The sequence below is a fragment of the Paenibacillus sp. NPDC055715 genome (genome assembly GCF_053617595.1).
The window spans coordinates 346,029-403,699 of sequence record NZ_JBSHGA010000001.1; the positions used below are offsets into that span (position 1 = coordinate 346,029).

At 46.4% G+C, this 57,671-nt stretch carries 59 protein-coding genes, 1 tRNA gene, 1 other RNA gene and 4 pseudogenes (1 of these 65 only partly in view); 20 read left to right on the plus strand and 45 right to left on the minus strand.

Translation table 11 applies throughout. The annotated features are described in order from the left end of the window. Positions 1-270: 270 nt before the first annotated feature. Positions 271-849 (plus strand): antiterminator LoaP, encoded by a 579-nt coding sequence (loaP, locus tag ACWGOO_RS01510; RefSeq protein ID WP_452480891.1) that lies wholly within the window; start codon positions 271-273, stop codon positions 847-849. Between the two features lie 437 nt (positions 850-1,286). Here loaP and ACWGOO_RS01515 read toward each other — a convergent pair whose 3' ends face one another. The 9 genes and pseudogenes from ACWGOO_RS01515 to ACWGOO_RS01555 all read right to left on the minus strand — a co-directional run. Further along, on the minus strand, positions 1,287-1,607 hold the full coding sequence (locus tag ACWGOO_RS01515; protein WP_452480893.1) for a hypothetical protein: 321 nt from the start codon (positions 1,605-1,607) through the stop codon (positions 1,287-1,289). Between the two features lie 73 nt (positions 1,608-1,680). Then, positions 1,681-1,968: a hypothetical protein gene (locus ACWGOO_RS01520; RefSeq protein WP_452480895.1), complete on the minus strand. Its 288-nt coding sequence runs from the start codon at positions 1,966-1,968 to the stop codon at positions 1,681-1,683. Positions 1,969-2,043: 75 nt separating this feature from the next. Beyond that, entirely contained in the window at positions 2,044-2,547 is a 504-nt protein-coding gene (locus tag ACWGOO_RS01525) for an acyltransferase domain-containing protein (RefSeq protein WP_452480896.1), read from the minus strand. Positions 2,548-2,874: 327 nt separating this feature from the next. After that, positions 2,875-3,639, minus strand: a complete 765-nt coding sequence (locus ACWGOO_RS01530; protein WP_452480898.1) for an enoyl-CoA hydratase/isomerase — start codon at positions 3,637-3,639, stop codon at positions 2,875-2,877. Continuing rightward, positions 3,636-3,896 carry a hypothetical protein gene (locus ACWGOO_RS01535; RefSeq protein ID WP_452480900.1) on the minus strand — a complete coding sequence of 87 codons (261 nt, stop codon included), beginning with the start codon at positions 3,894-3,896 and terminating at the stop codon, positions 3,636-3,638. The genes ACWGOO_RS01530 and ACWGOO_RS01535 overlap by 4 nt, the downstream gene beginning before the upstream one ends. Positions 3,897-4,032: 136 nt before the next feature. Then, the gene (locus ACWGOO_RS01540; protein ID WP_452480902.1) at positions 4,033-4,722 is read right to left on the minus strand and encodes an MBL fold metallo-hydrolase; all 690 of its coding nucleotides are present in this window, start codon (positions 4,720-4,722) and stop codon (positions 4,033-4,035) included. 26 nt (positions 4,723-4,748) lie between these two features. Next, entirely contained in the window at positions 4,749-4,955 is a 207-nt protein-coding gene (locus ACWGOO_RS01545) for a hypothetical protein (RefSeq protein ID WP_452480904.1), read from the minus strand. A gap of 214 nt (positions 4,956-5,169) precedes the next feature. Then, positions 5,170-6,000: a 4'-phosphopantetheinyl transferase family protein gene (locus ACWGOO_RS01550; RefSeq protein WP_452480906.1), complete on the minus strand. Its 831-nt coding sequence runs from the start codon at positions 5,998-6,000 to the stop codon at positions 5,170-5,172. A 1,241-nt stretch (positions 6,001-7,241) separates the two neighbouring features. Further along, a pseudogene (locus tag ACWGOO_RS01555) lies at positions 7,242-8,601 on the minus strand (transposase); the annotation flags it as partial. A gap of 79 nt (positions 8,602-8,680) precedes the next feature. Here ACWGOO_RS01555 and ACWGOO_RS01560 point away from each other — a divergent pair. After that, positions 8,681-9,794: pseudogene (locus tag ACWGOO_RS01560) on the plus strand (IS3 family transposase). A gap of 166 nt (positions 9,795-9,960) precedes the next feature. Further along, positions 9,961-10,332, plus strand: coding sequence for a tyrosine-type recombinase/integrase (locus ACWGOO_RS01565; protein ID WP_452480908.1), 372 nt, complete (start codon positions 9,961-9,963; stop codon positions 10,330-10,332). 5 nt (positions 10,333-10,337) lie between these two features. Here the strand turns inward: ACWGOO_RS01565 and ACWGOO_RS01570 are convergent. Further along, positions 10,338-10,421, minus strand: a tRNA-Leu gene (locus tag ACWGOO_RS01570). A gap of 96 nt (positions 10,422-10,517) precedes the next feature. Here ACWGOO_RS01570 and ACWGOO_RS01575 point away from each other — a divergent pair. Further along, positions 10,518-10,987, plus strand: a pseudogene (locus tag ACWGOO_RS01575) (hypothetical protein); the annotation flags it as partial. A gap of 139 nt (positions 10,988-11,126) precedes the next feature. On the opposite strand, the gene ACWGOO_RS01580 reads toward ACWGOO_RS01575, so the two are convergent. The 5 genes from ACWGOO_RS01580 to ACWGOO_RS01600 form a co-directional block, all read right to left on the minus strand. Continuing rightward, complete coding sequence (locus ACWGOO_RS01580) at positions 11,127-11,456, minus strand: carboxymuconolactone decarboxylase family protein (protein ID WP_452480910.1); 330 nt, start codon at positions 11,454-11,456, stop codon at positions 11,127-11,129. 116 nt (positions 11,457-11,572) lie between these two features. Beyond that, on the minus strand, positions 11,573-11,794 hold the full coding sequence (locus tag ACWGOO_RS01585) for a hypothetical protein (protein ID WP_452480912.1): 222 nt from the start codon (positions 11,792-11,794) through the stop codon (positions 11,573-11,575). Positions 11,795-11,934: 140 nt separating this feature from the next. Then, positions 11,935-12,279 (minus strand): hypothetical protein, encoded by a 345-nt coding sequence (locus ACWGOO_RS01590; RefSeq protein WP_452480913.1) that lies wholly within the window; start codon positions 12,277-12,279, stop codon positions 11,935-11,937. A gap of 103 nt (positions 12,280-12,382) precedes the next feature. Beyond that, on the minus strand, positions 12,383-12,955 hold the full coding sequence (locus ACWGOO_RS01595; RefSeq protein ID WP_452480915.1) for a xanthine phosphoribosyltransferase: 573 nt from the start codon (positions 12,953-12,955) through the stop codon (positions 12,383-12,385). 86 nt (positions 12,956-13,041) lie between these two features. Further along, entirely contained in the window at positions 13,042-13,647 is a 606-nt protein-coding gene (locus ACWGOO_RS01600; protein WP_452480917.1) for a DedA family protein, read from the minus strand. Between the two features lie 141 nt (positions 13,648-13,788). On the opposite strand from ACWGOO_RS01600, the gene ACWGOO_RS01605 reads away from it, so the two are divergent. Further along, positions 13,789-14,895 carry a YkvI family membrane protein gene (locus tag ACWGOO_RS01605; RefSeq protein ID WP_452480919.1) on the plus strand — a complete coding sequence of 369 codons (1,107 nt, stop codon included), beginning with the start codon at positions 13,789-13,791 and terminating at the stop codon, positions 14,893-14,895. On the opposite strand, the gene ACWGOO_RS01610 is transcribed toward ACWGOO_RS01605, so the two are convergent. Next, positions 14,892-16,016 (minus strand): glycosyltransferase family 4 protein, encoded by a 1,125-nt coding sequence (locus ACWGOO_RS01610; RefSeq protein WP_452480921.1) that lies wholly within the window; start codon positions 16,014-16,016, stop codon positions 14,892-14,894. The genes ACWGOO_RS01605 and ACWGOO_RS01610 overlap by 4 nt on opposite strands. 595 nt (positions 16,017-16,611) lie before the next feature. On the opposite strand from ACWGOO_RS01610, the gene ACWGOO_RS01615 reads away from it, so the two are divergent. Further along, a complete protein-coding gene (locus ACWGOO_RS01615; RefSeq protein WP_452480923.1) occupies positions 16,612-16,830 on the plus strand; it encodes a hypothetical protein in 219 nt (72 codons plus the stop codon). 79 nt (positions 16,831-16,909) lie between these two features. Here ACWGOO_RS01615 and ACWGOO_RS01620 read toward each other — a convergent pair whose 3' ends face one another. Together ACWGOO_RS01620 and ACWGOO_RS01625 are read right to left on the minus strand one after the other, a co-directional pair. Beyond that, positions 16,910-17,692: a pseudouridine synthase gene (locus ACWGOO_RS01620; RefSeq protein WP_452480925.1), complete on the minus strand. Its 783-nt coding sequence runs from the start codon at positions 17,690-17,692 to the stop codon at positions 16,910-16,912. Next, positions 17,689-19,365 carry an RsmB/NOP family class I SAM-dependent RNA methyltransferase gene (locus tag ACWGOO_RS01625; protein WP_452480927.1) on the minus strand — a complete coding sequence of 559 codons (1,677 nt, stop codon included), beginning with the start codon at positions 19,363-19,365 and terminating at the stop codon, positions 17,689-17,691. Before ACWGOO_RS01625 ends, ACWGOO_RS01620 begins: the two co-directional genes overlap by 4 nt. Before the next feature lie 163 nt (positions 19,366-19,528). Here ACWGOO_RS01625 and ACWGOO_RS01630 point away from each other — a divergent pair, with 163 nt between their 5' ends. Further along, positions 19,529-20,056 (plus strand): thioredoxin family protein, encoded by a 528-nt coding sequence (locus ACWGOO_RS01630; protein ID WP_452480929.1) that lies wholly within the window; start codon positions 19,529-19,531, stop codon positions 20,054-20,056. A 93-nt stretch (positions 20,057-20,149) separates the two neighbouring features. On the opposite strand, the gene ACWGOO_RS01635 is transcribed toward ACWGOO_RS01630, so the two are convergent. The 3 genes from ACWGOO_RS01635 to ACWGOO_RS01645 are packed head-to-tail and all read right to left on the minus strand — an operon-like array spanning position 20,150 to position 22,661. Beyond that, positions 20,150-20,719 (minus strand): DUF309 domain-containing protein, encoded by a 570-nt coding sequence (locus ACWGOO_RS01635; protein WP_452480931.1) that lies wholly within the window; start codon positions 20,717-20,719, stop codon positions 20,150-20,152. Then, a complete protein-coding gene (locus tag ACWGOO_RS01640; RefSeq protein ID WP_452481587.1) occupies positions 20,720-21,532 on the minus strand; it encodes a GTP pyrophosphokinase in 813 nt (270 codons plus the stop codon). A gap of 34 nt (positions 21,533-21,566) precedes the next feature. After that, positions 21,567-22,661, minus strand: coding sequence for a quinone-dependent dihydroorotate dehydrogenase (locus ACWGOO_RS01645; protein WP_452480933.1), 1,095 nt, complete (start codon positions 22,659-22,661; stop codon positions 21,567-21,569). Between the two features lie 219 nt (positions 22,662-22,880). On the opposite strand from ACWGOO_RS01645, the gene ACWGOO_RS01650 reads away from it, so the two are divergent. Next, positions 22,881-23,027, plus strand: a complete 147-nt coding sequence (locus ACWGOO_RS01650) for a hypothetical protein (protein WP_283655486.1) — start codon at positions 22,881-22,883, stop codon at positions 23,025-23,027. 26 nt (positions 23,028-23,053) lie between these two features. On the opposite strand, the gene ACWGOO_RS01655 is transcribed toward ACWGOO_RS01650, so the two are convergent. The 3 genes from ACWGOO_RS01655 to ACWGOO_RS01665 all read right to left on the minus strand — a co-directional run bounded on the left by ACWGOO_RS01655 (position 23,054) and on the right by ACWGOO_RS01665 (position 26,326). Beyond that, positions 23,054-24,484 (minus strand): L,D-transpeptidase, encoded by a 1,431-nt coding sequence (locus ACWGOO_RS01655; protein ID WP_452480935.1) that lies wholly within the window; start codon positions 24,482-24,484, stop codon positions 23,054-23,056. Positions 24,485-24,640: 156 nt separating this feature from the next. Next, positions 24,641-24,883 (minus strand): ferredoxin, encoded by a 243-nt coding sequence (locus ACWGOO_RS01660; protein WP_014280869.1) that lies wholly within the window; start codon positions 24,881-24,883, stop codon positions 24,641-24,643. A 162-nt stretch (positions 24,884-25,045) separates the two neighbouring features. Beyond that, positions 25,046-26,326, minus strand: a complete 1,281-nt coding sequence (locus ACWGOO_RS01665) for a DNA polymerase IV (protein ID WP_452480938.1) — start codon at positions 26,324-26,326, stop codon at positions 25,046-25,048. Between the two features lie 246 nt (positions 26,327-26,572). Between ACWGOO_RS01665 and cimA the strand changes: the two genes are divergently transcribed. Beyond that, positions 26,573-28,189, plus strand: coding sequence for a citramalate synthase (cimA, locus tag ACWGOO_RS01670; protein ID WP_452480940.1), 1,617 nt, complete (start codon positions 26,573-26,575; stop codon positions 28,187-28,189). Between the two features lie 43 nt (positions 28,190-28,232). Here cimA and ACWGOO_RS01675 read toward each other — a convergent pair whose 3' ends face one another. From ACWGOO_RS01675 to ACWGOO_RS01690, 4 genes are all read right to left on the minus strand, one after another. Further along, positions 28,233-28,883, minus strand: a complete 651-nt coding sequence (locus tag ACWGOO_RS01675) for a TlpA family protein disulfide reductase (RefSeq protein ID WP_452480942.1) — start codon at positions 28,881-28,883, stop codon at positions 28,233-28,235. Between the two features lie 177 nt (positions 28,884-29,060). Next, positions 29,061-29,798: an exonuclease domain-containing protein gene (locus tag ACWGOO_RS01680; protein ID WP_452480944.1), complete on the minus strand. Its 738-nt coding sequence runs from the start codon at positions 29,796-29,798 to the stop codon at positions 29,061-29,063. Further along, complete coding sequence (locus tag ACWGOO_RS01685; protein ID WP_452480946.1) at positions 29,795-30,877, minus strand: DUF294 nucleotidyltransferase-like domain-containing protein; 1,083 nt, start codon at positions 30,875-30,877, stop codon at positions 29,795-29,797. The genes ACWGOO_RS01680 and ACWGOO_RS01685 overlap by 4 nt, the downstream gene beginning before the upstream one ends. Positions 30,878-30,925: 48 nt before the next feature. After that, positions 30,926-32,329 carry an ammonium transporter gene (locus ACWGOO_RS01690; protein ID WP_452480948.1) on the minus strand — a complete coding sequence of 468 codons (1,404 nt, stop codon included), beginning with the start codon at positions 32,327-32,329 and terminating at the stop codon, positions 30,926-30,928. A gap of 300 nt (positions 32,330-32,629) precedes the next feature. On the opposite strand from ACWGOO_RS01690, the gene ACWGOO_RS01695 reads away from it, so the two are divergent. Together ACWGOO_RS01695 and ACWGOO_RS01700 are read left to right on the plus strand one after the other, a co-directional pair. Beyond that, positions 32,630-33,061 (plus strand): MerR family transcriptional regulator, encoded by a 432-nt coding sequence (locus ACWGOO_RS01695; RefSeq protein ID WP_452480950.1) that lies wholly within the window; start codon positions 32,630-32,632, stop codon positions 33,059-33,061. Positions 33,062-33,104: 43 nt separating this feature from the next. Further along, positions 33,105-33,776 carry a zinc metallopeptidase gene (locus tag ACWGOO_RS01700; RefSeq protein WP_452480952.1) on the plus strand — a complete coding sequence of 224 codons (672 nt, stop codon included), beginning with the start codon at positions 33,105-33,107 and terminating at the stop codon, positions 33,774-33,776. Positions 33,777-33,874: 98 nt separating this feature from the next. Here ACWGOO_RS01700 and ACWGOO_RS01705 read toward each other — a convergent pair whose 3' ends face one another. Together ACWGOO_RS01705 and ACWGOO_RS01710 are read right to left on the minus strand one after the other, a co-directional pair. Then, positions 33,875-34,804, minus strand: coding sequence for a LysR family transcriptional regulator (locus tag ACWGOO_RS01705; RefSeq protein WP_452480954.1), 930 nt, complete (start codon positions 34,802-34,804; stop codon positions 33,875-33,877). Between the two features lie 98 nt (positions 34,805-34,902). Then, on the minus strand, positions 34,903-35,526 hold the full coding sequence (locus tag ACWGOO_RS01710; protein ID WP_452480956.1) for a rhomboid family intramembrane serine protease: 624 nt from the start codon (positions 35,524-35,526) through the stop codon (positions 34,903-34,905). Between the two features lie 120 nt (positions 35,527-35,646). Between ACWGOO_RS01710 and tpx the strand changes: the two genes are divergently transcribed. Beyond that, positions 35,647-36,165 (plus strand): thiol peroxidase, encoded by a 519-nt coding sequence (gene tpx, locus ACWGOO_RS01715; RefSeq protein WP_452480958.1) that lies wholly within the window; start codon positions 35,647-35,649, stop codon positions 36,163-36,165. Between the two features lie 111 nt (positions 36,166-36,276). On the opposite strand, the gene ACWGOO_RS01720 is transcribed toward tpx, so the two are convergent. From ACWGOO_RS01720 to ACWGOO_RS01735, 4 genes are all read right to left on the minus strand, one after another. After that, entirely contained in the window at positions 36,277-36,669 is a 393-nt protein-coding gene (locus ACWGOO_RS01720) for a DUF1499 domain-containing protein (protein ID WP_452480960.1), read from the minus strand. Positions 36,670-36,883: 214 nt separating this feature from the next. Further along, positions 36,884-37,077, minus strand: a non-coding RNA gene (gene ssrS, locus ACWGOO_RS01725) — 6S RNA. Positions 37,078-37,129: 52 nt separating this feature from the next. Beyond that, positions 37,130-37,915, minus strand: coding sequence for a YesL family protein (locus ACWGOO_RS01730; RefSeq protein ID WP_452481588.1), 786 nt, complete (start codon positions 37,913-37,915; stop codon positions 37,130-37,132). A gap of 222 nt (positions 37,916-38,137) precedes the next feature. Further along, complete coding sequence (locus ACWGOO_RS01735) at positions 38,138-39,724, minus strand: DEAD/DEAH box helicase (RefSeq protein WP_452480962.1); 1,587 nt, start codon at positions 39,722-39,724, stop codon at positions 38,138-38,140. A 319-nt stretch (positions 39,725-40,043) separates the two neighbouring features. On the opposite strand from ACWGOO_RS01735, the gene ACWGOO_RS01740 reads away from it, so the two are divergent. From ACWGOO_RS01740 to ACWGOO_RS01750, 3 genes are all read left to right on the plus strand, one after another. Then, a complete protein-coding gene (locus ACWGOO_RS01740; protein WP_452480964.1) occupies positions 40,044-40,865 on the plus strand; it encodes a YitT family protein in 822 nt (273 codons plus the stop codon). A gap of 170 nt (positions 40,866-41,035) precedes the next feature. Continuing rightward, entirely contained in the window at positions 41,036-41,224 is a 189-nt protein-coding gene (locus ACWGOO_RS01745; protein ID WP_452480966.1) for a hypothetical protein, read from the plus strand. A 393-nt stretch (positions 41,225-41,617) separates the two neighbouring features. After that, positions 41,618-42,967 carry an MATE family efflux transporter gene (locus ACWGOO_RS01750; RefSeq protein ID WP_452480968.1) on the plus strand — a complete coding sequence of 450 codons (1,350 nt, stop codon included), beginning with the start codon at positions 41,618-41,620 and terminating at the stop codon, positions 42,965-42,967. A 33-nt stretch (positions 42,968-43,000) separates the two neighbouring features. On the opposite strand, the gene ACWGOO_RS01755 is transcribed toward ACWGOO_RS01750, so the two are convergent. The 5 genes from ACWGOO_RS01755 to ACWGOO_RS01775 all read right to left on the minus strand — a co-directional run bounded on the left by ACWGOO_RS01755 (position 43,001) and on the right by ACWGOO_RS01775 (position 47,443). Then, a complete protein-coding gene (locus ACWGOO_RS01755; RefSeq protein WP_452480970.1) occupies positions 43,001-43,204 on the minus strand; it encodes a DUF3906 family protein in 204 nt (67 codons plus the stop codon). A 107-nt stretch (positions 43,205-43,311) separates the two neighbouring features. After that, a complete protein-coding gene (gene pfkA / locus ACWGOO_RS01760) occupies positions 43,312-44,283 on the minus strand; it encodes a 6-phosphofructokinase (RefSeq protein ID WP_452480972.1) in 972 nt (323 codons plus the stop codon). 23 nt (positions 44,284-44,306) lie between these two features. Continuing rightward, on the minus strand, positions 44,307-45,386 hold the full coding sequence (locus tag ACWGOO_RS01765) for a tetraprenyl-beta-curcumene synthase family protein (RefSeq protein ID WP_452480974.1): 1,080 nt from the start codon (positions 45,384-45,386) through the stop codon (positions 44,307-44,309). Positions 45,387-45,623: 237 nt separating this feature from the next. Further along, complete coding sequence (locus tag ACWGOO_RS01770; protein WP_452480976.1) at positions 45,624-47,039, minus strand: MATE family efflux transporter; 1,416 nt, start codon at positions 47,037-47,039, stop codon at positions 45,624-45,626. Between the two features lie 206 nt (positions 47,040-47,245). After that, entirely contained in the window at positions 47,246-47,443 is a 198-nt protein-coding gene (locus tag ACWGOO_RS01775) for a cold shock domain-containing protein (RefSeq protein ID WP_010348936.1), read from the minus strand. A gap of 173 nt (positions 47,444-47,616) precedes the next feature. Between ACWGOO_RS01775 and ACWGOO_RS01780 the strand changes: the two genes are divergently transcribed. The 5 genes from ACWGOO_RS01780 to ACWGOO_RS01800 all read left to right on the plus strand — a co-directional run bounded on the left by ACWGOO_RS01780 (position 47,617) and on the right by ACWGOO_RS01800 (position 51,545). Beyond that, entirely contained in the window at positions 47,617-47,850 is a 234-nt protein-coding gene (locus ACWGOO_RS01780) for a hypothetical protein (protein WP_452480978.1), read from the plus strand. 7 nt (positions 47,851-47,857) lie between these two features. Next, on the plus strand, positions 47,858-48,046 hold the full coding sequence (locus tag ACWGOO_RS01785; protein WP_452480980.1) for a hypothetical protein: 189 nt from the start codon (positions 47,858-47,860) through the stop codon (positions 48,044-48,046). A 200-nt stretch (positions 48,047-48,246) separates the two neighbouring features. After that, positions 48,247-50,043, plus strand: a complete 1,797-nt coding sequence (pepF, locus tag ACWGOO_RS01790) for an oligoendopeptidase F (protein ID WP_452481589.1) — start codon at positions 48,247-48,249, stop codon at positions 50,041-50,043. Positions 50,044-50,070: 27 nt separating this feature from the next. Next, the gene (locus ACWGOO_RS01795; protein ID WP_452480982.1) at positions 50,071-50,493 is read left to right on the plus strand and encodes a LapA family protein; all 423 of its coding nucleotides are present in this window, start codon (positions 50,071-50,073) and stop codon (positions 50,491-50,493) included. Between the two features lie 14 nt (positions 50,494-50,507). Beyond that, positions 50,508-51,545, plus strand: a complete 1,038-nt coding sequence (locus ACWGOO_RS01800) for a M42 family metallopeptidase (protein WP_452480984.1) — start codon at positions 50,508-50,510, stop codon at positions 51,543-51,545. A 125-nt stretch (positions 51,546-51,670) separates the two neighbouring features. Here ACWGOO_RS01800 and ACWGOO_RS01805 read toward each other — a convergent pair whose 3' ends face one another. The 6 genes and pseudogenes from ACWGOO_RS01805 to ACWGOO_RS01830 form a co-directional block, all read right to left on the minus strand. Beyond that, on the minus strand, positions 51,671-53,617 hold the full coding sequence (locus ACWGOO_RS01805) for an ABC-F family ATP-binding cassette domain-containing protein (RefSeq protein ID WP_452480986.1): 1,947 nt from the start codon (positions 53,615-53,617) through the stop codon (positions 51,671-51,673). A gap of 210 nt (positions 53,618-53,827) precedes the next feature. After that, positions 53,828-54,007: pseudogene (locus ACWGOO_RS01810) on the minus strand (TetR/AcrR family transcriptional regulator); the annotation flags it as partial. A 17-nt stretch (positions 54,008-54,024) separates the two neighbouring features. After that, positions 54,025-54,831, minus strand: a complete 807-nt coding sequence (locus ACWGOO_RS01815) for a DUF92 domain-containing protein (protein WP_452480988.1) — start codon at positions 54,829-54,831, stop codon at positions 54,025-54,027. Positions 54,832-55,044: 213 nt separating this feature from the next. Then, positions 55,045-55,668, minus strand: coding sequence for a fumarylacetoacetate hydrolase family protein (locus ACWGOO_RS01820; protein WP_452480990.1), 624 nt, complete (start codon positions 55,666-55,668; stop codon positions 55,045-55,047). 34 nt (positions 55,669-55,702) lie between these two features. Further along, on the minus strand, positions 55,703-56,476 hold the full coding sequence (locus ACWGOO_RS01825; RefSeq protein WP_452480992.1) for a glycerophosphodiester phosphodiesterase: 774 nt from the start codon (positions 56,474-56,476) through the stop codon (positions 55,703-55,705). Between the two features lie 54 nt (positions 56,477-56,530). Continuing rightward, on the minus strand, positions 56,531-57,671 hold the 3' portion of the coding sequence (locus ACWGOO_RS01830; protein ID WP_452480994.1) for a CapA family protein. 173 nt of this gene lie beyond the right edge of the window; only the last 1,141 of its 1,314 coding nucleotides appear in the window; its start codon lies off the right edge, out of view — the gene reads right to left on this strand; its stop codon occupies positions 56,531-56,533.

The following is a 57,671-nucleotide window of genomic DNA, read 5'->3' on the forward strand; positions in this document are numbered from 1 at the left end:
AAGAATACTATAAAAAGATACATAATGTTGAATACTTTAAAAGATTTAATAATCTGTATTTACCCAATGCCTATTTCCTAAATTGTAATTCCTCTTAGTAAAACGGCTCTATCAAGACAAGAAATATCTTCTTGTCGCCATGTACTTGTAAAAATTTTTATATAATCCATAAATCAGCACCATTCTCTTTGATATGGTATACTAGATGTAGCAATATCCCTTTAAAGTAATTTAATTACTTTAATATCATACTAAATAGGGGTGATTATTTTGAAATGGTATGTTGTCCATGTTAAAACAGGAGAAGAATATGTCGCTAAATTATTTTTAGAGAACAAGTTTGAACACAGCGTTCTGCAATGTTTAATTCCAAAACGGATTGTACCTGAAAAGAAAAATGGAAAAATATATTCTTCAGTTAAGCTCTTGTTTCCTGGATATCTATTCATAAAAACTCATATGACCTTTGAAAATTACTACGAAATTAAAATGTCCCCAAATGTATATAACATATTGAATTATCTAAATCTTAAAGACAGAATTTGTGACTCCTCCAAAATGAATTCGCCCTCTGCAGAAAAAGACAGCATCGAGGAAGATTTTTTTAAATCTGTTCCCGATGAGGAGATGCTTATAATCCTTAAATTGCTCGACAATGACACAATTGGTTATTCTGGAATTTCAGTGGAAGGTTCCAAGGTTTTCGTTCAATCCGGCCCTCTAAGAGGGATGGAACACATAATAAAAAAAATTGACAAACGAAAAAAAAGGGCTAAAATTTCACTCAATATTCTGGATACGGAAAGAGTGATTGATGTTGGTATTAATATTGTCCCCCCAATGACATGACCAGATCGACTGGAGCTTCTCTTCAATGACAGCGGCTTGTTCTTGAGTACACTTATCTGTGAGATGCAAGCTTTCCTGCGCCCATTCCCTGTCGAAGAAGGATTTCTAACTTACTGCGTTCGATTATACTTAGATGGGCATAGCTCATGGCGGATTCTCCTTGTGTGAATGCGGGTGTAGGAACTTTCATTCTACACAAATCTGACCATGGGGCTTTTTTTATTTATTTCCAACAGGTGTCGCACTTCATATTTTATACAAACAGCAGAAAACATCCATACGTTAACAGAGAGGCAGAACCAATCTGAAGAAGCGAAGCGTTCGCCTTTATCACCGGATTCCCCTTTGAAAAAGGGGATTCAAAAAATCTGGGGATAACAGCGATCGGAAGATGGTACTGCGCTCGCAGTGGCCTAGTAATGAATACGCGTCCATTGTTAAGTGTAGTATCGATTGTAATATGCAGTTAGAATTTTTCCTGCCAATCGTTCTCCTATCTCCTGTAAAGTTTTATTGCGTGACAAGAGTTGAATAAAATATTCCTCACACAAATCATCAACCGGGATATTTTCAAAACATTGCAAAAGCGATTTTAAAGTCATTTCCTCATTTTGTATAATTTTATCTTGTAGATAAATTACTTTTTGTATTTCTCCTCGCTCACAAATGACTAAAAAATGCACTTCTTCTTCGCAATTTAGCCTCCGCTTAACTGCAATCTCAATACCATTTGAAAATGATTCTCTTTGATTATTCATACATATCACCTCTTCAAAGCTTGATGTATTTTCATGAATTTTCAAAAAAATATAAAAAAGAAGGGAAGTCAACTTAATAGTCCCCTCCGTATTTGTTTGATTCATTTCTTAACTTGGCATATACACTTTCTAACACTTTGGCATTATTGCTGTATGGGGAAAGAATACTAAATATAGACACATCAGTACGTTGTCTAAAATGAGCTTTGGCTAAATTGGCAAGCGTATTTGAAGGACCTAAATCAACTGAAATTGCCCCATTAGCGGCCGCAACTGTTAAAGCTTCACCAAAATGAATCTGATATCGCAACACCTCCCAGAAGTATGCAGCCGTTAAGTAATCCTTATTTTCTCCAGTCACAGATGAAAAAAAGGTATAGATGGTGCTTTATAGGTTATTTGTTCTAATCGCTCTTGAATCGCTTCGCCCGCCAATTCAATATATTCGGAATGGAACTTTCACAGGAAGCCTGAGATAAGTAATTCGTTGTAAGGAAAGGTATCGCTCCACTGTGTCTAGGCCCTCTTGATTGGAAGATATCACAAAATGAGATTCATTGTTAATTGCAGCAATCTCGGCATGATGATGAAGAATAGCATCCTCATCATATAGAGGAGGCCGTGCCAAGATCACCATCATGCCCCCTCGTTGACTAAACTTTTTGAACAAGTCGACTTGTTCAATCAAAGCATCCAGCGCGTCTTCAGGACGCCAAACATCAGCTACGACCCCAGCCGCATATTCCCCCAGGCTTGAACCTATTACTGCATAAGGGCGTATTCCTTTTGATACCATCATTCGAGCCAAAGCAACTTCAACCATAAAAATCGACGGATGAGTGTAGAACAAATCACTAAAATCATCGCTTTTTAAGCGATGATCATCGTATATATACTTAATTACTGATTTACCTGTGCGCGTTTGAAATATTGAATCCAACTAGCATATATTGTCATTAAACACGGAATCCTGTTCATACAATTCCCTTCCCATATGAAAATATTGCGAACCTTGTCCCGAAAACATAAAAATGATTGGCTCTCTCATAACTTCACCACACCTAATCATCGATTTCACTCTGTAGTTAAACAACCCGTATCTCGTTGAATAACGACCTTGTAACTCATAAAAGCAGCAATTCAGTCGAAGCCTGAAATGACCCGCTAATTAATACATCAGAAAAGGAATTTCCACCCCCCCCCCCTCTTTAATGGCCACAGAAAAATCTCTGGTTCGAGAGATTGTCATAAATCATCAAAATTACCTTTATTCCTCCCATGGAAATTCGCCTGTTTCGATGTAACGATGTATACCTAAAAGATTCTGAGGATCAGAGAACATCTCCCTGTTCGCATTTATAGCACACTCCTTTACCTGTATTAGGGAACTAATTGTCTGAATGTAACTCTTGTAGCGGGCTATTCCTCTTTTAGACAACGGTCTGAGACGAAGCAGGTGCTTACGAAGCAGTGTCTGACTATCTTCATGGAACGCATCGGCCAACCCCCAGGAGTAAGCCCTTTCAGCCGTAATCGCCTGTGTCATTAGTGTCAAATAGTTGGCTCTTGTTGCTCCGATCCGCCGAATAAGGAACGGAAGCACCACTGAGGGAAAAACCCCGAATAGCAGCTCTGACAAGCTGAACGTTGCCGAACGTTCAGCAATGACAATATCGGAAGCTGCCACAAAACCTATCCCGCCAGCATTCACCTTTCCTCTTACATGCGCAATTGTAATATAAGGTCCTGCAACAAGACGAAGCCACAAATCGAAAAGGCGTCCAGGATTACACTCGTAATGTCGACCACTGTTCATCCTGTCGTGCAACTCCTGAAAATCAGCACCATAACAAAACACTTCAGGTAGCCCTTCGAGCACAAATATAGTGATGTTATCCTCGTATTGATCCAGTAAATGGTGGCATTCCTCAACCAGAAGGTCATTTATAGTATTGTTCACCTCTGGCCGATAAATTTGCAGGAAGCATACCTCCTGCTGGAATCTGACCTTTATCGTTTGATACGTTGTCATGAAAGCCACCGGTGATCCCGATGAGATTCACGGATTTCCATCAGTACCTGACGCTGATTATCCTGACTTACTCTCAATGCTACTACAGGTATAATGTCAATCAGGAAATCCTCGTATTCCTCAATGGTTAGCTGAAAGCGCTCAGACATGGGACGACATGTGTCTATGACCTTACAACTGTAATACCCGTTCGTATCCTCATCCAAATTGACTGTTCCTCCAAAAACTTTCATGGCTTCAATTTCAAAAAATATCATATTTTGCCTTCCCTTCTCCTATAAATGACTGTACATTAATGCCAAAAGGATCTCCTCGTATGATGGAGATCCTCACGCTGAACGCTGATAAGTCACAGTAAATCAGATATTGACAGGAAAAACATCTATTTTCTTCTTATTGGAAGCCAAAGAAACTGGGTTGATTCTTCCTCATTCTAAAGTTGATAAAATGATTGCGTTCCAACTGCATGTAAATATTATTTTGCAGCAAAATATGCATCTGTTGCCCAATTGTCTGTCCATATGAATGACCGGGAAATACGCGTGTTCGATCATCTATCTGCGTTTTTAGTTTCTGGATACTGACGAACAATTCCTCTGGAGAACTATCCGGTGACTGACACGCCCCACACCCTTCAATAAAAAGGGTGTCACCAGTAAATAAGTTGTTTTCCATCAAAAAACACATGCTTCCAGCAGTATGTCCGGGTGTTAGAATAGCACTAATAACTATATTATGGATGTTAAGAACATCACCATCGACCAAGCCATGCAATTTTCGACATCTGAATCCAGAAGTATCGATTTCTTTCTGAGACATATACACATCAGGCTCTGTAAGATCTACTAGTGGTCCCACAAGATTTATATGGTCATGATGAGCATGTGTCAGCAATATTGCCCCCAGAGATATACCCAAAGCTTCAAGCTTTGAGGTCAGTTTGACCAATTCCCATGCCGGATCAACCACGACTGCCTTTCCGGTTAGGGGCTCAACGATGACATAGGTATAGTTAATAAAAAAGCTGAACTGCATTCGGAGTGGATATACTTCAAAGAAGTCAGCCAAGTTGCAGTTTTTCATAAAGAGCATCATCCATTTCTTCCATATTATAAGACTCCGATAATTGAATACTCACATTCCGCACCCCCAGCACGTGGTAGCTTACGGAATTTTATGGGGTCGCTCATCGGGATGCGCTCGTGTTGATACTCCTGTAGTTGGAACGCGGAATAGCTCTGATGGGTATCCGCTTTATACAGCTGCTCCATCGGCACCGACTCATCGATTTTCCGGAGCAATTCCAGGTTATTCATGATGCCTGAGTAACGGGTTTCTAAAGATAACGCTTCTAATATTATTATGACATTTATTATTATGACATTTATTATTATGACATTTGCCACAGGTTCCACAGAGTTGGAACTCAAATCGCCAAACAACTTGGTAGGATAAAATTGACACCCCTTCGTATATGGTATAAATTCCTAATCTCAACCTTGAATATTCCTAAAAATTTATGTTTACTAATTAACCCCCCCGAGTAATCAGCAACATTTCCAGATGATTGCGGATTCGTGAAAAATCAGTATCGATAATGAGATGCTTGGGGTAGGTCATAGAGCATAGATAGTCTTGAATAGAAAAGGTTAATGACTGAAATTGTGGAAAATAGGTGTAAATGCTACGAAAACCTACTTTCAAAGGCTCTATTTTTTGAACCTCCAAAATGTCTAAGGACTGTGTAAATCCTGTTTTCAATGCCTTCGACAATGATTCTTTCAGCGTCCATATCATACAACTTGCCAAAGGATATTTATCCTCTGCAAATCCCAATATCAGTTGCTTCTCATGCTCAGTACAACTTTCCAGTACTACAAGAGGCAAACTGTCACGGATGATCCATTCAAGATCAATCCCCAAAATGACACCAGCCGGAAAGGCAACAGCTATTCCAAACTCATTACAATGCGTAATGCTAACTTGTATGCTCGAAAAGATGGGACCTATTAGAACAGGTTGTTTGAATACACCATTTTGGATCCCGATCTTCTCCCAGTCATACATTCCTGTCATGGATGAAACTGCACTTTTTGCTGCAATTCTTCCCAGCAAATAGCTACGAATCCTTTTCTCCGAAATAAAGGTCTTAAGAGAAGAATTCTCATCATGATGCAAATAGGACAGAAGATGAGAATAACTTTCTTTTGAAGATAACCGGCAAGCTCCCAGATAAATAGAGTAAGCATCCTTGCCATCTTTCTCTCTTAGAGATAATCCCTCTGCAAGATGTATTATAAGCAATCTCTCCATTCTCTTTGAAAATAAATAGGCTACATCCCTGGTGTGATTCAAAGACATCTATATCTTTCAAGATGTCTCTCCATTCAAGTCATTTAGCAAAGAATTGTAGGTGGTCTAGTTCTCACACCAGACCCGTCTAGAAAGACGAGAATGATCATCATTTTTCAAAGATATTACTTACATCTGAACATACAAAAGAGAAACCCATCCCTTAAAAGTCGGGTTTCTCGACAGGCTGACTCATATCTTATATACTCTAAAGTCTGTTCACTTTCTTTATTTTCGAAGATCGGCTTGTTGATACTTGTAGCACATTAACCGAGAATACAGCTTCGCCCAGTCATCTGCATTACATGCACACTCTCTGTTAGCAATTTATGTCGTTAGAGTTCATACCAACGTACCGTGGCATCGTTTGGAAAGACTCTAATTTTGTATTGAATCATTACTTGACAATTAGTTTGACATCCGATGACGATTACATTAAAGGTGAATTCCTACTTTTGTAGCGACCATAGTGTCGTGTGAAGTAATAACGGAGTTGGTAAGCCTTAATCTGGTTATGTCGCTCTCGACTGTCGCGTTTGTCCAATGACATTGATGATAATTCACAATTTCTTGCTATCAATTACGTATTGTTTTCAACGTGCTACGAACAGGCGCGCGATTCATGAAATCACCTTGTTCGCACACTGACCATCTTGATAGTAGATAAGACAATCACCGCATTACTTTTAATCACACAATATCATTTCTTCCTGAAAATTAAAGTCATTATTAGTAAAAATACCACACGAATCGGCATTAATCAACCATTTATTTCCTACAAAATTCGACACAATCAGTCGTAAAAAAACTTTTTTTGTCGATTCCCCTTGTTGGTGTCAGTCATATTAATGACAATGAACTCAAAATTTCTGGAAGTGATTGTAGAAGGCTACGGCGTCCGTGTACTCGCCGATATGGACAGACCACGTGGCGCTATCAGTTAATTCGAACTTTTCCCCGCGACTCTCAATGGTTGGTGTACGTTGCTCCGTATTCACATGGAGCGGCATACGACTTCTCTATGAAAGGGGCTACATTTCTCAATATGTTAGCGGGCTGACAGTACACGCCATTGTCAGTGAGTTTCACACCGTTATTTTACATGAATGGTAACACTAACATTGCTTCCCGCTCCCGATCGAATGGGGGAAAGCCGATGCATGGCATCACAGCAAGAGAGAAACGTGTAGGAAGGCCGTACTATCACCTGTCCTCACAATTTACCGTTCGGAACCAGATCTTGGGGGCTATTAAAACACAGCTATAATAGGGCTTGCTGAACTATTTAACAAGAAATTCAGAGCAAGGCGACGGCGTGAGAACATTGCGAAAATAAGGTAAAAAAGAACGCGGAGCCTGCGCTCCAGGTTCATCACCAGAAGTTGCAACGTAATCACCGATTCACTTGTCTTGCAAGATGTGCTCGAATACAGCCAAGCCCGTACTTGCGCTTGCCTTCTCCAAACTTGCCTTCAATCGCATTTCGTTCACCAGTGTCCTGTTTGACGATTTGCTTCTCTTCACCTGTCGGACCGTTTTTAGGCTTACGCCCCAGCGCTGTCCCGCTAAGTCGAATGTTATGCTGTTTGCAGAAGCGCCGGTTTTCGCGTGTGCGGTAGATTTGATCCGCTTGAACGACAGCCGGATACCTCCCCATTCGCTCGCGGTACTTCTCCATCACGTCGATCAGCGTTGTGCTCTCATTAAAGTTGTCCCACGACAGACAATCCATGAATGCATAGCCGTTTACCATGCTCACCGCAATCTTGGCTCCGAACTCGACGCGCGCCTTCGCTTTCCCGCGCACAATTGGCCGGATATGCGGCTGATGAAGGCTGACGATTCGATCTTCCAGCTGGTGAGATCGCTCGTTATACATGTGAAACTGCTGACGGTAAAGCTCCTGAATCACCAGGAGGTTGCGGTAGGCCTGGCGGCTAAGCAGCATGAGCGGCTGCGTCTTGGCTTGCTCGGCGATGATCGAGAGATTCCGTCCCACATAACCGAGCTGTCGTCTAATTGCTTTTCGGATCACTTTCACACCCGGCTCATGAAGCGTATCGATGATTGCTTCGAGCTTCTCACGCGCTTCATTTAGCAGATTCGGATCGGTCGGATATGGCACATCCGCTGGTGCGCAGGTGGCGTCCATAAGCACCGTTCCTTGATTGGGCAAAGCCGACGTTTCCAATTCTGCGACAGATGCCGAATGCCCTTTGGACGCAGACGCGATGGCTTCAAGAAGCTTCGACACGGCAGCCGTCTGTTTCACGGGGGATGTCGCTTCCGACGACTCCACTTGCCGTTCCGCGAACAGCGTTTGCTGCTCGACTTCGGCAGCAGGAGCGTGTTTCTTCGATCGCTTCACTTTCCCGTCGCTGCTATCGTTGTTGTCGTCAGGTCTTTCATTTCCTTCGCGCCTGCTGTGGCAACGATCTCATTCCGTTCCGCCAGCACATCCGTCAGACGCTTGCGGAACTGCGTCATCATCGAGTGATGGAGCGGCTGCTTTATGACGAATCCGGGCAGACCAATGAAGTATTGCATGTATGGATTTTCACTGATCGACTCCAGGGTTTCTCTATCGGTCAACTGCATCCTCTCTTGAATGGATCGGCTACACTGAGTTGGACAAGAAAAATAAGGGCTTGTAGAATAAACCTATCAAGTTAAGGAGCGGATCTCTACAATGCCAAAACAACTACGACGTACGTTCACCTCAGAATTTAAAAAGCAAATGGTTCAGCTCTATGAAAACGGGAAATCCAGAGCAGCTATTGTGGAGGAATATGGCATCACGGCCTCTGCTTTAGACCGATGAATCAAGCAAACTCAAACGACGGGTTAATTCAAAGAGAAGGACAATCGTTCACCTGAAGAAAATGAGCTCATCGCTTTACGCAAAGAACTCCAGCGCCTAAGGATGGAGAACGATATTTTAAAGCAAGCCGCGCTGATCATGGGACGAAAGTAGTTATCATCCAGAACAACCGTGATAAATTCTTGGTATCAGCCATGTGTAACGTCCTACACCTTTTATTATGAAGCGAAAGAACAACCGAACGAAGATGATCTAACCGAAGCGATTGTGGAGATTTTCCACAAAAATCGAAAAGCGTACGGTACACGAAAGATCAAAGTCAAGCTCCGGGAACAAGGTTTTGTTGTGTCCAGACGTCGAATTGGGCGAATCATGAAAGAGCAGGGGCTGGTTTCCACCTATACGGTAGCCCAGTATAAGCCTCATAAAACGGCTTGCAACGAAGCTACTACAGCAAATGTCCTGGATCGAGAGTTTCAGCAGACAGAGGCCAAACGTTTCGTTGTCAGCGATCTGACATATGTGAAGGTCCAAAACAAGTGGCATTACATTTGCATACTTGTTGACCTGTTCAATCGAGAGATTATCGGTCATAGTGCAGGTCCCAATAAGGACGTTGCTCTGATTTCTCGCGCCTTTGCTACCGTACAGGGTGATCTGCGTCAAATTCAGTGGTTTCATACCGACCGTGGCAGTGAATTTAAAAATGAAAAGATGGATGAGCTTCTGGAAACCTTTGAAATCGGTCGTTCTCTGAGCATGAAAGGCTGTCCCTATGACAACGCCGTAGCGGAAGCCACCTACAAGGTCATGAAAACTGAGTTCGTAAACCAGATGGAATTTCAGAGCCTTCGTCATTTGGAGATTGAACTATACGGTTACGTCAACTGGTTTAATAAGCATCACATTCACGGAACTAGGATACATGACACCTGTTCAGTACCGCCAAGAGGCCCTTAAAAGCTGTCTGATTTATTGTTGACAGTCCACTATTCTTGTTGAAAGATGACGAAAAAAATAGCTTCCAAAATTTATTTTTCGATCCAAAGTTGCCTTTTTCGACTCTGTGCCCCATTTAAATAGAGAGGGGAGATGGGAATTTATGATAGCAGAACCTAAGACTAAAGAAGCAACAGTCGAATCGGGCTTTGTACAAAGACTCTTATAGCAACCAGTACCAGGACTACATCTACGTCAACAAGCTGGGAGAGCGAATTAAGCCGGGTTATATTACTCAACATTTTCCTCTCGTCCTGAAAAAGCATAACTTGCGACGGATTCGTTTCCATGATCTTCGGCACAGTTGTGCCAGCCTACTGCTTGCGAACGGTATCAGCATAAAGGAAATTCAGGTATGGCTAGGGCATAGTCATTATTCCACGACCGCCAACATTTATGTTCATCTGGAATACAGCTCAAAGCTTTCTTCGGCTCAAGTGATGAGCAATACCTTGCAAATTCCGAGTATGCAAAAAGCTCCTGAATCTCCACAGGGGAAATTCAAGAGCTTTCATTGTTAAGATGATGCGGTCGAGAGGACTCGAACCTCCACGGGGGTTAGCCCACACGGACCTGAACCGTGCGCGTCTGCCAATTCCGCCACGACCGCAAATATGATGTCGTATATTTTCGAAAGATTACTTTCTTAACGACAAGATAGATCATACCATGCTCATATTAAGATGTCAAACCTACCTTTATTTAAAAAGTATTTGAGCGGGATAGCCTAATTCTTGAAGAGAGCGGCGTCCTGAAAATACCTGGTCTTTATGTCGAAATGATCAACGCAGGAGTAGATCGTACCGGAATTTTACTATCTGAAGTAAAACATGAATTCAACAAATGTCATATTCGTGTTCTGGATATACAACAAAACCACTCAGGCGTTCACGCCACCTATATTAAGTAAGGGAAACAAAAAGCAGTTCAGTATGACTATGCCCCGTATTCCGCAAAGAAATGTATGAACGAATGCGTGCTTATCTGGGGCTCTCAACCTCTATGCCTCATACAACTGCCTCCTCTTTACCCGAAAAACATCGCTCCGAGTTTCCAGACAGCCGCTTAACTTCCAAGCCCCTACGGTTCGTTGAGCGAAGTCTGGCTACGTCCTCCCCAGCCTATAGGCATAAATCACTTCGCCCTACTGCTTCTGCCGCAAGTGGAAGTGCATAATCTCCACAAAGCTCGCAAACGAAAGAAGCTTCCGCAGGCACAAGCGTGCTCGGAAGCTTCTTTACATAAACATCAGCTATCGTTATCCATTCCTACCCGCTATGAACGGTGTATGAAGAATTCCCATAAATCATTCGCTTTATTGCAGCGCCTTCTGCACACGAGTAACCCCTTGGCTTAGAGCATGTCCTCCGCCTACCGCTGCGGCTACAGCAATGGTCTCCATAATTTCCTGATCACTAGCTCCTTTGGATCGAGCCTCGTCCACGTGATAAAACGTGCATACTTCATTATTGGCAAACAAACCAATACCAAGCGCGATGAGTTGCTTGGTCTTTTCATCCAGACTCCCGGCTTGAAAACACTCTCCGGTGAAACGGTGATATGCATGAACTACCTCCGGTAGCTTTCCTTCCAAATGATTAATTTGGTCCTTATACGCATGTATTTTTTCATTCATAACCGTCAAGACACAGCACACCCTCTCATATGGAGTATATTCTTATGTACTGTGTCCGGTTTACAGGCTGCGTATGCAATCAACACGTACACCTATTTTATCCAGTCAGCCCGAGACCCATTTGTCTAATCCAGTTCTATCGAATTATGTCGGGGTTCGCTGAACGGCTGATATGTATAGCTGCGATCCAGCTTGACCACACGCCGATTCTGGCGGCGGATAAGCACCTGTTCCTCGTCCCACGCCAGCACTATGCCTACCACATCGTTGGACTCCAGCCCATCCCGCACGACGCGCACCTTCTCACCGGAGAGCCGATAGGCGTCTAATTCTTCATCATTAATCATCCCTGTTCCCCCTTATACAATCGTTTCTAACACGGTGGCTATCATTTATGCACATTAAAAAGTTTAAAAAGAGACCTAAACGAAATCATTTAGGTCTCTTCCCGCTTTCTACTTATATGGATTGCCAACAGAGCGACAAATTATCCCGACTGATTTACACTGTGATCATGTTCTTTTGTATCGTTCTTCTCATACCAGAAGTCCAGCACCTGTGCAGACAACACTCGCTGATCTACGTACTCCACTTGGTGAGCAGTAAATTCTTCTTTCCAAGAGAAGGACAATTCTTCGCATAAGTTAACCAACGTCAATAACTCAGACCAGGCCACATAGCGTTTGTACCAAAAAAACTGAGGATGTTCAATCATATAGGGATACAAATCGTCAAATTCCGTATGCTTACAATCCAAGGCACGTTCAAAATGTACTTTAGCCGCTGCCAGTTTTTTCAGAAAAAACTGTTCGGTCAATTGCTCTTTCCCCATTTTGCTGCCCCCTCTCCCAAAACCTTATCTATATTATAAGTGAAATTGAAGCTCATGCAAAGGTTATTATTAGAAATAAGGATCAGCAGTTTCTGAATTGTTACTATTCGGAAAACTCGATCTTACCATCAGTTAACGATAAAATTCTGACAAGTGACTCCACCCGTATACCCTGCTCACGGATCGTTCTCGCCCCGGCTTGGAAGCATTTTTCCACAGCCACGCCAAATCCGACCAGCTCCGCACCGGAGCGTTGAATGATTTTGACGATACCTCTTGCGGCATCACCATTGGCGATAATATCATCAATGAACAGAACACGGTCATGCTCATGAATAAATTGCCGGGACAGCATAATGTCCGTGACAATGCCTTTCGTAAATGAAGGCACACGTTCGCATAATGCATCCGGGTCGGCCAATAAAGTCTTTTTGCGGCGGGCAAACACCAGCGGTACACCCAGTTCCAATGCTGTTGCGAAACCTATGGCAATACCTGAGGATTCCACGGTTACCACTCTCGTAATATTCTCTTCCCGGAAACGGGCTGCGAACTCTCGTCCCATTTCCATCGTCAACTCTGGATCAACCTGGTGATTAAGTAAGCCATCCAGCTTCAACACCTGATCCGACGCAACGACACCTTCTTTTAAAATCCGTTCCTTTAATACTTCCATTCTATGACCTCCCACGGCATTCCTATTTGGTAAAAGTACCATACATCACCTGACGCTTTCAAGCCATAGCTTGCTTTTCCATACGTTTATGTGACATTTTTTTTGCGCTTATTCCAAAACCACGCGACTATACCTCCCAAAATAATCAGAAGAATGACCGCCAGCCCTACCCGATGTGTCACCTTTTCCATCAGCTTCGCCACCTGTTCCCAGTGCATGCCCACCGCGTGTCCAATTCCCAGAAACGTACCACACCACAGTAATGCGCCCGCTGATGCATACATCATATAGCGAAAGACGCTCAAACGGGTCGTACCTGCCAGATATGAGGACACATGTCTCAAGCCGGGGACAAAATAACCGAACAGAATCCCCCAGGTGCCGTAGCGCCCGAACCAATTTTCGGAAGAGGCAATCCTTGAGGGGGTAAGCCTCACCCATTTACCGTATCGGTGCAACAGCGGCTTGCCCAGCAGACGACCGAGCGTGTAGCTAAGCATCATGCCCGTCATACTTCCGAAAAATGTAACTGTCAGCGCAGCAATAAAGTTGTAGTGTCCTTGAGACACGAGCCCGCCGAAGGCGATCATCAACACTTCGTCGGGGATCGGCATACCAGCTACTCCAAGGGCAAGCAAGCCGAACATTGCCAAATATCCGTATTCCAGTATCCATGCAAGGATTTGACCCATAAATTACGCTCCCGTCAAGCTATTCGTTAAATACACTATAATTATTTTCAGTCTCATCCAGTCATGTCCCATTTCAGTTGAACATAGTTTGTATTATATGCTCGCTGTAAGGTTATTCAAGCAGGCAAGGAGGGACTAGGGATGAAACGTAATATTCATGTTTTGCAGATTGCTTTTACATACATCGGTACAATCGTCGGTGCCGGATTTGCTACCGGACAAGAAATATTGCAATTTTTCACACAGTATGGACGCTGGGCTACACTCACCATCATGCTGTCCACAATCATATTTGTATGGCTGGGTACAAAAATGATGCTAATCGCCCATGATATTTCAGCTCGGTCCTACGAGGATCTGAACAAGCACCTTTTTGGAGCCAGAGCCGGTAAATGGATCAGCTGGTTCACGCTCATCGTACTAATTGGTGTCAACAGTGTCATGCTGGCAGGAGCGGGTTCTGTTTTCGTTGAACACCTCCACCTGCATTACCAGACCGGACTGCTTATTACACTGATCGGAACATATCTACTGCTGAGCAAAGGGATCAAGGCTATCCTGCATATGAACACCATTGTTGTCCCTATGATGATGATTATGTCTATTCTGCTCATTCACAGTACACTCTCCATGCCAAACCCGCAGAGCTTTATTACAAATACGTCCGATCATAACATGCTGCGAGTATGGATTTCTCCGCTGCTGTACACTTCCTTCAATCTGGCAATGGCCCAAGCTGTGCTTGTACCACTTGGCAGTCAAACCTTCTCCCGCAAAACGATCCGCTGGGGCGGGATTTTGGGCGGGATCGGCGTCGGGTTTATGCTGATGTCTGCTCACTTTGCCATGTCGGCACATATGCCGGGAATTCGGCAATTTGAGATCCCGATGGGAAGCATTGCTTACCGTCTGGGGGCCTTGGTCGAAATCATTTACATTTTACTCATTTTTATGGAAATTTTCAGTACCTTCGTGGCCGACATTTATGGTGTCAGTCTGCAAATCCGCCAGCATATCCAAATTTCACCCAAGCTTATCACACTATTCATTATGCTCACATGTTTTCTAATCAGTCAGTTTGGTTTTAGCTCACTTCTGTCCGTTCTATATCCCATTTTCGGGATGCTTAGTCTCATGTGGGTGAGCAAGCTGATCATGGCAGGACGCGGGGGACCCTTCCGTTCCTCACGCCCTCGCTCCAGCTTTCGGCATTCAGATTCCAAACCAGGTGATACGCGTCATGGTTAATGCGGAAACTTCAAATACATTTTCTTCAGCTCATTAACCGCCCCACTCAAGGAATAGCTTGATTTGGCCTTGTCGCAGGCAGATCTAGCCAGCTCATAACGATAGGCAGGATCTGCAATAACCTTTTCCAATGCGTCTGCCAGTGCCCTCGGATTGTCGGGTGGCACGAGCAGACCATTTACACCATCCTCAATTTGCTCCGGTATTCCCCCCACCTCTGTACCGACCAATGCCAGACAGCTCAACGCCGCTTCCGCAAATACGGAACCAAAGGCTTCCGCCCGTGAAGGCAAAACGAACACATCAAAAAATGGCATAAATTCTTCTGGATGAAGCGTGTATCCATAAAAGATCGTTTCATGGTAAATATCCAACTGCCGCGCTAGCTCTTCCAGCTCGGGCCGAATGGGACCATCTCCTATAATATGCAACACATAATTCTGATTTCTCTTTTTCAGCTCGGCACAGGCCTGTAACAAAATATCCAGCCCTTTAGCAGGGACAAGGCGACAAACCGTTATTAGTTGTGTCACTTCATTTTCATGTGGTATGGGCTTGAAGCGCTTCTCATCAAATCCATTCGGGATGACCACAATATCTTGCGGATTTTGTACATAAGGCGTCAAGTAATGCTGGAAAGAATGAGATACTGCAATCAGGCGGTCCGCCTTATGCTCCAGTTCCCGATACAGGGACACCAGAAATTGATGCTCAGGTCCGTTTTCCTCTATTTTACCGTTTAAAATTAACTCCTTTTCAAAAGAAGAGTGAATCGTCTGTACGAGCGGGGTGTCAGGAAAAACATTTTTCATAGCGATCCCGGCAATGGGATGATGAGCATGAATGAGATCAAAGGGCTTCTGAATACGAAGCCGGGTCCACCACAAATAGTCACGGTATGTCTGGATATATTTTAGAACAACTGGATACTGTCCATATCGTGTCCAGTCAAAGGTATCGAAGGTTACTTCGTCCCTGCCCTTGTTACGAATCCGCTTAGGGATTGAAAATAGCTCCATTTCCCAACGGGGAGACGTAAATCGCTCTTGCAGATATGGAATCATAGATGAAACGCCGCCCGGTTGCTCGGGTGGGAAAAAGAGAGCCTGTAGCAATTTCATGACGTGCTTCCCCTTTCAAACATTGTACTGCCCGAAACACAGGTCGTATGTATAGGTTTCCGGATTTTCTGAAAGATAATATATTGAAAATAAATGTTAGGTACAAAAGAAAATTATAACATTTAATTCGAATCAATCCTGTCTATTGTATCGGAAACGATATCCCGGTTCAATAGACTGACTATCTATGCAGATGGAGTCGGTGACGGTGACGTTGTTGTCCTTATCGGGAACCTTCGGTTTCCCAGTTTCCCATCTCTAACCAGGGCTGTAAGTGCCGCCTGCGGTTTGTATATTATACTCATGATGACGCTGATGAGCGTAATCATATATAGCAAACAGCGAAAAAAAGCCTATATCCTTTTTTTCGGTTGCCACTATTTTTATTATGACATATGAAGCCATGAATCTCTATTCGGCAGGTGGCGGCAAAATGCCGCTACAAGGAATATGTGGAAAAATACGCTGGGGGCGGCTGCCTTTGTCCTCACCAATGCCGCCGTAGTTCAACTCTACCGGAAGCTAAAACGTGCGGGAGTATAGTCCTTGCTGTTGCTGGGTGGGCTGCACGGAGGGCCACGCCCGCGCGGATGATATGCTTAAACAGGTTGCACAGATTATGGAAGAAGAACTGGATGAAATCGGAATGACCGGAACATACGGCGGCGAGGAACTGGTTAAACAGGCCGATCAGGCTATGTACATATCCAAAACAACGGACAAAAACAAGGTCACAGCTTATAAGGCAGCAGAAGTGAAAAAATCCGTGCAGCACACGTACAATAAACATGCAGTCTGCCATCTGTTACTGTAAATCATGGTCCGTATAGTAAAATGACGCACAGGGAACTCCCATAAGAGCCTGTGCGTCATTGTTGCTTCCCCTACTCCCATCAAACCTCTGACGTTGCAGATGCCAAATCCCGGCCGATCCATGCCAGCTCCTCGTTTGTCAGCTCACGATAGCTGCCCAAGGATAGCTGATCATCCAGCGTTAATGGACCCATCGCCGTTCTTTTCAAATACGTAACCTTTTTGCCAACCGCCTCAAACATGCGCTTCACCTGATGAAACTTTCCTTCATGGATCACAAGTGAAATGTATGAAATGACTTCTTCATCTGCTTCTTGCGCTTTTTCATGACGAAGAATGGTCAATTGGGCCGGAAGAGTGACATAGCCGTCATCCAACTTCACCCCTGCTGCAAATTGACGTATATCCTCTTCCGTGACATGCCCCGACACCGTAGCCTCATACGTTTTGGGAACATGTCGACGTGGTGACAAAAGTTCATGCGCCAGCTTGCCATCGTTCGTTAACAATAGCAGTCCTTCCGTATCCTTATCCAGCCGTCCTACCGGGAAAGGCTCAAAATGCCGTTCCTCCGCACTCAGCAAATCCAGCACCGTCTGCTCTCTTGTATCCTCGGTAGCGGATATAACGCCCGGCGGCTTATGCAATAGGATATAAATGTATTCCCGAAAAACGACCCGTTCCCCGTTCACTTCAATCTGATCGTTGTACGGATGAACCTGCAAGCCGCTATCCTTGGTGGTTCGACCGTTCACGGTAATCATCCCTTGCTTTACCTGTCTCTTGATATCACTGCGCGAACCATATCCCATATGGGTTAAAACCTTGTCCAAACGCTGCGTCTGTCTTCCCTTCCCACTCATACCGATGTCCACCTCCAGCCTGTAGGGTATTCATTTTTGAGCATACCGTCCTGCCATTTGCCCCATCCGGCAGCATATCCGTCAATGCATACGAGAGCGTAGCCTTTGGGCTGTGCTTCGTTCCGCAGCGCCATTCGCTGGGGCGGAATGGATAGCGTTTCACCTTTCAAATAACGGATGGCCTCTGTGTCTGAACTGGAGAGGTTTATGCTCCTGACCGCCTCAGAAGGGCGCAAAGCCACCGCCAGCGGGTGCGAAGGCACAAACCGACCATTCTTGTCTGTTCCCATAAACCAGCCCGGACGGACCACCTTAAGCCCGTCCAGACGATGAGATTCCAGCGGCGACTGATAAATCCGATCTCCGTAGACTACCGTATGGCCTGCAAATGACGCCTCAAGCTGCTCCTGTACAAAATAGCGATAGGACTCCAGTACATCATGTTGTTCACGCCCAGCCCATTTTGCCACATCTTTACCAGAACGAGACTTGTTGTTCCCGAAACCGCGTGCATTCGCTCCTTTACCCGTTTTCCCGTCCATCCCTTTTCCATTTCGTTTGTGCTCTCCGGTTGCAGACCTGCCCTGTCCACCTAGCGTCGACGCTTCCTTGACGGACAGCCGCTGCTTCTTACGAGCACGATCCGCACCTATGCCCGTACCTATGTTCAAAGCCTTTTCGTCCCTGTCAGCAGATTTAAAGGAATCGACCGTTCCACGCTGATTATCCGCTGTAGCTGTACGACTGCCTTGATGCTGCAACACAGCGATAAAATGACCCTCACCCTCTATAAGATGGGGCCAAAGGCGTGCCGTTCCACGCAGTTCCGGATGGCCTACCGCAACCGCTTCACTCACCCATTCCGGGTGACCTGAGGCAAAACCCGTTCCTGAAGGAGCAGGAACAACATCAAAATCAGGATGTGCCTCCAGAAACTCTGCAATCATCCCTTCATTTTCTTCCGGCGCAAAGGTACAGGTCGAATAAACAATTCTTCCCCCGTCACTTAACATAGATGCTGCCACTCGCAAAATATCCCGCTGCATAACTACACATTTGTCCACCGAATGGTTTTCCCATTGCTTCGCCATATCCTCATCCTTGCGAAACATCCCTTCCCCCGAGCAAGGTGCGTCAATTAATATTTTGTCAAAAAAATGAGGGAAGGCATCTGCGATTCGATCCGGGCTTTCATTCAACACCACAGCATTTCGCACACCGTATAATTCCACATTTTTAGCCAACGCCTTGGTTCGATCCGCGCTAATATCATTCGTTACGAGCAGACCGCTTCCTTGCAGCTTGGCCGCAATTTGGGTCGATTTCCCGCCCGGTGCAGCGCACAAGTCCAATACAGCCTCACCCTGAGCAACATTTAGCAATTCTACCGGAGACATGGCACTTGGTTCCTGCACATAATACAGTCCCGCATGATAATAAGGATGCAGCCCCGGCTTTGTGCCGTACGGAACATAAAAACCTGTATCACACCACGGAATTGGCCGCAGTTCAAACGGCGAAATCGCCTTAAACGCCTCCACCGAAATTTGTAACGTATTGACGCGTATCCCGGCATGAGGCGTATGGTCATAAGCAGCCATAAAAGCCTCAAACTCGTCGCCGAGCAGTTGCTCCATGCGCTTCACAAATGCTGTAGGGAGCTGTACACCCATAATTGTAATCATCCTGTCCTGTTAAAATAAAATTTATTGTACCATAATCAACCTGTTAAGCTACAATATCCTTGTGAATTACAAACTTTCACTACAAGCTGTAATGTTGTATAATAATAAGATTCATAGCTACATATTTTGAATTTTGATGGGAGAGATTGCATTGAACGCTCAAAAACCCAACAAAAAAAAGCTCATACCTGTCATTGGCTTTTTTGTTGTGCTCGTCATTTTGCTTGGGGTACTGCTCGCTTTGAATTCAGGCACTAAAAACAAGCTGTATGGCGTTTCCACAGCCTCGTTAAAGCCTGCCACCCAAGAGCTGCTGAATGATCCAAACTACCAGCAGATTATTAAACCGGAGGAGCTGCAAAGCAAAATTGGCAAAAAGGAAAACTTTTTCGTCTATTATTTTGCATCCGACTGTGTTCATTGCCGCGCCACCACTCCCAAGCTAATGCCTTTGAGCAAGCAGGAGAACATCACCATGCACGAATTTAACCTGCGTGAGTATGAGGACGGCTGGGACAAGTACAAAATCGAGTACACCCCTACGCTCATCTATTACGAAAAAGGCGTGGAAAAAGAGCGTATGGTAGGTGGTTTGAAGGAAAGCCCTACCGACAACGGCTATACACTCGACGATTTCAAAGCCTTTTTTGAAAAATATAAAAAGGATGTAACTTCCTAAACGACGTTCACACGGCTTAGGCCTACTGAACGATAAAGCAGCCCGATCCCCTGAAACGGATCGGGCTGCTTGCTTTAATGGGCACGCTTCATACTACATCGTGCCCTTCGTTCCGGGCGAGGCAGAGCAGGAGCTGTCAGCCGCCTGTCTGCGCCTCATAGCAGCGTCAAGCGCCTGCTGACGCTGCTCATGCTTTTCCCCACGCCGCGGGCCTCTCTGCTGCGGGATGTTGGCTGTTATGGACGGCGATGCGTCCTCCACAGCCTGGCGCAGCCCGGGATCGACGATTTCAATCGTCAAATCTCGAAAACCCGGCGGCTGGCGCTGGAGATCTGCCGAGCCAGCTACAACGGCCTCAGCAAGCTGGCGGGCGCAAGCGCGCGCCTCGTCCACCAGCTTCGCCATGTTAATGCCCAGCGCCTGTGGAGACGCATGCTCCAGCTTGTGTACCGCGCTGTCCAGCATCATGTGTCCGCCGCGGAAATTTCCGTTGCGAAAATGATACAGCCCTACAGCAATTTGCAGCAATCCTTTATATATAGGGTCACGGTCCAGCTTTAGCCACAGCTCTTCCAGTACCTCGTGACATTCAAAATAATCCCGATCCCGATTGAAGTATACCAAATAAGCCACGTACAACGGTTCATAGGAAACGTTCAACATCTAATACTCATCCCTGTCGTCTTCCTTGGTAGAGACTGCCAGCAATTCCTTGACTTCATCATGGAGCAGCTTGATCCCTTCCATGTCATGCCGTTCCCACATATCATTGAACCTGCGCTGCGCATCAATCGTTTCGCTGATCTTATGGTAGAAATACAGACGATGCATACCCGTCAGCACCTTGGATACGATATTCGCTTCATCCTCGAACTTCTTCTGCGCTTCCAATATTTCAAGACGCATCGAAGACATCTCATTATCCAGTACAAAGGCCGCCTCGGCTGCCTTTTTCAACCGTGTCCGCATAGTATCCGGCAAGCTTTCCCGATACTTATAACTGAGAGAATGCTCGATGGTTGCCCAAAAATTCATAGCCAAGGTACGGATCTGAATTTCTGCCAGCACAATTTTTAATCCAAGCGCCGTCTGCACTGGATACTCCACAATCATATGAAAGCTGCGGTATCCGCTATCTTTATAATTGGTGATATAGTCCTTTTCATACAGTACGGTCAAATCCTTGCGTCTTCGAATGTACTCGGCCACCCGCCGAATATCCTCAACAAACTGGCACATAATGCGGATTCCTGCAATATCCTCGATTCCCGTCTCCAGCTGATCAGAAGGAACCTGTAATCTCTTCGCTTTATCGAGGATGCTTGATATTTTTTTTACCCGTCCGGTTACGAATTCGATAGGAGCGTATTCCTCGCGCTTTTTCAGCTCCGCACGCATCGTTTTGAACTTGACCTTAAGCTCCTCCACTGCCTGATCGTATGGCAGCAAAAATGTTCCCCAGTCTCTTCCGTCCATCCCCGTACCTCCTGTCTCTTCCGACAACACTTGTTTATCTGTAATCTGCACCAACAGCCTCGGTAATGTGTCTAAAGCCGTCCTTTCGAAGCAGCTCACGCAGGCCGGCATGTATAGCTCGGTTTACTTCCGGTCCTTCGTAGATCAATGCTGTATAAATTTCAATCAGGCTCGCGCCTGCTTTAATTTTGTCATAAGCATCACGACTGGTGAAAATGCCGCCGGATCCGATAATAGGCAGCTTCCCTTCCGTCTGACGATACACCCGTCCTATGACCTCTGTAGAACGTTCACGCAGCGGCTTACCACTCAGCCCTCCTGTTTCACTCGCATTCCGGTGCGTCAGACCAGCCCTCGAAATTGTCGTATTCGTCGCAATAATGCCGTCCACTCCACTGGCAGCAATCGCATCCGTCATGTATTCCAATTCCTCGTCCGATACATCCGGCGCAATTTTGACCAGTACAGACTTGGCTCCGCCATACTTCGTCGCCTGTACTCCCATCTCTGCTCGAACAGCTTCCAGCAACGATTTTAGCTCACTGCCATGCTGGAGCTTTCGTAAATCCGGCGTATTTGGTGAACTAATATTCACTACAAAAAAGTCCGCATACGGATACAACGCGGAAATGCACTTTTCATAATCCTTATGGGCATCCTCATTAGGCGTGTTTTTGTTTTTACCAATATTAACAGCGACCGGAACAGGCCGATGTTTTAGCGCAGCCAGACGCTTAGCCATGCTTTCCGCACCCAGATTGTTAAAGCCCATCCGATTCACTAATGCCTCATCGGGAGGCAACCGGAACAAACGAGGACGGTCATTGCCGGGCTGTCCTACAGGTGTCACCGTGCCTACTTCCATAAAACCAAAACCAATGGTAGAAAAACCGGCAACCGCTTCCGCATTTTTATCCAGTCCCGCAGCCAATCCAATCGGATTGGGAAAATGAATGCCGAACAGATCAACGGCCAGATCTGCCGTCTCCTTGACCCCGTACATTCCTCGCAGCGCTGTCACTCCACCGGGAAGCGAGCCCGCATGCTTTAACCCGTCAATGACTACATGATGGGCTGTCTCTGGACTCATTTTGAAAAAAATAGGTTTCGCAATCCTTCGATACAACATAATTCATCCACTCCGTTCTATACCCTTGGGCACTCCTAAAAAAACATCTCTACAAAATAGTTTAGCTTTTTCCATACCAAAAAGAAAGTAATTTGCGAGGTGCAGCATCAGGAACAATTCAGTTGTCATGGAGATGTCATTGAAAATGTATAATCAAACCATTTACAATGGACATAGTAAGACAGGGCTATAGCCCGTCAGAAAAGAGGGATTGCTGATATGAAGACCAAGCGCAAGCCGCCAAGTCTGCAAAAGAAAAAGGACGAGGTGAACAAGAAAGCGATTGTATGGACCGCCGTCAGTTTTGTTCTCCTCATCATTGTGATTGTTCTGGTCGTTATTTTGGCACAAGCGGGAAATCGTTAAACTACTCGTAGCAATAGCATCAAAGATTAATTTAGCCAGTGATAGGTTTTGCGGGGATTGGTCTGGTCGTGCTGCGGCTCACTTGTAAATCGGGAGCCAGGCACAAGCACTTGATCAGGCAGTCCCCCGGTACCAATGACCACCTCCGTACCTGAAGGTACGAGAGCAAATAACTCCTCCACATCCTGTTTGCCCATGCGAACGCAACCCAGTGACTCATTTTTGCCAATGCTGTCCGGCTCGTTCGTGCCGTGGATGGCATAATTCGCTGCAGACAGCTGCATACCGCGGCTGCCAAACTCACCGTTGGACTTGCCGTTCGGATTTACGACTTTATCCGTAATAACAAACTTCCCTTCCGGAGTTCGATCTCCGCCCAATCCGATAGGATAATTGCGAATAAGCACCTTGCCGCTCACCAATCCAAGCCTGTGCTTCGACTTGTCTACCACAATCCGCAGCGGCTGCCCCAGATAAGGCCGTCCATGCAGCGACGACGCCAACAAAGGACTGCTTTCAGCCGACGAACCAGCTTGTTGACTCGCTGCTCCTTTAGCCCCCTGTCCCTGTGAAGCAAGTAAACTACGCATAGGTGTAAAAGCCTTATTCATTCCGTCTGTCGTACCATACATCATATTATTCGGAAAGCTTCGGGTCAGCTCATCGAGACTTTGAGGAAGACGTTGATGCTGCGTACGAAAAGCACGCATGGAGCTATTCAACACAGCCAGTTCTTCCTGTCCCGCAGCCCATTGCAGACCTGCTTTTCGAAGCTTTTCACTGTCAGACGGCTTACAAGCACACGCGGCCGCGTCGTAAGACTGGACGACTAAGCCTCCATTACCTTTGTTTTGCAAGCTAAGCAGCGGCTGCATACGATCTCTCCAGAGCAGCCAAGAACCGCTTTTCTCCATACCCAGCACTGTGGTCTCGGTCGGCAGACGACTAGCCTTTGCCAACATATCTGCAAGTGTCGTTCCTCCTGAACTGCCTGTGCGCGCTTGGGCCGTAAACACGCCACCAGCACGAGGTCCACCGATCTGAGCCACTTCATTCGGGTCAGAAGTCTGCACTCCTGCCACATGGACATTGTCGGCTGCCACACGCTCTGTTCCTGGCGGAACAGATGCGCTTTCCCTCGAATGTCCCGGCGAATTAGCTGAAGGCACCCATATTAGAAGAAGTACCATCAACGCAGTTAACAAATAACGCGTTCGAGCTGTTCTTCGCGCCTTCTCCTTGGACATCTGAACCAGTTTATCTTGATACTCCATCCATACGTCTGATGGAATCTGTTTATGCTCAAAGGCTTCGAACACTTCCCCCGCGCGATTGAAGCAATAATTTGCTTTGCCCTCCTGACCGCTGCTCTCATACTCTTTGCCTAGCAAATACCAGGCCATTTTATTATCAGGGTGCTTTTTTACATACGATTTAAGATGAGGCGAATGATTCATCGGATCCTCCTGATCGTGTAGTCTTGCTCTATTCTTTACTATGTATATCGGTCAAAACAGGCCACATGGACAGCACATAAAAAAACAGCACCGGCAGCACCTTTCCACCGTTGTGCGGCAAAAAGTGCTGTCGATGCTGTGCGTATCCAAGTAGACTTAACCTTCTTTATTGAAAGGCTCGTCTGCAACTTTAATAGAATCTGTAGGGCAACCATCGCAAGCATCCTGCATATCATCAAACAGGTCATCTGAAATTGCTTTGATACCTTGGTTTCCATCTCCATCAAAGATCACTTCAGCCAAGCCCTCATCGTCATAATCATAAATGTCCGGCGCTGTAGCACCACAAGCTCCACACGCGATGCATGTATCTTTTTCTACCCAAGTGTATTTAGCCATATCTTTTCTCTGCCTCCTATACAATCAAACAAACCAGCTTTTGCATTCTATTCACATATTAATACAAACAAAAAATTTTTACAAATTATTTTCATTGATCCTTTATGCAAAAAATACTTATAGCGTACGCCTCCGCTGCTTTACATAAACTCACCAAAAAGTTTATTCCGGTGTTTGGAGATTGTCTTTTTGCAGCGAAGTTCCGCGCAGTTTGGAATTGCGAAGAAGTACCGAAGGGTCATCTCCCAGCATCCCGGCGGTCAGAACTGCATTTTCGCCAAACTTGTCCCGTAATGCATCCATCGTCTTCAACAAGCTTTCCTTTTTGGGCTGGTCCTTGTATTCAAAAAGATCCATTTGAACGGCAGCTTCTTCCTTTGGGATTAGCTGCCGAAGCGTAATTCCCAGCAAGCGAACAGGCTTGCCCTCTCCCCAATGCCGCCGATACAGCGCACAAGCTTCCTTATAAATGTCCTCTGCACTTTCCGTAGGAATACTCCTTACCTGAGAACGCGTAAAGGTCTTCATCTCCGGCGTCCGAATGGTCAGCTGAATACCTCCTGCCAGCATGCCATGCCGTCGAAGCCGGCGGGCTACCTGATCGCTGATATTGAGAAGCACCCGTTGGGCTTCCTCCAGCTCCACCACATCCATGGGCAAGGTAGTGGTGTGTCCGATCGACTTGTTCGGCTCCCGCTCGGTATTGACCGGAGAATGATTAATCCCGTTAGCAGCCAGCTTTAACCACGAGCCAGTCACGCCAAATACGCTAATTAGCATATGCTCGTCCGCCTTGGCCAATTGGCCAATGGTGCGAATGTTCATTTGCCGAAGCTTGTCGGCCGTTTTCCGTCCCACACCAAACAATTGACCACAGGGAAGATTCCACAACATCTTTGGCACATCACGCAAGCGCAAAACAGATATTCCGCGCGGTTTTTTCAGGTCGGAGGCCATTTTGGCCAGCAACTTGTTGGGCGCCACTCCGATGGAGCAGGGCAGTCCCAACTCATCCGCTACTCTGCGCTGAATTTCCTCCGCGATCTCCATAGGCGTTCCAAACTGCTGGGAACCTGTAATGTCCAGATAACATTCATCAATTGATGTTGCCTCCAACATAGGCGTATACGAATAAGCAATGCTCATAAAAGCTTTAGAATAACGACGGTACAGGTGAAAATCAGGCTGAATCACGATGAGCTGCGGACAAATCCGCCGGGCTTGCCGGACGACCATCCCTGTTGAGATGCCTAATCGCCGGGCTTCATAGGAGCAGGTCACGATTACACCTCTGCGCAACTCACTGCTGCCCGCGACGGCGGTAGGTAATCCCTTATATTTCTCCGGTTCCTCAGCTGCATGAACAGAACAATAAAATGCGTTCATATCGACATGCAGTATAACCCGCCCACCAACCGGATAATAAGCACTGACATCTCTCACGCTCAACCCTTCTTTTAACTATAAATTATAAAATGATTCTACGCCCTATTTTACATGAAAATAAAGGTTTTGCGGTCAAAAATGATATTTATATATTACATTTGAAGTCATTAGTTGATATAATCAAGAATCATATGAAACAAGGCAAGCTGGCACTTTTCTATTTCCACGCATTAAATGATTAAATAATCTGTTTGAAAAAGCAAAGCACTACCAATCTGTGCAATCCGCGAAGGAGGAGTCCTCATGTCCACCGCTATTTCTATCTTCGATACAACACTACGCGACGGAACTCAAGGAGAAGGAATTAGTTTGTCTGCTGACGACAAATTGAAAATCGCCAAAAAACTCGATGATCTCGGTGTTCATTATATTGAAGGCGGAATTCCCGGGAGCAACAGCAAGGATATTGAATTTTTCAAACGGGTGCAAGAGCTGGGACTTCAGGCAAAGATTGTCGCCTTCGGCAGCACGCGCCGTAAAGATAGCATAGCGGCACAGGATGCCAACCTGCAACGGATTCTGGAATCCGGCGCTCAAGCGGCTACTCTCGTCGGAAAATCTTGGGATTTTCATATACACACAGCCTTACAGACGACGCTAGAAGAAAATCTGTCCATGATTTACGACTCCATCGCCTTTTTAAAGCAAGGGGGCATGGAGGTTATTTTTGATGCCGAGCATTTTTTTGACGGATATAAAAACAACCCCGAATACGCACTCGCCGTCATGAAAAAAGCAGAAGAAGCAGGCGCGGATTGGCTCGTCATGTGCGATACTAACGGCGGTACCATGCCGCATAAAATACAGGAAATTGTCAACATACTGCAAAGCCAGCTGACAAGTTCACGGTTGGGCATTCACACACACAATGACTGTGAATTGGCTGTTGCCAATACACTGAGTGCAGTACAAGCAGGCGCGAGACAAATTCAAGGTACGATTAACGGATACGGCGAGCGTTGTGGTAACGCTAATTTATGCTCCGTCATTCCAAATTTGCAGCTCAAGCTCGGCTACGATTGTTTAGACTCCAACAAGCTAAAGCAGCTTCACAACACGGCCCGCTTTGTCAGCGAAATCGCCAACGTGAATATGCCTGTGAACCAACCTTATATCGGCAATGCTGCCTTTGCCCACAAGGGCGGTATCCACGTGTCAGCTATTCTGCGTGACTCGAGAACCTATGAGCACATCGCTCCCGAACTGGTAGGCAACAAGCAACGGGTGCTGGTCTCTGAGCTAGCCGGACAAAGCAATGTTGTGTCCAAGGCGCAGGAACTGGGCATAACCCTTGATCCATCCAGCAATGAGGCACGTGGCGTTATCAACCGAATCAAGGACCTCGAGCATCAAGGCTACCAGTTTGAAGGAGCCGATGCTTCACTGGAGCTGCTCATTCGTGAAGCGAGCGGTGAAGTGAAGGAAATGTTCTCATTTGAGTCCTTCAAGGTGCTGGTGGAGAAAACAGCAGGCCGTCCAGTTATATCCGAAGCGTTTTTGAAGCTGAATGTTGCAGGCACAAGCGTTTACACTGCCGCCGAAGGCAACGGTCCGGTCAACGCGCTCGATAACGCACTGCGTAAAGCACTTTCTCAATATTTCCCTGCACTGCGGGATATGCATCTGGCTGACTACAAAGTACGTGTACTTGACGAAAAAGATGCCACCGCCGCCAAGGTACGTGTGCTCATTGAATCCAAAAATTACGAAGACGTCTGGAGTAACGTGGGCGTATCCGAAAATGTAATTGAAGCTAGCTGGGAAGCACTGGTGGACAGTTTCCGTTATGCGTTGCTGGAAGCTCCGTCTCCGAACAATCAGCAGACTGGGCTATCGCCCCAAGGACTGGTAAATCACTGATTTGATAAGTGTTTATATTGTTAATAAGCGGTGTCTTTGCGGTCTATTCAGACTTCAAAGGCACCGTCTTTTTTTGCAGCAACTCTATTTTCCGTTCCAGCTCCCCTTCGCTGAGCATGCCGATTATGATTTCACGTACCTGCCCATGACGGTCAACCATGACATGAGTTGGAAAAGCCGCACCCCCAAACCGTTCAAACAGCGCCCCTTGCTCATCAAGCAAAACTGGAAATTGGAGCTTTAGCGAGCGGGAAAACTTTTGCACATCCTCCAACCGATCATAGCGTGTTACATTAATACCATATACGCCCACATCGTGCTTGTACTTGCTATATAGCTCATTCAGTACAGGTGCCTCCAAACGGCACGGATCGCACCATGAGGCCCAGAAGCTAATTACCAACGCTTTGTCGCGCTTGACTCCCATATTATAGGATTTGCCGTCCAAACCTTTTAAAATCATAGAAGGAAGCGGTTGACCAAGCTGTATCTTTTGCACCACTTCTATAGTATCTAACCCTTTATCTATTTCTTTGCCAGTTTCAAGTCTTCCCTCACCCTCATATTTCTCCTGAATTTGCACATTTTTAGCCGGTGCGCTTGCCGCATAAGTCATGTTTGTTACTCCTCCCGATGAAGCTACTCCTACAACCAGCATAACCATCAGAAATTTGATCAAAACATTTTTTTTCACAGTCCAATCACCTGGCCTTTCATCTGGATACCTCTCACTTTCTTCATATGGTGTCCATTCTGCTCCCACCTCTAACCCTTCCAATCAGTACAGGTGCACAAAAAAACAGCAAACCCACGAATGATCGCAGACTTACTGTAATGTTGTCCTATATTGAAGCTTGTACCTTGTACTGAATCAGGCATGGCTTAAATGAGCATACACATCTGCCAAATTGATCACATTACGTTTCAACATTTCCTGAACGTACGCCACCCATAGCTTTGCCGTCATTTTCGCATCCTCTAACGCATGATGCCGCCCCTGAATCGGTATGCCCTGATAGGTCAGCAACTCATTCAAACTATACGTTTGGTGCTGCTGCGGCTCCAGCCATTTGGCAAGCATCATCGTATCCAGAACACGATGGGTTAGTTGCACTTTAGATGTTTTCCATAATGCAGCATTCAGAAAAGCCTTGTCATGAGCGCTGGCATGCGCTACAAGCACCCGCCCTCCTACAAAGGACATAAAGTCATGCAGACCATCCATAAGCGGTAAAGCCTCATCCGTCATTTCCCGGGTAATCCCGGTAAGCTCCGTAATGTGCTCAGGAATTGTCGTACGTGGATTGACAAGGGTGTAGAACTGCTCTTTTTCCATAATCGTATCCCCGACAGCCCGAATCGCACCGAACGATAAAATCTCATCTCCGTGCTGCGCTGAAAATCCCGTGGTCTCCAAATCAAAAATAACCGTCTCCAAACGCTGCAACGGGGTCCGCAATACTTCAGAGCGCCGTTGCTCCCGGGTCAAGGAACGGATAAAGGCCATCTGCTGAGCCGTAGGAGCTCCCATCACAGAGGCGATGGCAGACGGCACCCCTCCTCTGCGAAGAGCGCTCCAAAAGCCGCCTCCCTGCGCCGGTTCCTTCATGACCTTCTCCCTTCCGTAAACCGCAACTGTCTTTGCAGCGCACGATGTAACCTCCGCACCGTTGAAAGCGCCTCGCGCAGTTCATGCCAGCCCTTACCTTGCTTCAACAGTTTGACAGCAAGGTAACCCTTGCTAACCAAAAGTCCGTCCTTCTCCTGCACCGGAGTAGCCATTCGAAGCTGAAGCGCGATCCGAAAGGCCCGCTCGCAAGCATCCAGCAAAGGAGACGGTGCCGCTTCCAGCAGCCCGAGCCGCCTGAGCCTTTTCAACGTAGAAGTCTCCTCCACCCCGTGCTGCAAAGCCCAAAACCGTACTGCATTTACCAACGGGATGTACAAACCGTATTTCACATCAAAATCACCCGCGTGCTCCCCGAAGCGCTCGGTAACGATCTGACCCAAAATATTAAGTGTCGCTTTATGCCTTACCGTGTTTCTTAGTACCACGGAGGGCAAATCGGGATGCTTACGCAGCAACGCATAAAAGCTTCGTTTCCATTCTGCTGACAATTGCTCGTCTCCAGCGATGTGTCTCATATCAGACGAGATAATCAGATAACGGATCGGCTCCCAGGCAAAATCATCTGACCATTTTGCCAGCTGCTCCTGCCATTCAGACAATGTTTGTCGCCATAGCGGCTCTGAACACATCACTTTCCCTTCACATTTCGGATATCCTAAATATTCCAGCATTGCAGACACTCTCCGGCCGAACTCCATAAAATATGTTTCTTTTCCGACAGATGCAGCGTCACCGATAATCATACCGTTATCCTGGTCACTCCACAGCGTCGACTCCGAGCGTCCCATGCTGCCGAAGGCTATAAATGCGTAAGGGACGGGAGGAGGGCCGAAACCATCCTCAACCATCCCTTTTTCGCATATTTGCACAGCTCTGGCTGCAATGCGGTCATGCATATCATTCGCCGTTTGTAACCAGTCTGATAACGGTGCGGAGGCTTGGCAAGCCAGCAGCCATTTTTGAGAATCGACCCTGGCCTGCCTTAGCGATTCAGACGTATCTGCATGATCAATCGCTTCGGCGGAACTCACCCAAGGTGCCGTATTTTGCAGTTCCATACTTCCATCTCCTCCGCTCATCCATACTGGTTCTTTATATTTTACATATTAGCTTACAGTCCCAGAACGTTTCTCAGCCTCGGCAACCAGCTTCATTTGCTCAGGATAGCCGTACGTACCATGCTCGCTGATATCCAGTCCCATCGTTTCTTCCTCTTCTGTAACACGAATACCCATAATGACTTTCATCGAACCCAAAATCATGAAGGAAATGACGAACACGAAAACCAAAGTGCCTATCAGGCCTAGCAGCTGCACTCCCAATTGCGTAAATCCCCCACCATAGAACAGCCCCGCTTGACCGACACCTGTTATTTTCACCAGCTCAGGAGTAGCGAACAATCCTGTGGATACTGCACCCCATATCCCCGCAACACCATGCACGGAGAAAGCATATACCGGATCATCTACTCTTGCACGCTCAAACCATTGTGCTGTGAAGAAGGTAACAATTCCTGCCACTGCACCGATGACTAGAGCCGCCCAAGGTTCTACAAAGGCACAAGAACCAGTAATGGCAACCAAAGCCGCCAGCACACCGTTCAGCATAGCCGGAATATCTGCTTTTCCATATACCATCCACGATACGAGTAAAGCGAAAACCCCGCCTGCGGCTGCCGCAATATTCGTAGTCAGTGCCACATATCCGAAGAATCCGTCGTTCATAGCCGATACAGCACTACCCGGGTTAAATCCAAACCAGCCAAACCAGAGAATAATAACCCCCAGAATGGAGTATACCTGATTATGTCCAGGGATAATGTTCGGCTTGCCGTCCTTGTTGAACTTGCCCAGTCTCGGTTTCAGCAGCAATGTAGCGACGAGAGCCGCCGTAGCTCCTGTCAGATGGACTACCGTCGAGCCGGCATAATCCTGCATGCCCAGCTTGCCAAGCCAGCCGCCACCCCATACCCAGTGAGCTACAACCGGATAGATGATGATTGAGAACAAAATACCGAAAATGATGTATACACTTAATTTTGCACGCTCTGCCATTCCCCCGCATGCGATAGAAAGAGATACCGCAGCAAAAGCAAAGTGGAACAAAAACATGATTGTAATCGGAACATCCAGACCTGAAAGGGAATCATACGATACAGCAGCATCCGTGCCACTCATGAAGAAACCCGTCAGTCCCATAAATCCGTTACCGCCATCATTACCGAAGCCCAGCCCGAATCCAAGAGCCCAGAAGGATAATGCAGCAACGCCCGTGGTGAGAATCGTTTTACCTGCAACATGCCCCGCATTCTTCATTCGTGTGGAGCCAGCCTCCAGCAATGCAAATCCCGCCTGCATGAAAAACACAAGAATAAATGCCAAGAAGGTAAACGCCGTGTTTAATCCCGCTTGAAGCTGAATATTTGTCGGACCGTCAGCAGCGAACGCACCTACCGGAAAAGCCAGAACCGTCAGCATGGCCAGTAATGCAACAAACCACTTTTTTCTCATGAAGCCCACCCCTTCTAATGTTAAGTTAAGTTTATTTACATTACGTGAAATTCTTATTGTCATTATAATAATAATTTATGAAACTTGACAATATTTTTTTTATTAGTTTGAAAAAGATACGATATTGAACTTCTTATGTCATGTTTACTAACTATAAATGTAGCTTGTTTCATGCCATAAAAAGCATGACGTTTGACTGTACGGTTGGGAATCATGTAAAATATTTTTATAAGCACTCTGTTTGCAGATGTTTAATTTGGAAGGCTGAATGAAGAGCGCGAGGTGAGGACAGATGGGGATATGAAGCTATATCGAATTGGCGAGCTAGCCAAGACGGCTGGTGTCAGCGAACGGACCATTGATTATTATACGAAGCTCGGTTTGATCGCACCTGAAGAACGGTCTTTAAAAAATTATCGGCTATATAATGATGAAACCTTGAAAAGGCTTGAACGTATTAACCAAATGAAACAAGAGAAGTATAGCCTCGAGGAAATCAAACAAACATTAATGAAGTGGAATTCAGTTTCAGGCGAAGAGCACGTCACCGACAAGCTGACAAGTCTGGAGATGCACATGCAGCGCCTGGAGCGCGAAGTCAATGAGCTACAGCCTCTTCTGGGGCAGCTCAAGCCCGTTCAAGCGCGTAAGCTGCTTACGGGTCTACTACCGCAAAGCGCCGCTTGTATCGAAGCTCTGAAGTATTTGCTGGAGCATAGCTCTATGATGTAAATTCCTTGGCTGTATTGATGAAATAATATTGGAGGGTTGCTTTATGATGGGGATGTATATATTGATTATTCTTGCGTTCTGCTTATCCTTATGGGCGCAATTTCGTGTGAAAGGTACTTTTAACAAATGGTCTGATGTTCCCAATGAAAACGGCATGACAGGCTACGATGCCGCCCGGCACATGCTGGATCGCAACGGTTTGCACGATGTGCCCATTGAACCTGTACCCGGCGCGTTATCTGACCACTATGATCCGATGCAACGCGTAGTACGCTTGTCCGAGCCTGTATATTATGAAAAATCTATTTCCGCAGTTGCTGTGGCTTGTCACGAGGTCGGTCATGCGATCCAGCATCAAGAGCATTATCCTATGTTAGCGCTGCGTCACCGGATTTTCCCGATTGTCAACTTCGCATCCGGTATTGCACCGTTTCTGTTGATTGCCGGATTCCTGTTCAGCTACACAAACCTGATTGGCTTGGGTATTATCTTTTTCTCGGCTACTGTTGCTTTTCAATTAATTACATTGCCGGTCGAATTTAATGCTTCCAACCGCGCCCGTGAAATTATGGTGTCCGAAGGATTTATCCGGAGCGATGAAGAACGAGGTGTAGCTAAAGTATTGAATGCCGCTGCATTAACATATGTGGCCGCCGCTCTCGTTTCCTTGCTGGAGCTGATTCGCCTGATCGGTATCTTCAACAGCCGTGACTAATCGCTTTTGTAGCCAAAAAGGTTGTTCCTCCGCCATGATGACGGTAGAGGAACAACCCTTTTTTATGTCCTATCCAATTCCCTATTCTCCACTACCCTTTAATCCGCTTTAACACTTCCATCCGTCACAGTACCGCTACCTTGAAGACCAAAATATTCCAGCAAAAAAGCGCGGAACGATTTGGCAACTAACGGGAGCTTGTCATCTCTACGGTGAATCAATCCAATGGTTCGCGTCACCTCGGGATCAACAATGGACACTCTCGCGGGCTGGAGCGGATTAGTCTGGAACAACGCCATCTCCGGCAAAAGGCTGACCCCCATGCCTGCGGCAACTAATCCGCGGATCGTATCCGTCTCCTCACCTTCAAAAGCAATGTCCGGCGTAAATCCGGCCTCCAGACAAGCCTGCCAGACAATCGGACGCAAGGAGTAACCATCTCTGAACAAGATGAACTTTTCTCCTTTAAGCTGATCCAGCGTGATGCGCCCGGCTGAAGCCAAAGGATGATTTGGGGGCAGGACCGCAAACAGTTCCTCAGTCAGCACCACATCTCCCTCAACATGATCATGATGATCCGGAAAAGGGGATACAAAAGCCAAATCCACCTCGCCCGCCAACACATCACGGATCAAACTAGGATACATCCCCTGTTTAAATTTGAATTTAACATTCGGATACCGTTTACGAAATTCAGCCACAACCGTAGGAATAAGATGAATACCCAAACTGTGCGGGAAGCCGATACGAATTTCTCCACCCTCGGGGTCTAAAAACTCATGGGCCTCCAGAACAGCTCGCTCCAAATCCTTTATAATCGTTTCAACCCGTTTACAAAATAACTGCCCCACCGGTGTAAGCTGCAAGTTACGGCCCTTTTGCATAAAAAGGTTAACCCCCAGCTCCTCTTCAAGCTGATGAATTTGACGACTGACCGCAGACTGCGCCACATGCAGCTCCTCGGCTGCCTGAGTGACATGTTCCTTTTGCGCTACCTTCATAAAGTATTGCAACTGTCGTAATTCCACTCCGCTATTCGCTCCAATCTGTTTTCAACATCCGGGAGAAGAGGTGTAGACGATCCCCTTCCTCTTTCTTACACTGCCGAATTACGGTAAAGCTGTCTTTAGTGACGTTTACGTTGGCCTGTCAATCTGATCATTAATCCATACAGGAAAAACCCGCTGAGCAGTCCTCCAAAATGAGCGGTCCAGTTAATGTTCGCCACAGCGAACGAAAACAAGATACCAAAACCGAGCAGCGTGTACAGTGTTTTGCGCGAAGCTTCATCCATCAGCGTCCGCTGAAACAGGGCAACGTACAGAAATGCGCCGTAGATGCCATATATCGCTCCTGACGCCCCTACAGAGACCGTAGTTTCCGCGACCATGTTATAATGCGCAATGGACAGTACATTTCCTACAATGCCTGTAGCGAGGTACAGCAGCACGTAGCGAAAGGACCCGAGCAGACGTTCCAGCGGCGGAGCAAATACGAGAATCGCAAAGGAATTAAAGAAAAGATGATCAAAACCTGCGTGTAAAAACATAGCTGACACATACCGCCATAACTGGTCGGTAAACGGCCCCTCATTGATCAAGGCTCCATACCGGATCAGCGTCAAACTATTTTCCGATCCACCATGTACGGTCAGCACCATAAACATCATGATATTGATAAGCAAAATCAAACAGGTAACCGGGTAAAAACGCAAATAACTTTTCCAGTTCTCATAACGTAAAAATATCAAGGCAATCCTTCCTTCATGGGGTGTTTCCACCTTATTCAAATTGGACAATGTCTTTTATAAAAGATTATAATAGATTTCAGCAACGATAACCAATGCTAAAAACCAAGGAGGCTATTACATATGGCACAAGAACGTAAAGAAGCTGCTACTTTTAAAGGCAATCCTTTGACTCTCGTGGGTCCTGAACTGCAAGTTGGAGACCAGGCACCTGACTTTAAATTGCAAAAAAATCTGCTGGAAGTTGCTACGCTTCAAGACTTTGCAGGTAAAGTCAAGCTAATCAGCGTTGTTCCTTCTCTTGATACAGGCGTGTGTGACACACAGACCCGTCGTTTTAATCAAGAAGCGGATTCTCTTGGGGATCAAGTCGTGATACTGACTGTCAGCGTGGATCTTCCGTTCGCCCAAGCTCGTTGGTGCGGCGCTGCGGGTATTGACCGTGTGTTGACACTGTCCGATTACAAGGACCATTCCTTCGGCGAAGCCTACGGCGTGTTCATTAAGGAATTCCATCTGGATCATCGCGCTATTTTTGTTATTGACCAAAATGATAAAATCGCTTATGTAGAATACTTGAGTGAAATGTCCGAGCATCCTGACTATGATCAAGCGATTGCAGCGGTGAAGAAGCTCGTCTAATTCACGCTGCTTACATTGAGGCTGATTCGAATATTAAAAAAAGCGAGTGAAGGGTTGCCTTCCTCGCTTTTTTGACGTTGGTCTGCCACTTTTCTGCTCACACGTCTGTAATCACTGTACAAACTTATGAGCGGACAGTTTCTTGTCAATCACAGCGAACAACTGCAAAATAATACGATAATTTGCCCCCATGTCCCCCAGCGATCCACGTGAAGCGGAATAAATATCCACAGCACTCCGAACTGGCGAGACGGACAATACAGAAACGGTAATGTCGACAGTTCTGCCGAACGCCGTTCGCTTTTCAAGTGTAATCTCACCTACAGATGGCACCTCATGCAGCACCTTGTAGCCAGGAATCTTTTTTAAAACGGACGATACCTCTTCCCAGGCCTTGTCTCTCGATAAGTTATAATAGCGTGTCTTCATTTGGGGGTCTTTGACCCGGTCGCTTGTACCTTCTTGGCTGCGTACAATCCCTGCCAGAGTCCTCTTCAACGACAAGACATTTCCTCCTTCACGATAATCGTTGCTGAATACAGCATATCGATTTCCCTTTGCTGCAAGCGCTTTATAAAAACGTAAAAACAACAAAGTGAACCCGATCTATACCTGTGGTATGCGACCCTCGTACCTTATTTCTTATTTTAGCAGTGTTACATACAAAAAACACCCTGTTTCTGCACGGGGCAGTATCAGGGTGTGTTAAATACGTTATAGAGTACCCGCCAATGCCGTCCGACCATAGCGTCTTCTGAACCTGCTTTAGCAGGTGGGTGACCGCAGGACAAACTTTTGAAGTCCCCTTGTCAGAATTGACAGGGCTTTTCAGCCGTCCACCCGTATTGATCTCCCTAGACATTGTCATTGGTTCAAAACAACAAATGACCGTAACGTGCATCGCAGGATGAAACCTTATTATAGCGCTTCTCACTCGGAAAGTAAATGCTAGGAGAAATCTGTTTTATTTTTGGAGGCTATCACTTTTCTTGTCTTCTGTGCTTGCTGCCTCTTCGTCTTTCTGTTTCATCTGTTTCATCTGTTTCATCTTTTTCATCTGATCTTGCATTTTGAGGAACGATCCATAAAAATTAAAGAAAGCGAGCCAGGCCACCACACTACCAATGAAGAACAAGAACAGCACAGGGTATTTGACTCCAATAAAGATAATAATCGTGCTGCCGAGCATGGTAGAAAATACACGGAGCGGTCGAATGAGCGTCAGCAAGACTGCATTTTTGATCAATTGTCCGATGGACATATGATAATGAGCAACCATTGAGAAAAAGTTAAACATGGATACGAGCAAAATAATGATGAGAATAAGCATGATAATGCCTACAATTTGCAAATTGCTGAGCTGCGTCATATACACGGTATAATCCACATACATTATGACAAACAGCAGCGTGTAAAAGATGCCCCCGATTAGGCTCTGCTTATAGTTTTCCTTGTATCCTTTAAAAAAGGTACGAAACACACCTGCATCCGTATCGCCAATTACCCATTTGCGGACGACGGTAAACATGGCCGATGTAGCTGGAAACAAAGTAAGCGGTACCAAAATAGCCATCGCCCAGTTCATTTGTAGAGATTCATTAGCCAAGTTCTGATTCATCACAAGTAGTTTGAGTATAAGGCAGAGCATAAAAGGCGACGAGCATAACACCCATAACAAATTGGTAGCCGCCAGTCGGGTAATCCATTCAGTCAGGCGATAAATACCACCCATAGCTCCTTTAAACTCCAACGTTAGTTCTCCCCTTCCGCAAGCCCTGGCAGTTCCACGGCTCATGTTGCTGTGCCTGTAAATCCCGGCTGTTGACTATATCATACCGTATCTCATCCCCCAATGCGCCAGTGAAATCAATACTTCAGCCGCCGAAGCAGGTGCTAAGAAATTTACACTTGTTGATTTTATAACAAAAAGCCGAAGCGAGCATTCACTTCGGCTTTCCTGTTATTTCAATTTTTATTCAGAAGAGGAATCTTCGCGTCTTGCAGGACGGCGAGTTTCTCCACTACTGCTTGGACGTGGTCTGCGATCTCCGCTATTGCGGCTTGCGGAATCACGGTTATAGCTACCGCCTTCTTTGCTGCCACGGTTGTAGCCACCACCATATCCGCCTTTGCTGCCACTGCCACCAGTACGGTTGGAGTTATAACCACCGTTGCTGCGTCCGCTGTAGTTAGACGGCTTGCGTCCGCCGGAACGAACATCCGGTTTACGACGTTTTGCACGAATTGGATCTTCTGGAGTCAGCTCAATAGATGCTTCTCTCTTCTCACCAGTCATCAGCTTTAAAGCTGCGGATAGAAGTTGTACGGAGTCATACTGCTCCAGCATTTGAATAGCCAAGCCTTTATATTCGTTCAACTCACCGCTTTCTACAGCCTCCAGGAGACGTTCTGCGATGATGCGTTGTTTGCCTTCCAGAGCTTCAGCCAAAGTTGGAAGAGGCTTACGAGCAATACGGTGACGAGTTACACGTTCAATGAAATGCAGATGATCCATTTCACGAGGCGTTACGAAAGACCAAGCTTCCCCTTCTTTACCAGCACGTCCAGTACGTCCAATACGGTGAACATAGCTTTCCGGATCTTGTGGAAGGTCAAAGTTCACAACGTGAGTTACGCCCGAAACATCCAAACCACGGGCAGCTACATCAGTTGCTACGAGCACGTCAATGCTTCCGTCGCGGAATTTGCGCATTACAGCATCACGTTGGTTCTGAGACAAGTCACCATGCAAACCGTCTGCGGAATATCCACGTTTTTGCAGAGCTTCGGCCAGCTCGTCTACCCGACGCTTGGTGCGACCAAATACGATAGCGAGTTCTGGGGATTCCATGTCGATCAAACGGCTCAAAGCTTCGAATTTTTGACGTTCAGGAACTTCAATGTAGGCCTGATCAATCAGTGGAGCACTAACTTGTTTAGGGATAACTGAAACATGCTCAGGGTTTTTAAGGAATTGTTCAGCCAGTCTTTTGATATTAGGAGGCATCGTAGCCGAGAAAAGCATCGTTTGACGCTCGTCCGGAACCTGCTTCAAAATGGATTGGATATCCTCCATAAATCCCATATCCAACATTTCATCCGCTTCATCCAAAACAACGGTGTTTACATCTTCCAGCTTGATGGTTTTGCGATTAATATGGTCGAGCAAGCGACCTGGTGTACCAATGATAATTTGAGGTTTCTTTTTCAAAGCACGGATCTGGCGCACGATATCTTGACCGCCATAGATTGGCAGGGTACGAAGACCTTTGAAGCGGGACAGCTTTTCGATTTCTTCAGCTACCTGAATGGCAAGCTCACGTGTTGGAGCCATAATCAGCGCTCTGATTTTGTCGTCGTTTTTAGAGATCTTGCTGATCAACGGAATACCAAAAGCTGCGGTCTTACCCGTACCTGTTTGGGCTTGGCCAATCATGTCTCTTCCTTGCAGCGCAAAAGGGATGGATTGGGATTGAATCGGCGTCGCTTCTTCAAAACCAAGCTCTGTAATTGCTTCAAGTACTTTCGGTTCAAGATCAAATTCTGCAAATGTCGTCAAATTTATTCAAACTCCTTCATAATGGTGGATGTGGTGGACAATCCACAATGTTGTCTGTATTCTTAAGTAGCGATATTATTGTATAGGTTTTCCCAATACAGTGACAGTTTATTTAGGCCTATAACTGCATCTTTCTGTATAGAGTAACCTTATCCGATACATCTTAAACGAATTTATCCTTTTTAAAACAGTTTAAATTTTAAGTGTTTCCCTGGACAGAAGGTTCCTACTCAAGAATATCCACATCGCATTATAGCACAAAACAATTCATGAATACCAGCAAGTTGCTGTCCGTATATTTTAAATGAGGTGAAAAAAGTTGTTAAAAATAGTGCTAAACTGTTTTATTGTCATTTTGGGAGCCGCTGCTATAGCAAGCGGTTTTAATCTGTTTCTCGTGCCGCACCACCTGCTGAGTGGCGGAGTAGCAGGGCTTTCCATGTTAATTGGCTACTTTACAAAATTCGATATCAGCGTGATGTATTTTGTCTTGAACATCCCGATGCTTATTGCTGGCTGGTTTATTTTAGGCAAACGATTTATTAGTATGAGCATTTTGTCTGTTGTCGCCACAACATGGATTTTGACCTGGATTCCGGTGCAACCTCTCGTTAAAGATACGCTGCTTGCCTCCGTTTTTGGTGGGGTGCTGATTGGCGTTGGAGCAGGGATTTCCTTTCGGGTGGGAGGGTCTACTGGCGGTTTTGACATTATCGGCTCCATTGTCACCCGTTACCGCGATTTCCCTGTAGGTACTGTGCTCGTCGGTTTGAATGGACTGGTTATTCTTGCAGCGGGATATCTGAATCAAGACTGGAATATTGCGCTTGCATCCATGTTATGCATTTTTGTGACCGGCAAGGTGCTGGATCAGATTTATGTGAGTCACACCAAAATAACCGTTTACATCATCACTGAGCATACCGAGAAACTACTCAGCCGAATGTTAACGACCCCACGTGGAGTAAGTAAAATTAAAATTGAAGGTGCATTTTCTCATGCCGAAAAGGATATGCTGATGACAGTTACAACACGCTACGAGCTGGCAGAACTAAAACGCATTATTAAGCAAGTGGACCCTTCTGCTTTCGTTAATATCGTGGAAACGGTAGGGGTCATGGGCTCTTTCCACCGAAGATAAGCACGAACCCAAGTGTCAAAATGTAGTTTCTGTGGTACACTATACGTGCTGTTCCCATATTATAAAAAGACCAGCTTTACCTGCTATTTCACAGGCACTTTGCTTTTCCGATTCGTACCGAATGATTCTTATGGAATGATTCCGAGCAGGAAAGGGTGATTTTTGTGGAAATGGAAACGGTAAAACTGTCCGACATTGTCTTGAGATGGTACCCAGAAATGCTCCCGTTTCTCAAAAAGAATGAGCTAAACTCGATGATTGTACTTCGAGACGGGATGACCATTCTCAAGCCCACGGATGCACTCGAAATTATTCAGTACAGTATTTGTGAGCATCAGGACAATATGTATCTTCATTAAGCATCTTCATTAAATCTCTCCACCAAGTGCTGCTTCTTCCGGTTGCAATCCGCAGCCGTGAAGAAAGCGGTATTATTTATGCCATTTTACGGATTCAATGAACATGGGTTGGGTTAATCATGTAAGAATGTGCCTGATGATTCCAGCATTGGTTACAACCGTGTTGTTTTTCAAGACATAACTTTACGCATAATCAGGTAAGTGACATACATAAAATAGATTTAGGAAATGTATACACCAAATTATCTAAAGTTTCCAAGACTGCCCCATTCGTTTGATCATGGGTGCAGTCTTTTTTGTTGCTGTTCAAATGCTGCTGCATCCCTTACAATAAATACTTGACATGTTATGATATATACGATTGATAACTTCCAAGTAAGTGAGGACATAAAAATGCATTTGACTCTAACTAACAGCCACAAATGGAAGCAGCTTTTCAACATTTTACTCCCTATTCTGGTAACACAGCTTGCACTATCCGCGATGACTTTTTTTGATACTAATATGTCAGGACACTTTTCTTCTGCCGATTTGGCTGGTGTAGCCATCGGAGTGAGTCTGTGGGTACCCGTGCAAACAGGCCTCAACGGAATACTTATGGCCATCACCCCTATTGTATCCCAATTGGCTGGAGCACAGCGCAAGGACAAGGTTTCTTACTATGTCATTCAGGCGCTATGGCTCTCGCTCACTCTATCCATAATTGTTTTAATTGTAGGTATTTTTCTCGTTAAGCCCATTCTTCACGGAATGAATCTGGAGTTGAGGGTTCATAATGTGGCCTTGTACTACCTTTGTGCGATGGCCTTCGGCATTGCCCCGCTCTTTGCCTATACGGTCCTCCGGAGCTTTATGGATGCACTGGGACAAACCCGGTTTACAATGACCATCACGTTGATGTCGTTGCCCATTAATGCCTTGTTGAACTACTTACTTATTTATGGAAGCTGGGGTTTTCCCCGGCTGGGGGGTGTGGGCTCCGGAGTGGCAACTGCTGCCACGTACTGGATTGTTATGCTTGTCGCTGGCATCACCGCACATCGGGGAAAGATATTTGCCGAATACGGGATTTTCAGCAAGATATATGGCATCGCTGCTAGCGCTTGGAAAGAGCTTATCAAAATCGGCATACCCATCGGCTTTGCGATCTTTTTCGAGACTGCTGTCTTCTCAGCTGTTACCCTCTTCATGAGCAGTTATAATACGGCAACAATTGCGGCCTATCAGGCCGCTATGAACTTTGCGACAACGCTTTATATGATTCCGCTCAGTATTTGCATGGCGCTCACAATTTTGGTCGGGTATGAGGCGGGGGCAGGACGGACGCGTGATGCAAAAATATACAGCGTAATGGGGATCAGCAGTGCGGTTGGTCTGTCATTGATCACGGCTGTTGTGCTTGTGATCTGGGGCGAACAGGTCGCCCGGCTGTACTCCACCGATCCACAGGTTATTCAATTAGCGCAACATTTCCTGCTCTATGCGATTTTCTTTCAAATATCCGACGCTATCGCTACACCTATTCAAGGAGCACTTCGTGGATATAAGGATGTCAATTCGGCCTTTCTGATTACGTTTCTGGCCTATTGGGTTATCGGGCTTCCTGTAGGATATATTATCGCACGTTGGACATCATTTGGCCCCTACGGCTACTGGATTGGCTTGATTACAGGTTTGGCCGCGGGAGCAGTTTCCCTTCTCTTCCGCCTGCTGGTTGTACAACGACGTTTTTCCCAAAAATAACGACACGCAGAGGCTGTTTAGCCTTTGCGTGTATCAGCGTGTTTCCATGACATAGGCAGTACCCGAAGTTATTCTTTTTTTCTCCACAATAGCTACTTCGTTCAGTTTCGGAGGATACAGAAAATGTCTCTCCACATGCTCATCCACAGCCTGAAATGCCTGCTCCTCATTTTCCGCAACGAGAATAACAGTTAAGGCTCCTTCCGAGCTATCCACTTCGATTTTGAACAAATACATATTTCATTTCCTCCAGACCTACTTTATATGTTAAAAAATAAGCGGATGACTGGGTCATCCGCATGAGTTTAAATGTGAATCAATCTGGTACATAAAATAGCTATTCATTACTGGGACAAGCGCAAGGCCAGCTCGTAAAGCTCCATATTGAAATCTTTTTTCGTATTTACGACCTTGTCAATATCTGTGGCAACCAACTTGCCATCAATCGTTCCACAAGCTTTGTCAGATATGCCCTCAAGCAATTGGCGAACAGCAAAGTCACCCAAACGGCTCGCCAGATTACGGTCAAATGCGGTTGGTGTGCCTCCACGTTGAATGTGTCCAAGCACCGTTACACGCGGCTCATAATCCGGACAGTTTTCTTGGATTACCTGAGCTACTGCTTCACCTTTGCCTACGCCTTCAGCAACGATAATGATACTGTGGCGTTTGCCGTGCTTAAAGTTTTGATTCATCCGATCAGATACTTCATTCAGATCAAACTCTACCTCGGGCACCAAAATCGTTTCTGCACCGGAAGCCAGACCTGCATGCAGAGCAATATCGCCGCAATGACGTCCCATAACTTCTACGATAGAAGAACGTTCGTGGGATGACATCGTATCACGCAGCTTGTTGATGGCGTCCACTACGATACTAACCGCCGTATCAAAACCAATCGTGTAGTCGGTAAAGGAAATGTCATTGTCAATCGTACCTGGAAGGCACATTGTTTTAATTCCTTGCTTGGTCAGTTTGTTAGCTCCTTGATAGGAACCATCGCCACCGATCACGACTACGCCATCAATTCCGCGGTTACGCAAAATTTCAGCCCCTCGCTTCTGTCCTTCCTCGGTCGTAAATTCCAGACACCGGGCAGATTGAAGTACAGTACCCCCACGTTGGATAATATCTCCGACGCTTCTCAAATCCATCGGGAAAATATCATCATTCAGCAGGCCCTGATATCCGCGCTGAATCCCGAATACTTCAAGTCCAAAAAACAAGCCGCTGCGCACAACGGCGCGAACTGCGGCGTTCATCCCCTGTGAATCTCCACCACTCGTTAATACTGCGATTTTCTTAACTGCTGGCATGAATTATGACCTCCTCAAAATGTTCATAAAAGCCTTCTTATCCATCGACTGTTTAAGAAGAAAAACAAACGCATGGGCGAACTGTTTTTCATTAAACGTTTCGAAACCGCGCGCACTTCCTGCTGCTCGCTAACTTTGGGGTCGGATAAATATAATGCCAGCAATCCCTCGATAATCATCCGGTGAAAGGAACTGGCAGGGACATCTGCAATATCAACCCGCGCCCGATTCACAACATAGACGATCCGATTCAGCATCATGTCGGTATCTTCATAATAATTGCAGAAGTTAAGATCTCCGCCCTTTCGGTCTTCGTCTTGATCGATTAGATAATCCAGCAAAATATGAAGACTGCACACATGTGGAAAATACGATGCATGTATTGAGGCAGCCCCCGCATCCGTGAGTTGGCGGTCGCTGGCAGCAAGAAACAGCATAAAGACCCCCAGGGTTGAACCGGTAGCTGCAGCAAATTCGTTCCAGCGCAGCTCCGGTGTACGGTCCTTATGAACCGACCACCAATCCAATAGCGCTTGTTCGCGCATTTCCGGCTTAATATGCTTGTAAACTTGCAAATCCGTGTATAATCCCGCCAGATCCTGAACGTAAGGCATTGCTGCCTCATACCCCGGAAGCCTGCTCACACAAGACTGACAGGTTGTCACCAGCCCAGTCAAATAACCGCCATCCTCCTGCTCGCGACGCAAAGCGTAATAATTCACTGTCTTGGCTGCCGGGTTGACCGCATCCAGCATAGACTGATGCAACAGCCTGAAATCATCCGGGTCCATGGACGTGCTACGATCACACAGGTTGTCCAGATAATCGCTAATCGTCTGGTAAGCCACAATAAGCGGAATTAACGTCTGCCGGGCAGACATATTCCCTGCGGCATAAACCGCCCCTCCTACACAGTGAAACGTCTTCTCTGCTATGCTTGCAAGTGCCTGACTTCTCAGCTCGGGATCCGGAATCTGTTTAGCCTTGTGTTTCCAATTTCCCAATTCCTGCTTCGTTTCAGGGAGAATGTGCTTGTACATTCGGCTCATTAGACCTATGGGGCCTCTCGGAACTTGATAACGTCCTTGCTCAACATAACTCAAATGACGGTGCCTCCACATTGTTGTCTACGTAATTATACCTATCCAAACCATATTCATTATAATATGATCGTCCTTTTTGTACAAATGAACAACCTCACTTTTTCTTAATATTTCAGAAAAACGAGCCATTTTCACAAAAAATCTTTATACCTGTCAAGATTAAATACACAAAAATTGAAATTAAACAAAATTCACCCTGATAGGATTATTAATTTCAAAATAGGTTAAAAGCCCTGCCTACCCCTTATCCTCTACGGGTTTTACACCTTGAAAGCCATCCCTCATGCTAGCCTGCTTCCATTTTCCAAAAGCATAATAGAAAATGACCGCCACCGCAGAGATGGCAAAACTGACAGGGAAGCTCCACCATACAGCATCCAGACCGTACTCATCGACGAACGCATAGGCCAGAGGAATACGAATGCCCCATAATGAAATGATGGTAATCAAAAGCGGCACGATTACGGAACCCGTAGACCGCACAACTCCTGTAATAACATTGGTGATGCCGAATATGACAAAAGACCACAACGTAATCAGATTAATCCGCATCCCCAGTTCCAAAGCACCGCCACTAGAAGGAAGGAACATCAGCAAGGCCTCCCGGTTGAAGCAGTAAATCAATACTACTAATTCACCGGTCAGCACAAAATTGTACACAATTCCGATCCAAGTGATCTTGCGCACCCGATCCCAACGCCCGGCCCCGATATTTTGTGCCGCAAAGGAAGACACAGCAGCACCCAGCGCCATGGCTGGCATCTGCACATAGCTGGACAAGTTATTTGCTGCAGTATAAGCCGCAGCCGCCACTGTCCCGTATCCATTAATCAGGTTCATCAACGCGATTGCACTGGAAGAGACAGCAATCATTTGTAGACCCATAGGCATTCCCTTACGAATTAAGGTCCAAATAATTTCCCAATCAAATCTCAGCAAATGAAGCTCTGAAGATGTAATACGCAAAAAGTATTTTACACGATAAAGATAAATGAGAATCAGTACGAAGCTGACCCCTTGAGCGATCAGCGTAGCCGCTGCGGAACCTCCGATGCCCATCGCGGGTATAGATCCCCACCCAAATATTAACAACGGATTGAGTAGCACATCCAGTACGACAGAAACGAGTAGAAAGTAAAATGGTGTTTTGGAATCCCCCGCCCCTCTCATCACGGTCATAATATAGTTATAACCGTACAAAAAGGGCATGCTCGCAAAAATAATACGCGTATATGTGATTGCCATATCCACAGATTCAGCAGGTGTATTCAGCACACGAAGAATCCAGGGAGAGCCAAAAAATCCGATAATGCCCACAGCCAAAGCAAGTACAAGAAAAAAGATTGCACTTGTGCCTATTACACGCTTGGTTTCAGTAACGTCTCCCGCACCAACTTTCTGTCCGATCATGATCGTGGCGGCCATGGTGACACCAAAGATCGCACTGATGAGAAAAAACATGATAATATTTCCGTTGGAAGCGGCGGTCAATGCGGCCTCGCCCAGAAACTTGCCGACCCAGATAGAATTGATCGTTCCATTCAGCGACTGTATTACGTTTCCGAACAACATCGGCAAGGAGAATAAAAACAGTGTTTTGGTAATTGGACCCTCGGTCAAGGAAGGTTTACGACTAGCCTCTGCTGCGCTCATCTTGCCAACTCCTTCAATAATGACTAATGTTTCGTTTCCATTACGGTATAATACCCTATTCCAACTCAGCCTTCTCATATCATAAACTTTTTACGCAAAAAAGCGCAGTTCCTTAAATTTCAAGGAACTACGCTCTCAATTCATCGTTTAACCGTAATATATAAGACATCCGCATGAACGGAACATTTCTTACAATTCAGTTACACTTACAGTTTATTTACGTTAGCTGCTTGGGGTCCACGGTTACCTTCAGTGATTTCGAATTCAACCGCTTGACCTTCTTCCAAAGTCTTAAAGCCGTCGCCTTGGATTGCGGAGAAATGTACGAATACGTCCTCGCCACCATCCACTTGGATGAAGCCATAACCTTTTTCTGCGTTAAACCATTTTACTGTACCTTTCAAGTAAACAACCTCCTAAAAATTCCGCCATCTATGGCGAATATCCATATTATATTTCATGCTTTTTCACAATGCAATTGATGTTTTGAGGGCTTTTTCAAGCTGGAATGATTTGCTTTTGCGGCGGAAACTGCGGTATCATGAACCAAAACATCTTTAAAATCGGAGACATGCATATGATGAAAAAACACGAAATATACAAAAAAGACAATTGGAACATGATGACTGTAGAGGTGCAGGGCCGTTACATCGTTCTACGGGAAATATCCGATGACTGGGGCGAAGAAGCCCACACGTTTTTGAGCCGTCCGGCGCTGATGCATTGGGCTCAAAATCGGTTTCCCAAGCAGTCCTTTCAGGATAACGAGGAAGAGTGGCAGCGGATCATGAACGCTTTCAGACAGGTATAGCCCATTCATGGTGTCCAACAGCTTTCTCATCTTCATTATTCTGGCCTTTACGCTGGCCGGAGTGCTGATCATGAAACGTGATACGTTACCGGCTCCTCTCAAAAGGTGGATGGCCCTCACTGCCGTAATCATGGTTTGCTTTGCCTTTTATCTTATTGTATACAGCTTATTAGATATAGGTTCCGCCCCAAGGTAAGGAAATTTATACTTTTGGGCGCAAGAGGTCATACTATAGCATAACAAGCCATGGTATGAAGGAGGATATGCCGTTACATGCATGCCACAAAACCTCTTGCTCTGCTGCTCACGGTCAGCGTGGCGGTTTCTTCGTTTTGGCAGCCGCCCCGTACCGCCGCAGCCCCACCCCACATTTCGTTCGATCAGAGGAGGCTCTCCATGAGTGAAATCATAAAACGCGCAGATGCGCCTGCGGAAAATACCTGGAAGCTTGAAGATCTGTTTCCAGACCGCAAAGCATGGGATCAAGAGTACGAAGAAGTTAAACAACTAGCCAAAAAAGCTACACAATTCCAAAGCAAGCTGAATTCAGCCGAAGTGATTGTCAATTGCTTTAGGCTGGAAGATGAACTATCACTCAAAACCGAGCGCGTATACGTGTACGCGCATCTGCATCATGACGAGGATACGGCTGAACCTACATATCAGGGCCTTTCACAAAAAGCCAAAAAATTAGGCGTTGAGGTCAGTGAAGCCCTGTCTTTCGTGACACCTGAAATTTTGGCGCTGCCCGACAATCAGCTCAATGCATTGATAGAAGATCCGAAGCTGGCAGATTATCGCTTTACGCTTCAGGAAATGAAACGGGAGAAAGCGCATATTTTGGGTAAGTCGGAAGAAGCCCTGCTCGCACAGGTCGGTAACCTGGCTCAAGCACCACAAACCATTTTCGGTATGCTGAACAATGCCGATATGAAATTTCCTAAAATCAAGGATGAAAACGGCAAAGAGGTTGAACTAACACATGGCAGCTATATTCAATTTCTCGAAAGTCCGCACCGTGAAGTTCGTGAGCGTGCTTTTAAAGCGGTCTATGATACGTATGCCAAAAATAAAAATACGATTGCTTCCACACTGAGTGCCAATGTGAGCAAAAATGTTTTTTATTCACGTGTTCGCAAGTACCCTTCCGTACTGGAAATGTCGTTATACGGTGACAATATCCCGAAGGAAGTGTACACCAATCTGATTGACACCATTCACGAGAGCTTGCCTTTGCTGCACCGTTATATCAAGCTGCGCAAAAAGCTGCTGGGCGTGGATGAGCTTCATATGTATGACCTGTTCGCTCCGCTTGTGGACGAATACAAACTCGACATTTCGTTTGAAGATGCTAAAAAGCAAACGAAGGAAGGTCTAAAGCCGCTGGGCAAGGACTATCTGGCTTCGTTGCAAAAAGGTTACGATGATCGCTGGATTGATGTGTACGAAAATGAAAATAAACGTACAGGCGCATACAGCTGGGGTGCTTACGGCACTCATCCTTATGTGCTGCTGAACCATAAAGATAACCTGAACAGCATGTTTACGCTCGCTCATGAGATGGGACACGCGCTGCATTCGTATTACTCGGATAATGCGTTGAAGTATCGGGATGCCCAGTACACCATTTTCTTGGCTGAAGTAGCATCGACAACGAATGAAGCGTTGCTGATGGACTACTTGCTGAAGAAGTCTACCGATCCAAAAGAGAAAATGTACCTTCTCACCTACTATGCGGACCAATTCCGCACGACGGTATTCCGCCAAACGATGTTTGCGGAATTCGAGAAAATTGTGCATGAACGTGCAGAACAGGGAGAATCCCTTACACCGCAGCTTTTATCAGAAATTTATTATGACTTGAATGTGAAATATCACGGCTCTGGCATGAAAGTAGACAAAGACATTGAGATGGAATGGGCGCGTATCCCCCATTTTTATAACAGTTTCTATGTCTACAAATATGCTACTGGCTTCTCCGCGGCAACCAGCTTTTCGAAACAGATTCTGGAAGAAGGCCTACCAGCCGTTGACCGTTATTTAGGATTCCTGAAGAGCGGCGGTAGCGATTATTCAATTAATATTTTGAAGAAGGCCGGCGTGGATATGTCCTCTCCGCAACCGATCCGCGAAGCGATGAGCGTATTCGAGGAAGTTATTACGGAAATGGAAAAGCTGACAGCCGGAAAGTAAAACAATGCAAGGATAAATCCCTTGCCCATGACGGGCAAGGGATTTTATAATGCAGCGGAAGGAGGTGGCATTTTGAAAACACAATGGTCTTTGATCGCAGCTCTTGTTATCGCTTTGTTAACGGCTGTATTCGCTGTCTTTAACGGGAACTCAGTCCAAGTAAATCTTCTATTTCGTACGGTTAATGTTCCTTTGATTTTGCTTATTCTCGGCTGCACTCTTCTTGGAGGGCTTATCGTCGCTTCCTACGGAATTTTCCGTCAATATAAGCTTCAGAGAGAAATCAAACGTCTGACCACTCAGCTTCATAAACTGCAAGAAGAGCACAAACCCGCTGTGGAAGCATACGCGGATACGGCCTATGACACGACTGGTTCGTCCAGCGCAGTGTCTACATCCGACATGGAAACAGAACCAATGTTCTCTGACCTTGACCGGTTGTCCAAATGAGGAGGAGCAACAACATGACGACTCATCTGAACGAAAATTATATAATAACCTTTCTGAATCAACTATTGAACACCCCCAGTCCCAGTGGCTACACACGTCATGTGATGGAACTGATCCGTAAGGAAGCCTCAAGCCTCCGAGTGCCCATAGAATGGAACGCCAAGGGCGGTGCCATCTTGACCCTGGAGGGCCAGGAAACAGACCGTACAGTTGCGCTGAGCGCGCATGTGGATACATTGGGCGCGATGATACGCTCAATAACCAGTCACGGTACCTTGCGGCTGACATTTGTCGGCAGTTTCATGATGAACAGCATCGAGAACGAATACTGCCTGATTCATACCAGAAGCGGACAAACGTATACAGGCACGATTCTGTCGAGCCATCCGTCTGTACATGTCTATGATGATGCACGTAGCTTTGAACGCAAGGAAAGTCATATGGAGGTGCGGATCGACGAACTTGTCGAATCTAAAGAAGACGTGCTCCAACTCGGCATTGCGGTAGGCGATTTTATTTCGTTCGACGCCCGTGCGGTCGTGACACCCAGCGGCTTTATCAAGTCACGGCATCTGGATGATAAAGCCAGCGTGGCTGCACTGTTTGGTTTACTTGAATCCGCTGTACGCGAAGACTGGAAGCCTCGTCATACCGTTAAGCTGATCATTTCCAACTATGAGGAAGTCGGTCACGGGGCTGCTTACATCCCCGAGGGTGTCAGCGAGATGATTGCCGTCGATATGGGTTGCATAGGTGAGGATCTGAGCTGCAAGGAGACGGATGTATCCATCTGCGCCAAAGATTCTTCCGGGCCTTATGATTATGACATGACGACTCGCCTTATTGAGCTGGCCAAGGAGCTGAATATCCCGTATGCGGTTGATATTTATCCGCACTACGGCTCGGACGCTTCGGCTGCGCTGAAAGCAGGCAATAACATCCGCGCTGCGCTGATCGGCCCTGGCGTACATGCCTCCCATGCGATGGAGCGTACGCACAAGCAGGCTGTGGTGAACACCGCCCGTCTGCTTACCGCTTATGTAAAAGCTTGAGGCACTTGAGGTAATAGCGTTTTTCAGTGGAATAAATACAAACAAGCAAGTCTCCATCTTAACGGAGACTTGCTTGTTTAACTAACGGCGGAAACACGATTCGCGCATCATACTTATTTCGTATTTTAAGATTTGCTTTGCTCGATCTGCTCGGCCAGCTCGTTCAGATAGGTCCAGCGCTCCATTTGATGCTCCAAATGCTGTTCGGCCTTCGTTTGCTCAGCCATAAGCTCCTGTAGTCGTGCGGAATCATCGAAAGACTCTTCCATCTGTCGCTGGATGCTAGCCAACTTCTCTTCAGCCTGTTCGATCAATTCGTCAATTTGCTCAAATTCCCGCTGTTCCTTAAAGGTGAATTTAAGCTTGGTTTTGGTTGTCTCCTTGACTGAATCCGAAGCATCCGCAGACTTAGACGTGGAAGACTGAGCAAAAGAAGTACCCGCTGGGACAGGCGGATTCGAAGCGGATGGAGCATTTTTACTGATCCATTCTGCATACTCGCTGTAATCGCCCACATGTACACGTACCTGTCCTTCTCCTTCGAATGCCAGTACCTTGTCTACTGTCCGGTCCAGGAAATAACGGTCATGAGAAACGATAAAAACAACACCCGGAAATTCATCCAGATAGTCTTCCAGCACGGATAGAGTCTGAATATCCAGATCATTCGTTGGTTCATCCAGTAACAGTACATTCGGTGCGGACATCAGCACACGCAGCAGGTACAAGCGCCGTTTCTCGCCCCCTGATAACCGGGAAATGACCGTCCATTGCGAACTTGGCGCAAACAGAAACCGCTCCAGCATTTGTGCGGCTGTAATAGCCGAGCCATCTGCTGTCCGGATCACTTCGGCTTCTTCCTTAATGTACTCGATGACACGCAGCGATTCGTTCATTTCCTGATGCTCCTGAGTAAAATAACCGAGCTTCACGGTCGGTCCCAGTACCACGCTGCCTGAGTCCGGTTCTACACGCTGTGCGATCATTTGGAGCAGGGTCGATTTTCCGCTACCATTGGGACCCACAATCCCGACCCGGTCACCAGGGACAGCGATATAGCTCAAATCCTGTATCAGCTTGCGAGAATCTACCGATTTAGACAGATGCTCCAGCTCCAGTATTTTTTTACCGAGACGCGTGGAGGCTACCGACATGTCTACAGACCCGGAACGGGCTTCCGGTTGCTGATCCTTAAGCTGCTCAAATCGGTCAATGCGCGCTTTCTGCTTGGTCGAACGGGCTTTTGCCCCCCGGCGAATCCAGGCTAGTTCATTGCGCAACAGGTTTTGCCGTTTTTGCTCCGAAGATGCTTCCCGTTCTTCGCGTTCCGCCTTTAGTTCCAGAAAGCGGGTATAGTTAGCCTCATAGCGGAAAAGTCGACCATGATCCAGCTCCAGCATAACATTTGCCACTCTATCCAGAAAATAGCGATCATGCGTAATCATCAGCAACGCGCCGCGTCTTTTCTGCAAATACTGCTCCAGCCATTCAACCGACTCATTATCTATATGGTTGGTAGGCTCGTCCAGAATGAGCAGCTCGCAAGGCTGGATCAAAGCTGCCGCCAGAGCAACACGCTTGCGCTGTCCGCCAGAGAGAACGCCCATACGTGCCTCAAATTGGGTGATACCCAGCCGGGTCAACACGTTTTTGGCCTCGCTCTCGAGCTGCCATGCCTGGAGCGTATCCATCTGCTGGCTTGCCCGCAACAGGCGGTTTTGAAGCTCCTCGCTGCCCGGATTCAGCTCCAGCATCTCCATCGTTTCCGTATATTCGCGCACCGCCTTCATTTCAGGCTGGTTGCCGTGGAAAATGTGTTGGAGTACCTTCACCTCGGGGTCAAACTCCGGGTTTTGCGCCAAAAATTGAATACGCACATCGTTGTTGACCGCAATATTACCATCATCAGGTAGCTCCAAGCCGGAAATGACGCGTAAAAACGTCGATTTTCCGGTGCCATTCACACCGACGATCCCTATTTTGTCACGTTCATCCATGCCAAAGGAAGCATCCTCAAACAGCATTTTTTCGCCATAGCTTTTCGTTATATGTTCAACGGTCATAATATTCATACGGATTCCCTACTCTTCCCCTATTTTGTGATGCATCTTGTTTATTTTAACACAGTCATACCATATGATTAAAAAAACGTGATCTGAACGAAGTCAGTACGGTTTCTGGCTTTACAATATCAAAGTCCGCGTATCCCGCTCCCGGCTTCACAGCCGTACATAAAGAAGTTAGCCACAAACTCAGCCGTCTGATCCACATCGCCTTCACGGGCGCGTGGCCGCTGTAAAGAGCTGTTCTTTACTTTCGAAGTACAAGTATACCGTACCTTTGGCGACACCCGCCTGTTCTGCAATCTCGGAAATCTTGCTTTCATAAAAGCCTTTGGTGCCGAAGACTGTGTAAGCGGCGTCCAAAATGGCCTCATATTTATCTCCATATATACCGCCCATCTTCGCACCTCCCTGGACTAGAGTATCAACAGAATGCCTGCCAGAGCGACCAGCCCCCCGAAAATCGAACTGATGCTATTCACTCGATCATTGCTCATCCAACGCCAGCCCCGCACATAGACCGTCGGTTGTCCACAATGCGAGTCTACCTCTACTTCCCGGCTGCAAACCGTGCAGGAACGCATCATTTGCAACGTAGCACCAAGATAGGAATCGGCAAAGGCCCCGGCACTGCCAGATATTCCCCCGATCAGTGCCCACAGCCATGGCGGCAAGCCTGGCATTCCTACGGCGTATCCAAAGGCCCATGCGCCTATTCCAATCAGCACGCCCCCAGCCAAAGCCGCAGTCGTCCCCAGAGCAGATACACCTCCCGAGGTTCCGGGTGCCAGCACCTTGCCATTCAGTATCGAGCGGGGCGGCTTGCGGCTCAGGCTGCCAAATTCCGTTGCCCACGTATCCGACGTGACCGTAGCCATGACGCCAACAAAAGCCAACTGCCAGGCAACATGAGGCCAGATCCCATATCCCAGGCACAGCAGCATACCTAATCCCCCGTTCGCCCATACCTGGCCTGCATCCCGGTTTCCGGTTTTGGCATACGATTTTTCAAGCTCTGCCTTGCGCTCCTTTTTGAACCTCGACAGCAGGGTCGATGTGATGAAGAACAGAAGCAAGGTACCGAACCAAAACAGATTACCTCCACCATAATACACAGTTCCCATCAGCACAGCCGCCGCAAAACCCGATAAGGTTAAGGATTTTTTATAAAAAGCAGCTCCCGCCACTACAGTAGCGGCAAGCAAACCGATGATCCAATCCATCAAATACCCCCATTTTGAAATGAATCTCTTGTTTATCATTTTTCAGTACGTATATTATTGTACAACGCTCTACACTTATATAAAAGCCGCGTCCCATGCTATGGCACAGGACACGGCCTTTACATTCTTGCCTGCGGGAATCACTCCATGCTGCCCCACTACCAAGAGAACTCCCTTTTTAATCATCTTAATTGATGCTATCCACGGATCAGCTTAACCGATTGTGCAGCTTCCTTGACGGTCAGTTCCCCAAAATAGCTCGAAGCGGTCTCCACTCGTTGAAGGCCCTACACCTGCCGGAGTGCCTGTGAAAATAATATCGCCTTCACCCAGTCCATAATGTGTCGCTATGTAATCAATGATATGCTCGATGGAAAAAATCATATCCTTGATATGGCCGCGCTGTACTTCCTGTCCATTTTTGAGCAATGAAAAATCCTGCTGCTCCAGCGTGTCCAGTTTCTCTAAAGGCAAGAACGGTGTAACGGGAGCAGATGATTTGAAACCTTTAGCCGCCGTCCATGGGTAGCCCTTTTTCTTGAGAGCGCTTTGTACATCACGCAGGGTAAAATCAATACCAAAGGCAAAAGCATTCAGAATCGTTTCCGCAGACATACCTGGTTCATAATTACGGCCTACAGCCACAACCAGCTCTGTCTCATAATGAATGTCTCCTTGATCTTTAGGAAGCTCCAATGTTGCTCCATCCAGCGGTACTACCGCGTGGGAAGGCTTTAAAAAAATCATCGGTTCTGTGGGAACCTCATTTCCCAGTTCCTCGGCATGCAGCTTATAATTACGCCCAACACAGTAAACATTATGAATTTCCACGTTCATTGCGACCAGTCACCCTTCCGCGTATGAAGCCCCATTATTTAATAAATAAATTACGTATATAGTGCCACACCCTGTGTTTGGAATGCAAAAAAACCTGCTCCCAGCGATCCGGCCAATTGGTACAAATCATCAATTCAGGATGTAAGGAGGCCATTCTCCGCATAATACTTCGGTTATCTACCGTCCACGCCATGACAGTGGTACCGCGTCCGGTCAAGTCCTTCATCAGCTTTCTATCCAAACGCGGGTAGCCTATGGATAGAAAAGAGCATTGCAGCCCTTCCAACTGCTTTGCCAGATCGTCCGGACGATCATCGATAATCAGCCCGGTACGGATACCTGGCGCCAGCTCTTTGGCCCGACGTAAAGCTGAACGCTCAAAAGAGGTCAATACCACCTCACTATCCATATCTCGCGCCACAATTTCACGGAGTACGGCCTTCTCCAGCCCCGGATACATATCCCCTACGGTTTTTAGCTCAATATTGAGCGATACGCGGCCACGACACAGGTCCAGCACTTGTGCGAGAGCAGGAATCCTTTCACCTTGATATTCCGTGCTTTTCCAGCCACCTGCATCCAGACGTTTCAGCTCTTTCCAGTCCGTATCCTTCACCCGACCTGTGCCGTTGGTTGTGCGCTCCAGCGTGAAATCATGAATGACCACCGGAACGCCGTCCTTCGACAGTTGTACATCCAGCTCAATCCAGTGCACAAACGGCTGATCTATCGCAAGCTTAAAAGCCGCCAACGTGTTCTCGGGAGCAATTCCCGAAAAACCGCGGTGAGCCACGCACAAATGATTCATTCCAGTTATGACCTCCATCCACAGGTTGTTTCACGTCAAAGATTTCTTCGAAAACTATCGGGCGGTTACTATGCCGTCTGCGCCTACTGAGACATTACCCGGTGACATCGCCGCTACTCCTTGCAAAATTTTGCTAGCTTCCGCATCCTTCAATGGAACCGGTTGACCCAGCTCCGCCCGGTAAGGAGTCAGCTTCATGCTACAAGCCCCAGTCCGGGTACAGGTTGCCTGAAATATCGCTGTATCCCAGGTGGCTGGTACTGTGGATTTAGAAAAAATAAAATTGCCTGTGCTGTATGCAATCCATTTGCCTTTATACTGCTCCATCCCCTGTAGTACGTGCGGGTGACCTCCGATTACGAGATCTGCCCCTGCATCAATAAAAGCGTGCGATAGCTCGGTTTGATGAGGCTCCAATACAGTCACACGCTCCTTGCCCCAATGCGCAATGACAATGACCAAATCAGCCTGCTCGCGCGCTTCGCGAATCGACTTCACAATCGCGGTCGAATCGTAGGCTCCTGCAACACCGGGCTGTTTGACGCCTGCATTCCAGTTGGCCTCGGGCATAACCCGTGTAGCCCCTAACAACGCAATTTTAATACCTTTACGTTCAAAATAGTGCGGAGCATACGCTTCTTTTGCATTACGCCCGGCTCCGGTATACGCTATATCATCTTCTTTCAAATATTTCAGCGTATCCAGTAATCCGTCTGTGCCCTGATCCAAAATATGATTGTTGGCCAAATTTACAGCGTCTATTCCTGCCGCAGCCAACGCAGTCAACGCCTTAGGAGAAGACTTATACACATACGTTTTATTCAGCGCACCCACGCCCCCGGTTGTAACCGGCGTTTCCAGATTGGCTATCGTCAAATCGTCTTTGCGAAACAGATTTCCGAGATATTGATATGGAAAATCAAATCCATTCTTTTCCAACCGCTGCTCAACCTTACCGAAAAACTGCACATCCCCTATAAAATGGAGCATGACTGTCGGCGAAGCTGTTCCATCCGTTGCGGCTTTCTTTCCCTGCTCCGATTCGTTGGGGTCAGTAGAAGCAGCTTGCTCGTCTCCATTGGAGCTGTTGTCCAGTTGTTCATTTGAAACGGCTGTAACGTTCTCTCTTATCGGGCTAGAAGACTGTCCTCCACCCGCAGAATCCGTTTTGGCCTTGTTCTCCTGTTGCAATAGT

Excerpts from the sequence above, each read along its gene's own strand:
- ACWGOO_RS01515 (WP_452480893.1), bottom strand. The coding sequence starts at position 1,607 with ATGAATAATCAAAGAGAATCATTTTCAAATGGTATTGAGATTGCAGTT.
- ACWGOO_RS01530 (WP_452480898.1), bottom strand. The coding sequence starts at position 3,639 with ATGACAACGTATCAAACGATAAAGGTCAGATTCCAGCAGGAGGTATGC.
- ACWGOO_RS01535 (WP_452480900.1), bottom strand. The coding sequence starts at position 3,896 with ATGATATTTTTTGAAATTGAAGCCATGAAAGTTTTTGGAGGAACAGTC.
- ACWGOO_RS01540 (WP_452480902.1), bottom strand. The coding sequence starts at position 4,722 with ATGAAAAACTGCAACTTGGCTGACTTCTTTGAAGTATATCCACTCCGA.
- ACWGOO_RS01545 (WP_452480904.1), bottom strand. The coding sequence starts at position 4,955 with ATGAATAACCTGGAATTGCTCCGGAAAATCGATGAGTCGGTGCCGATG.
- ACWGOO_RS01550 (WP_452480906.1), bottom strand. The coding sequence starts at position 6,000 with ATGTCTTTGAATCACACCAGGGATGTAGCCTATTTATTTTCAAAGAGA.
- ACWGOO_RS01585 (WP_452480912.1), bottom strand. The coding sequence starts at position 11,794 with ATGATTAATGATGAAGAATTAGACGCCTATCGGCTCTCCGGTGAGAAG.
- ACWGOO_RS01590 (WP_452480913.1), bottom strand. The coding sequence starts at position 12,279 with ATGGGGAAAGAGCAATTGACCGAACAGTTTTTTCTGAAAAAACTGGCA.
- ACWGOO_RS01595 (WP_452480915.1), bottom strand. The coding sequence starts at position 12,955 with ATGGAAGTATTAAAGGAACGGATTTTAAAAGAAGGTGTCGTTGCGTCG.
- ACWGOO_RS01600 (WP_452480917.1), bottom strand. The coding sequence starts at position 13,647 with ATGGGTCAAATCCTTGCATGGATACTGGAATACGGATATTTGGCAATG.
- ACWGOO_RS01605 (WP_452480919.1), top strand. The coding sequence starts at position 13,789 with ATGAAACGTAATATTCATGTTTTGCAGATTGCTTTTACATACATCGGT.
- ACWGOO_RS01610 (WP_452480921.1), bottom strand. The coding sequence starts at position 16,016 with ATGAAATTGCTACAGGCTCTCTTTTTCCCACCCGAGCAACCGGGCGGC.
- ACWGOO_RS01615 (WP_452480923.1), top strand. The coding sequence starts at position 16,612 with ATGCTTAAACAGGTTGCACAGATTATGGAAGAAGAACTGGATGAAATC.
- ACWGOO_RS01620 (WP_452480925.1), bottom strand. The coding sequence starts at position 17,692 with ATGAGTGGGAAGGGAAGACAGACGCAGCGTTTGGACAAGGTTTTAACC.
- ACWGOO_RS01625 (WP_452480927.1), bottom strand. The coding sequence starts at position 19,365 with ATGGGTGTACAGCTCCCTACAGCATTTGTGAAGCGCATGGAGCAACTG.
- ACWGOO_RS01635 (WP_452480931.1), bottom strand. The coding sequence starts at position 20,719 with ATGTTGAACGTTTCCTATGAACCGTTGTACGTGGCTTATTTGGTATAC.
- ACWGOO_RS01640 (WP_452481587.1), bottom strand. The coding sequence starts at position 21,532 with ATGGACGGAAGAGACTGGGGAACATTTTTGCTGCCATACGATCAGGCA.
- ACWGOO_RS01645 (WP_452480933.1), bottom strand. The coding sequence starts at position 22,661 with ATGTTGTATCGAAGGATTGCGAAACCTATTTTTTTCAAAATGAGTCCA.
- ACWGOO_RS01650 (WP_283655486.1), top strand. The coding sequence starts at position 22,881 with ATGAAGACCAAGCGCAAGCCGCCAAGTCTGCAAAAGAAAAAGGACGAG.
- ACWGOO_RS01655 (WP_452480935.1), bottom strand. The coding sequence starts at position 24,484 with ATGAATCATTCGCCTCATCTTAAATCGTATGTAAAAAAGCACCCTGAT.
- ACWGOO_RS01660 (WP_014280869.1), bottom strand. The coding sequence starts at position 24,883 with ATGGCTAAATACACTTGGGTAGAAAAAGATACATGCATCGCGTGTGGA.
- cimA (WP_452480940.1), top strand. The coding sequence starts at position 26,573 with ATGTCCACCGCTATTTCTATCTTCGATACAACACTACGCGACGGAACT.
- ACWGOO_RS01680 (WP_452480944.1), bottom strand. The coding sequence starts at position 29,798 with ATGAAGGAACCGGCGCAGGGAGGCGGCTTTTGGAGCGCTCTTCGCAGA.
- ACWGOO_RS01685 (WP_452480946.1), bottom strand. The coding sequence starts at position 30,877 with ATGGAACTGCAAAATACGGCACCTTGGGTGAGTTCCGCCGAAGCGATT.
- ACWGOO_RS01690 (WP_452480948.1), bottom strand. The coding sequence starts at position 32,329 with ATGAGAAAAAAGTGGTTTGTTGCATTACTGGCCATGCTGACGGTTCTG.
- ACWGOO_RS01695 (WP_452480950.1), top strand. The coding sequence starts at position 32,630 with ATGAAGCTATATCGAATTGGCGAGCTAGCCAAGACGGCTGGTGTCAGC.
- ACWGOO_RS01700 (WP_452480952.1), top strand. The coding sequence starts at position 33,105 with ATGATGGGGATGTATATATTGATTATTCTTGCGTTCTGCTTATCCTTA.
- tpx (WP_452480958.1), top strand. The coding sequence starts at position 35,647 with ATGGCACAAGAACGTAAAGAAGCTGCTACTTTTAAAGGCAATCCTTTG.
- ACWGOO_RS01745 (WP_452480966.1), top strand. The coding sequence starts at position 41,036 with ATGGAAACGGTAAAACTGTCCGACATTGTCTTGAGATGGTACCCAGAA.
- ACWGOO_RS01750 (WP_452480968.1), top strand. The coding sequence starts at position 41,618 with ATGCATTTGACTCTAACTAACAGCCACAAATGGAAGCAGCTTTTCAAC.
- ACWGOO_RS01755 (WP_452480970.1), bottom strand. The coding sequence starts at position 43,204 with ATGTATTTGTTCAAAATCGAAGTGGATAGCTCGGAAGGAGCCTTAACT.
- pfkA (WP_452480972.1), bottom strand. The coding sequence starts at position 44,283 with ATGCCAGCAGTTAAGAAAATCGCAGTATTAACGAGTGGTGGAGATTCA.
- ACWGOO_RS01770 (WP_452480976.1), bottom strand. The coding sequence starts at position 47,039 with ATGAGCGCAGCAGAGGCTAGTCGTAAACCTTCCTTGACCGAGGGTCCA.
- ACWGOO_RS01780 (WP_452480978.1), top strand. The coding sequence starts at position 47,617 with ATGATGAAAAAACACGAAATATACAAAAAAGACAATTGGAACATGATG.
- ACWGOO_RS01785 (WP_452480980.1), top strand. The coding sequence starts at position 47,858 with ATGGTGTCCAACAGCTTTCTCATCTTCATTATTCTGGCCTTTACGCTG.
- pepF (WP_452481589.1), top strand. The coding sequence starts at position 48,247 with ATGAGTGAAATCATAAAACGCGCAGATGCGCCTGCGGAAAATACCTGG.
- ACWGOO_RS01795 (WP_452480982.1), top strand. The coding sequence starts at position 50,071 with ATGACGGGCAAGGGATTTTATAATGCAGCGGAAGGAGGTGGCATTTTG.
- ACWGOO_RS01800 (WP_452480984.1), top strand. The coding sequence starts at position 50,508 with ATGACGACTCATCTGAACGAAAATTATATAATAACCTTTCTGAATCAA.
- ACWGOO_RS01805 (WP_452480986.1), bottom strand. The coding sequence starts at position 53,617 with ATGAATATTATGACCGTTGAACATATAACGAAAAGCTATGGCGAAAAA.
- ACWGOO_RS01815 (WP_452480988.1), bottom strand. The coding sequence starts at position 54,831 with ATGGATTGGATCATCGGTTTGCTTGCCGCTACTGTAGTGGCGGGAGCT.
- ACWGOO_RS01820 (WP_452480990.1), bottom strand. The coding sequence starts at position 55,668 with ATGAACGTGGAAATTCATAATGTTTACTGTGTTGGGCGTAATTATAAG.
- ACWGOO_RS01825 (WP_452480992.1), bottom strand. The coding sequence starts at position 56,476 with ATGAATCATTTGTGCGTGGCTCACCGCGGTTTTTCGGGAATTGCTCCC.